We start from the raw sequence: 57,671 nt of genomic DNA on the forward strand, positions 1-57,671 counted from the left end.
ACAATTTAAAATTTACGTTTTCCTAAATATCCTGCAACTTTTTGTAGCGTACGCTTCGCCTTAATATTAGGAAGTCCATCTAATTGACGTAGCGCTTTTCGTAAATACGCTTGGCTGTATTGGAAAGCATCTTCAATCGCATCAGATTGTTTAATATTTGCAATGACATCCTCGCCAATTTCAGTTTGCTCAGGATTTTGGAAGAATGTTGATACTTGTTGGGCTACCGATTCGTCTTGACACGCCAAGATTGTCGGTAACGTTAAATTACCATTCAATAAATCGCTGCCGACAGGTTTTCCGAGTTCTTTTTCACTTGATGTGAAATCTAATATGTCATCAATAATTTGATAAGACATCCCTATGTAGTACCCGTATAATGTTAAACGCTCTATGGTGTCTTCATCACAATCAGCTGCAATGGCTCCTAATTTAGTACTAGTCGCAATCAGCAAAGCCGTCTTACGTTTAATACGTCGAAAATAATTGAACAAACTTTGATCAAAGACAAACTTATCACGAATTTGTTCTATTTCACCTATACATACTTGTCGAATCGTATCAGCTAATACTTGGTGAATCTTTGTTTCATGTTGACCTTGCACTAATTCAAGTGTTCTTGCAAACAAAAAATCCCCCGTATACATGGCCGTTAGATTATCCCAACGTGCATTTACCGTTTCATGGCCACGGCGGGTATCTGCTATATCGATTACATCATCATGCACAAGTGAAGCCATATGAATTAATTCCAATGCAACAGACACATTTTTCACTTGATTACTATCTGCATCGCCAAATTGGGATGATAATAAGACAAAAATGGGTCGAATACGTTTGCCACCAGCTTGTAATAAGTGGTGAGACGCAGCTTGTATCATCGAATGCTCATCATCTGTTATAGCTTTCATACGGTTTTCGATATCTGAAATATCATCATTCATATATTTAATCGCTGTCGCCAATTTCATGCCATTCACCTTTTTAACTTTACTTTCGACCTAAATGCATTGCTGCAGCCCCTAATGCATAGCTTTTCACGAATACACGCGAAAAACCCGCGTCATAAAACATTTGCTTTAATGTTGACTTGTCAGGAAACTGCTGTGTTGACTCGTTTAGCCACCTATATTCGTCGTAACTTTTCGCTACTAATTTACCTAGTAGAGGCATAATGAATTTGAAATAAAAAAAGTATGCTTGTTTAAAAACAGGTAATGTCGGTTGGGATGTTTCTAAACAGACGACTTGGCCACCAGGTTTGACGACACGTCGCATTTCTTTTAATACTTGCATATAATCTGGCACATTTCGTAAACCAAATCCGATTGTTACGTAATCGAATTGATTATCGTCGTAAGGCAAGTTCATCGCATCACCATGAACGAAGGAAATATTGGAGATGTCATGTGTCTGCTTTTTCTCTTCACCGACGGCTAACATGTTTTCGCTAAAATCTAACCCAATGACAGTCCCGTTTTCACCAACCGCTTGACTCATGGCTAAGGTCCAATCACCCGTACCGCAACAAACATCTAAACAATCCGCCCCTCGCTGGACATTCATCTGTTTCATAACGTGTTTCCGCCACGCTTTATGACGTTGAAACGATATAATCGAGTTCATCTTGTCATATTTTGTCGATATTGATTCAAAGACGTTGTGCACTTTTTCTGATTTTGTTTTCGGATCCATTCGTGTCGACTCCTAACCCTTTTCATTTTCAGCATGTGGTTGTCGTATATCTAAACGTTCTTGAATCAACGTCTTCATCTCGTCATTTGACCCCATCCAAAACAAAGGCAAATCATTTGATGATTGTAACAATAACTTCTGAACGACATGATGATCATAATCAAGGTTTAAATAACGTGTCGCCGCATAAATTAATTGAGAATAGACATACAAAACTTTCTCCAACCGTTCTGTAGGAGAAAGATGGTGATGGATTAATTCAATTTTGTGTTCATTAATTTGTTTTATGTAAGGTAAGAAAAAATACAGTGCATCTGTTTCATGATGATTCGATAATAATTGATAAAACAATGCACTATGATAATCTCCCATTAATACGTGCAATTGGTTATGCTTTAAACGAGTGGTTGATAGATCTTGTAAACCATCACGTTCAACGACATCATGCACATTTAGCGATAGCTGCATATTAACTAAAGCATCCGCTAAAATGTGATTTAATGGTTGGACGAGTTCGTATAAATGAGGAAGTAGTGCCGTGTTGAACATCGGCTCATACATTGATTCACGAATGTAATCATGCTTGTATTGATTTAAAAACGTTTGACGAAACGTTTCGAAGTTATAGTCACCGACCATTCATTATCACCTATGTTTCTTATATCGTTCAATAAGCCGTTTAACCGACTAATGACTATTTTAGCATTTATCATATGTTTTCGCTAACATATGACTTAAATAAACCGTCACATAAGAAAAAAGAGAGGTGAAAAACACCCCTCTTTCGCCCTATGTACAGCATTATTTAACAGCATCTTTAAGGGCTTTACCAGGTTTGAACGCTGGTACTTTACTTGCTGGAATATCGATTTCTTTTCCAGTTTGTGGGTTACGGCCTTTACGGGCAGAACGCTCACGTACTTCAAAGTTACCGAAACCAATTAATTGTACTTTCTCAGATTTCTTAAGAGAATCTGTAATTGATTCGAATACTGAATCAACAGCTTTTGAAGCATCTTTCTTAGAGAGATCAGCTTGCTCAGCTACTGCATTGACTAAGTCTGTCTTGTTCATTCGTCTCACCTCCTCTCAGAAGTATTTTGACTTATAACTTTAACTTGTCATCGTTTCAAAAACTAAACAAGTTAATCACAAAAGAAAGCAGTTTTAAAATCACTCATGTCTAACACCTAAACCGCTTTGAATTATTACGATTGTTTCCAACGTTAAATGATTTATACATCGAAAAACAATCGCAAACCGTTGCTGTCACCGTATGTAGCATATTTTTCTAATTGATGTAACTGCATAGTATCACATGCTAATGGCTGTTTCAACACGAAATTGCATCAAATCAGGGATTTTGTCGTGTTTTTAGGTAATTCGACTTATAAATTGCGTGCTATTTAGTTGAATTTTTCGTCGGTTTTGCCAATTCAGTCTCTCTTATCATCATGAACAACACAAAAAAGCCACGACCACAACAGTCGTGACTTTACCGTTATAATATGATTGCAATCATGCCACCATTTCCTTCATTAATAATGCGCTCTAACGTATCTTTTAGTTTGTAGCGCGCATTTTCAGGCATAAGGGTTAGTTTCGCATGGATACCTTCTCTTACAATAGAACTTAATGATCGTCCGAATATATCCGATTTCCAAATAGATAGCGGATCTTCCTCAAAATCTTGCATTAAATATCGAACTAGTTCTTCACTTTGTTTCTCGGTACCAATAATCGGAGCAAATTCTGATTCAACATCGACTTTAACCATATGAATGGAAGGCGCTACTGCTTTGAGCCGTACACCGAATCGAGAGCCTTGCCTAATAATTTCTGGCTCTTCTAATCGCATATCTTCTAGTGTAGGGTTTGCAATACCGTAACCCGTTTGTTTCACCATGGCTAATGCATCTGCAACTTGGTCATACTCTCGTTTTGCATCTGAGTAATCTTGTAGTAGTTCTAGCAAATGATCTTTGCCACGAATTTCAACACCGACGATTTCATTTAACACTTGATCATATAGCGTATCTGAAGCGTATAAATCAATTTCTGCGACACCTTCGCCCATTTCCATGCCGCCCATGCGAGCATCTGTAATAAACTCAAATTCGTGGAATTCATGAACGACACGATCGACATCACGCAGTCGTCGAATGTTTTGCACTGTCGAGTGTATCGCCTGTTGAAAGTCTTGACGTAACCAATGATCCTCTTTTAATGACATGACCCAACTCGGCAAATTAACATTAACCTCTAATACCGGGAATTCATATAAAGCTTCGCGCAAAATATTTTGGACATCATCTTCACTTAAATGTTCAACTGAAACAGGAATAACCGGAATATCATATTCATCTGCCAACGATTGTCGCAATAAGCTTGTTTCATGATCGTGTGGCCGACTCGAATTAAGAACCATAATAAATGGCTTACCGACGTCGTGTAGTTCATTGACGACTTGTTGTTCTGCTTCACGGTAGTCACTTCGTGGAATCTCACTAAACGATCCATCCGTCGTCACAACAACACCGATCGTCGAATGTTCTTGAATCACTTTTCTAGTTCCCATTTCAGCTGCATCATGAAACGGGATAGCTTCTTCATACCACGGTGTCTGGATCATTCTTGGACCATTTTCATCTTCAAAACCTTGCGCGCTAGGTACTGTATAACCAACACAGTCAACTAATCTTACTTGAGCTTCTAACCCTTCATCAACAGAGACAGCAACAGAGTTGTTAGGAATAAACTTTGGTTCTGTCGTCATGATCGTTCGACCAGCAGCACTTTGTGGTAACTCGTCTTGCGCACGTTGCCTTTCTTCTTCATCGCTTATATTCGGTAATACAACGGCGTCCATGAATCGTTTAATGAAAGTGGATTTCCCTGTCCTAACCGCTCCGACAACACCTAAATAAATATCACCGTTTGTCCGTTTCGATATGTCATGAAACACATTGACTTTTTCCATTTTTGATCCCTCCGACATAATCAATTGATCGACCTATGTTACGAGCCACTACTAAATTATGTCGTTGTCCGATTTAATTATGCCTAAAATCAAAAAAAAGATTCTATCACTTATGATAGAATCTTACGTTTCATTGTCGTCATTAGATGATGGGTTGCTTGGTTGTTGCAGTACAACATTTCCGTTTTCTAAATACATTTCAGGTGAATAAGCTGGCACAATTGGATAGTGCTCCAACAGTAAATAACGCAAATCTCCTTCATATTCATCAATATTTTCTTCTTCTAAAAGACGGTATACATCTGGGCGATAGTCAACCAAAACGTCTGCTTGAGTCGTCATGACAACATCTAATTGTTGATTCGAGTAAGGACTATTAACTGTTAAACCGTCGACCGTATCGACATGTTCTTCATTAATAGTAAACACTCCATCACCAATTGTTTCGCCGTATGGTGGGTGGCCATTCTCATTACGGTAAGTATGAATCTCATAATTGACTGACCTTAATGTTTGAGTAACCCTAGCATCTGCTACTTTAACTTCTGCTGATTCCTCAGGGTCAACGATAACATACGAATAATACCCACCTTCTTGAAATGAATTGCTCGGAACTTCACCGATTATGTTTTGCTCCATCAACGGTGTGAAATCTATCGGGTATTTAATAAATAATGGTGTATCTTGATCGCGCGTTTCAATCGGTAACAAACCATTTTCTTGTTCACGATAACTATCAACAGCTTGTTGAACTCGATCCAATTGTTCGTCATTGGACACTTGATTATCTCGACGTTGTTCTTGTGGATATAAACATGCTGACAATAACGACAACGCTAAAATTATCACGGAAAGTTTTCGTACCATTAAGTCATTCTCCTTTATTCCGGTGTCGGACCACTAAATACGATATAAATGATGATAAAACCACCGACTATCATACACAAATAAGCAATAACAGCAACAATACCACTTATGACACCAGACAATTTATGTCTTGCCAGTAATATAAGCCCTGTCGCGACAAATAACAAAATCATACCAAAGAATGATATGTACATTCTCATTAACGGTTCAGACATAACGTAACCACCTTTAATTCAACTTTATTCATAGCTTGTCTTAACAAACTTAAAAGAGGTGTTGGGGCAGACACCTCTTTTAACTGACTTATTCCTCACATGTAGCTCACTTTGACGATTACATATCATCATATGAATTTTATCATAATTGTTCAACGTTCAATTGCCTAATATTCAACTATTTTTTGAATATTTGTTGTAGCGTTGATGCATCAATCGATTGATTTTGATGAATAATCGTATCCACAATCTTATCTTCACGTTGAGGGCTTAACGGTTTCCCAGCTAATTTGGACAATTGTCGCACAAGCCGTCTTACCGTTCGTTCATCAGAGAAATCAGCATGTTGTACAGCGTTTGCGACTTGTAAAATATCGTCTGATGAAATGTTAGCTGTTTGCTTTAAATGATCGAAAATGGTTTGTTGGAAATCGCGGTTCATAATTAACCTCCTTCAGATAACATTCAACATAGTATATGCAAATCTGAAGAAGGTGTTCGGATGCTATATTAAGTTAAATGCTCAATTTCATCCGTTTTACCACGATTCATTAAGTCATCTACGACTCGTTTTGGATCTTTTTCGTGCACAATTAATTCATACAAACCTGACGTAATCGGCATATCAACATGATACTTTTGGGCCATTTGATAAACGGCTTCAGTCGTTCGTACACCTTCAACAACCATGCCCATTTGTTCTAGCACATCATCAAGGTCATACCCTTTTCCTAACATATTACCTGCACGCCAATTACGACTATGTTGGCTTGTACATGTGACGATTAAATCACCGACACCTGTTAACCCAGCAAATGTTAACGGGTTCGCATTTAATGTTTTACCGAGCTTCGCCATCTCAGCTAATCCTCTCGTAATTAAAGCTGCTTTGGCATTATCGCCATACCCGAGACCATCTGATATGCCTGCACCTAACGCAATAATGTTTTTTAATGCGCCCCCTATTTCAACCCCTATTAAATCTTGATTAGTATAGACGCGAAATTTATCGTTCATAAATAAATCTTGTGCCGCGATCGTGCATTCTTGATTAAGTGACGATACCGTAACAGTTGTCGGTTGTCTCATACCAACTTCTTCAGCATGACTAGGACCTGATAGGACGACAATATTCCCGCCTATGTCCTCACCTAACTCTTCTGTCATCATTTCTGAAATCCGTTTATTACTAGATGGCTCTATTCCTTTTGATGCATGAATAATCAGTTGGTCTTGACGTAATAACGACTTCATTTGTTGACAAACAGAGCGAATGGCTTTAGTTGGTACGACAACTAAAACAGCATCACTATTATGAACGGCCTCATCTAAGGATGAGGTCGGTACAATATTTTCTGACAATGTAACACCAAGTAAATATTGTTTATTTTCGTTATGCTGTGTTATTTGTTCAGCTAATTCTACACGGTGGGACCAAAGAGATACATCATGACCATTATCTGCTAGAACTAAAGCTAAAGCTGTTCCCCAACTACCAGCACCTAATACGGCTACTTTACTACCCATATTCACACCTCTTTTATGAACGTTGTCGCGCTCGAATTTTAATTGGTGTTCCTTCAAACCCAAACGCTTCACGAATGCGGTTTTCTAAAAACCGTTCGTACGTAAAGTGCATCAAACTTGGATCATTGACAAAGACAACAAATGTTGGCGGTTTAGTCGCAACCTGAGTTGTATATAGGATCTTCATCTTTTGACCTTTAATTGAAGGGGTTGGATTCATCGCTAACGCGTCTTCAACGACTTCGTTTAACACATTCGTTTTAACACGTTTCGCGTGATTTTCACTCGCTTCAATGACTTTTGGCATTAATGTGTGAATGCGTTTCGTTGTTTTAGCTGACAAAAAGACAACAGGAGCATAGGATAAAAATTGAAATTGTTGCCTGATGTCATCTTCAAACTTCTTCATTCGATCTTGTTTCGAATCAACCGTATCCCATTTGTTAACGACAATCACGATGGCTTTCCCCGATTCATGTGCGTAGCCGGCAATTTTTTTGTCTTGTTCAATAATACCTTCTTCAGCATCAATAACAACTAATACGACATCAGAACGTTCAATCGCCTTTAAGGCACGAAGTACACTGTATTTCTCTGTATTTTCATAAACTTTACCGCGTTTTCGCATTCCAGCTGTATCAATAATTTTAAAGTCACGTTCGTCACGATTAAAATCAGTATCGATAGCATCTTTTGTTGTTCCGGCAAGATCACTGACAATGACGCGCCCTTCACCTAATATGGCATTCACAAGCGATGACTTCCCTACATTTGGACGACCAATTAAAGAGAAATGAATACGATCATCATCATCTTCTGTCGATAAATCTGTTGGGAAGTACTTCACGGTTTCATCTAAAACATCACCTAAACCTAAACCATGAGTTCCTGAAATCGGAAATGGTTGTCCTAAACCTAGAGCATAGTACTCATATAAGAGATCTTGCATCTCGTAATTGTCAATTTTATTAACCGCTAAAACCACGGGCTTGTTCGATTTGTATAATAACTGAGCCACTTCTTCGTCAGCGGCTGTGATCCCTTCACGACCATTAACGAGAAAAATAATAACATCAGCTTCTTGTATGGCTATTTCGGCTTGTTCACGAATTTGGACGATTAATGGTTCATCACTTAAATCAATCCCACCCGTATCAATAAGATTAAAATGATGGTTTAACCATTCTGCTTCTGAATAAATTCGATCACGTGTTACACCAGGTACATCTTCTACAATTGAAATTCGTTCACCGACTAATCGATTAAAGATTGTTGATTTCCCAACATTTGGTCTACCAACAATCGCGACAACGGATTTTCTCATAATTACTCATCCTCTTTCATAACTCACTAATAAAGACAACCGACTTCAGATGAAAAAGAGTGGCATTACGCCACCCTTAATTATTTATTAAAGTCTTTTAATTGATCACCAATTAAATCCCCTAATTGGAAACCTTCGTCATCGTCTTCTTTTTGATATTTTGCAACATCTGCATCTTCTTCTACTTCTTGTGCTTCTTTAATACTTAACGAAACACGTTGATTCGTTTCATTCACATCTAGTACTTTCGCGTGAACCGTTTGTCCAATATCGAGCACTTCTTGTGGTGAACCAATGTGTTCTCGAGCAATTTCAGAAATGTGAACAAGTCCTTCAACTTGCGGCAACACTTCGATAAAAGCACCGAAGTTAACAAGTCGCTTAACTGTGCCCTCAACAATTTGACCAGGTTTAAGCTTAAGCTCAATACCTTCCCAAGGTCCAGGTTGCAATTCTTTAATAGATAAGCCAATTCGTTCTGTATCACGATCGACTGTTAACACTTTGACCGTTACTTTTTGACCAACTTCAACCGCATCTTCTACTTGATCAACATGGTCATGAGACAGTTGTGAAATGTGGATTAGACCATCTACACCGCCTAAATCAACAAATGCACCAAATGACGCCACACGTTGCACAACACCTTCTAATGTGTCGCCTACTTCAATATTTTGAAGAATTTGTTGCTTTTTCTGCTTCTTTTCAGACTCAGCAACGGCACGATGAGATAAAATCACACGATTACGTTCTTCATTCACTTCAATGACTTTAACTTCTAACGTTTTGCCTTGGTATGACGATAGATCATCAACATAAAACGTTTCAATATGAGACGCAGGAATGAAGCCGCGTACGCCTACATCGACGATAAGACCTGATTCTACGACATCTGATACAATCGCTTCGATAATTTCTTCTTGTTCATATTGTTGTACCAACTTCTCCCACGCGAGTTGTTGATCTTTCGCTTTTTTAGAAACAACGATCGCATCGTCTTCTACTTTTGTCACAACAGCTTCAAATGTATCGCCTTCTGATAAGACTTCGTTTGTATGTTCAACATGGAGATGGGACAGCTCGGAAATAGGAACAATTCCATCATATTTAGCACCGATATTGACGACGACTTGCTTTTCTTCAAGCTTCACAACTGTCGCCTTTACTTCATCACCAACTTGGACTACCTCTTCTGTTACATTTTCTTGATTTTCAGTCATTATGATTCCTCCTTCTTCCTCAAAAAAACACTATGCATTATGTAATAATAACACATTTATCATAACATTATTTTTTATTTTCTTCTAATAATATTTGTATATTCGCCATAATTTCATCGGTCACATCTTGTGCTCTAGGGTTATCTGCTTCAAGTGATTTAAACTCAATTGGCTTACCGTAAACAACATGCAACGGTTTAAAGCGTTCATAGTCTCCGATAATAGCACACGGAATAACAGTTGCATTCGAGCGCATCGCAAAGAAACCTGCTCCCGCTAAGCCTTTCTGCAAATGACCGTCTTTACTACGAGTTCCTTCAGGAAATAAACCTAACGTTCCACCATTTTCGAGCAACTCTAACCCTTGCCTTAAAGCGTTTCGATCTCGCATCCCTCGTTTAACAGGAAATGCATTGATTCGAGGCAACAAAAATCCTAGCACTTTCTTTTCGAACAATTCTTCTTTCGCCATAAAATGAATCACTCGTGGTGATGTGATCCCAACAACAGGCGGGTCAAAATTTGAAATATGATTAGAACAAATAATCACAGGACCTTGTTTTGGGATATTTTCTTTCCCGTGAATTTTAATACGATATAAAAACTTAAAGATAAACCAAACAAGATACTTAGCAAACGTATATAACATGGCTTAAACTCCTTTAGTTTCGTTAACATCTCGAATTAAATCTAATATTTTATGCGTTACATCCGCAATCGATAATGATGTTGTATCGATTTCAACAGCGTCATCAGCTTTAATGAGAGGAGCCATTTCACGTTCCGAATCAATCTGATCACGGCGTTTAATATCTTGTTTTAACTGCTCTAAGTCAGATTCAATGCCTTTCTCTTGATTTTCTTTATGACGTCTCTCAGCTCGTTCTTCAACAGACGCGATTAAAAACACTTTCAAATCGGCTTTCGGTAAAACATATGTCCCAATATCTCGTCCATCCATCACGACATTTGATTCTTCAGCAAGTTCGCGTTGCATCGCCACTAAATGCTGCCTGACGAGTGGATGTTTAGCCACATCTGATACATGATTGGTGACATCAGTTTCACGAATCGCATGCGACACATCATCACCGTTTAAAAGAACATCTTGGCCTTCTTCACGATAACGAAACGAAATGGTCACATCGTTTGCTAGTTGTGCTAATGCTTGCTCGTCTTGAACATTAACATTTTGGCGTCTAGCTGCGAGGGTCAATGCACGATACATCGCCCCTGTATCAATATAGACATAACTTAATTGTTTAGCAATATTTTTTGCTACAGTACTCTTACCTGCAGCTGCTGGTCCATCAATTGCAACTTTCATGATCGTTCCTCCTAATAATCCTTGTACACGTCTGAAACTTAAGATCGAAGTTTTCGTCTCCGTTCAAGTTGTTGATCAAAACAAAATTTAATCACTGATTCACGTTTCTGTTCATCAATCGATTTGAATTTAACTGATAACTTCCAACTACTTCCGTCTGTCTGAGTATATCGAATAACCTCACCTTTAACATTTAAATAAACATATTGATTGGATTCAAGCGGTAGCACGATCATCATATCTAGCTCTTCACCTTCTGAAAATAGACGATCATTCGATTTGACCGCAACGCCACCGCCACTAATATCCATTGTATAAGAAATGAGTGGTTCTCTTTCTTCATCCAACGGGTAAAGAGCGGCATCTAGGTTGGCATCAACGCGAACGTACTGACGGCGTTGAATCTTCATCATTTCATCTTTTGTCGGCAATGGAAATTCCAATACCGCCATACCTTCTCTTTTTCGGCGCTTCACTTCTGTATAAAAACGATATACCACTTCATGATCACTAACAAACGACACTCTCACCTTTGTATTTTCCAAAAAGTAATGTGTTCGTCCCGTCTCTTGGTTAATCGGGTAGTCGATAAATACTTTATCTTTCGTTAAATCAAACACTTTGGAATGAAGCTTCTCTTCTATTTGATCACCTTTTACTGTTTCGATCGATAACTTCTTCCCAACCGATAGCATATGCTTTTCCCCTTTTATATGAGATACTTTAATTATGACAAAAATAAAACAAAAGGAAAAGGCTAAGTTGCCTTTTCCTTAAAATAATTTATTGATAAACTTCTTCGCTTTGTTTTAATCGATCAACTCGTTCTTCAAACCCGTCATTCGCGTTAATAAAGACACGATATGTCGTACCATCTATTGTCCCTAACACTTCATACGTTAAGACTTCTTCCCCCTCCTCATTTTCGATGACGGCTAACCGAGTCAATTGTTCGTCTAATTGGTCATGAATGTAACCCAACGCTTCGTCTTCGGTTAGTTCTGGCTCTAAAGAGAGTTGTTCGCGATTCCGTTCATTTAAAATAAACTCACGCGCGGTTAATCCAATAACATCACCTTCGTCTAGCGCGACTTTCACACGAATTTCATCTGGGTAATAGTATATGTTGTCATGAACATGAACAAATTCATAGACACCAACTTGATCATATTGAATGCTTTCAACCATTTCAATTTGCTCAAAATCTAAATCCGCTAATAATTCCTCTGCAACATTCATCCCTTCATTTAAACTGATCGACGCTTCACCTAACTCTCTATTTAGTAAGTAAGATAAAACATGGCCACCTTTCTGAGTCACTTCGGAATAACCATGGACTTCGTCTGTTTCAAACGATGCATTATAAATCGGTATATCTGAACCGTCACCTGTTTCGGTAACCGTCAATTCAGCTTGGTCATTTAATTCGAAGTAATCTCGAACAATTGTTTCAACGTCACTTTTGTTAATGTCATCACCATCTAATGTAATCGACTGATTCATATTAGGTTGTGATAGTTGATCAAGACCATTAAACTGTCCAACTTGTTCTTCTACTTGTTTTAATCCTTTAAGTACATTATCATCGCGTGTTTCATTCGTCACCATACTGGCTTCAATATCCATCCACCTGATACCATCAGATAACACCTGGTTTTGCACTGTGCGCAACTGCCGTTTAATTTTATTTGATTCATCTTGCAATTGACTTAAAGCTTCTAATTCTTGTTCATTTAATGGCTCGTCTGATAAATTTCGAATCGACACGTCATATGCGAAGTCACCGACTTGATTTAATAACTGCTTCGTTTCACTAAACGGCATAAGCGACAATGGTAATTGTGCTACGTCAGCTTTCGCTTCGGATGTTATCTTCCATACATCAGCCATTTGTGGTGAAATATTATTAGGAGCATTCATTGCTAACACGGTCGAGATTTTCTCGTTTAATTGATCCATACGATACGTTAAATCATGAAATGCACGTTGATAATTGTTTTCTGCTTTAATGAGTAAGGCGTTTTTATCTTGTTGTTCCTGATATCCCCAGACGATTGACCCAATCATACCAATGATCAAAATAATATATATCACCCAACGTAACCATCCAAACATGTTGTCACCTTCCTATTTCATGAATATATGTTTTCCAATTCGTTTAATTTGTGGTCGAGACCAAATCCAATCACTCGTTGCTGTGTCGGGGTTAAAGTAATAAATCGCTCCTCCTGATGGATCCCAGCCATTGACAGCATCCAATACAGCCTGTCTCGCTTCTTCGTTTGGTTGCATATTAATCTGACCATCTGCCACAGCCTCAAATGCAAGTGGTTCATAGATGATACCTGAAATTGAGTCAGGGAAATCTGGATTATCAAGACGGTTGATAATGACAGCGGCAATCGCGACTTGACCATTGTAGGGTTCACCACGACCTTCAGCATAAACTGCACGCGCCATTAACTGAATATCATTTTGTGAAAATCCTTCGGGTACGTTGACTGCTTGAGGCCCATCTGCTGTTGATTGTTCTTCATTCGCCGTTTCAGATTCTGGTGCAGGCGCAGAGTCTGACGCATCATTCGACTGTCTCCCGCCGTAATAATTAAAGTCTTCGTTTTGATACATTTGTTGTTTAACGTATTGTTCGTCATATTCAGTCGCATTTATTAGCATATCTTTTGTCTTTTGCCCGACAATCCCATCAATACTCTCTAACTCAAACGCTTCTTGAAAATTTCGAACGGACCAATATGTCCCCCAACCATAGACTCCATCGATTGCACCCTCGTAATAGCCGATATATTGTAAGCGTGCTTGTAACTCAATAACATCATCACCTGTTGCTCCTTTTTGTATGATTTGTTCAGAAAAACCGTGTGACGTTATGCTAGGCCATAACAATAAAAGACTAACGAACAACACTCCAATCTTATACTTAACCATCATTGTCCTCCCTCTATAAAATCACTTTGATGGTTAGTTTTGCTTAATTATCATTTGTTATACTTCAATCGTTAAAACAAAATAAAGCCTCCTCGTTTATAGTCGAGAAGGCTTTGTTGATGATCATTATAAAAATGTTATTGAACCATCGTTTGATGCTAATTGGACAGCTAATTTGACGCGTGCTTTTTTACTGTCATAATCACTGCCGAGTAACACACCATATTGGATTAAATCATAGGCGCTTCCTTCATAATCATATGTCGGGTAAACTGCGCCTTCTTCTGAAGCGGTTGTAATAACAACGACAACGCCACGATCTAGACTATTTCTAATAGCTGGCATCATTCGCGGAGGTACTTGGCCACGCCCAACGCCTTCTAGCACGATACCTTTAGCACCCGCTTCAACGAGTGCTTCTATCACAGCCCCATCACCATCTAAATAACATTTAACAATATCAACTCGCGGTAACGGGTTTTTTAACTCATAAACATCGCGCTTCACAGGGCGTTGAAATATTTGAACTAAATCATTATCAATAATACCTAAATAACCGAAACCAAACGCGTTAAACCCTTGTATGTTGCTAGCGTGTTCTTTCTTCACATACTTTGCCGGGAAAATGCGTTCGTTAAAGACCACAACCGTCCCAACTCCGTGCAAATCTTGACTACAAGCTGCATAAATGGCGTGTCTTAAGTTAATATATACATCACTACCTAAGTCAGCTATTGACCGTTGTGATCCAGTAACGACGACTGGACGATCATCTTGTATCGTCAAGTCAAGGAAATACGCGGTTTCTTCAATCGTATCAGTTCCGTGAGTGACAACAACGCCAGAAACATGTGGATCTTCAAAATGGCGTTCAATCGTCTCTTTTAATACGAGCCAGTCCTGTCCATTAAGATGTACGCTCGGTTTCTGAATGGCTGAATCAATATCGACTTCTATTTCATCTGGCAGTTCACATAAAGACGCTAGTTCTTCGCCAGACATAGCACCAGATGATAACTTTCCACTTGGGTGTTTCGGTTTACTCGCTATAGTTCCACCTGTTGTGATTAATACGACTTTATTCATCATTTCACCTATTCCTTTTTTGCAATATGTTGAGCGATTTTTTCACCGTGATGACGACCATTTTCGATAAAGATTTCGTTATTATTATAACCGGCTGCAATCACACCTGATACATAAATATTCGGCACATTAGTTTCCATCGTACCCTCAGAAAATTGCGGCCTTCCTGTTTCATCATCTATTCCGATACCGATCGATGTGAGGAAATGTTGATCGGGATGATAGCCAACCATCGCAAATACATAATCAGCATTAACGCTAAACGATTCAGTCCCGACTTGATAGCGAACGACTTCAGATGTTATTTCTTCTACTTCAGCGTTAAACACCATATCTATTTTTCCATGTCGGACGAGTGCTTCGAAATTCGGCAATATCCATGGCTTAACACTCGCTGAATAGTCTGATCCCCTATACAGGACTGTTACATTAGCCCCAGCTTTCTCTAACTCTAATGTCGCATCAACTGCGGAGTTTTTACCGCCAATCACGACGACATTTTGATTAAAATAAGGATGCGCTTCTTTGAAATAATGGAAAACATGTGGCAAGGATTCCCCTGGCACTTGTAAGCGATTAGGATGGTCATAATAACCGGTTGCGATCACTAAATAAGTCGTCTCATATTGAAGCTTATCACCGAACTGTGTCGTCGTATTTAAGACATAACCGTTATGAGACACATCAATCGAATCGACTCGTTCATAAGTGTTGATTCTTAATCCAGTACGATCAGCAACTGTTCTATAATACGTTAAAGCCTCATTTCGCACAGGTTTTTGACGTTCTGATATAAAAGGAATTTGTCCAATTTCTAATTTTTCACTAGAACTGAAAAATGTCTGATGTGTTGGATAATAAAAAATGGAATTAGCGACATTCCCTTTTTCTATTAATAATGGGTCAAATCCTTGTCGTTGTAATTCGATTGCTGCTGACATGCCACAAGGGCCAGCGCCAATTATAATCACCTTTTCTTGATTCATACGTCACACTCCTAAGTCTCTTTCATGTATGTATATCGTTTAAATATAGAGTTCGTTTGGACATTATCCATTAACACAAAAAAATCTCCTACCAAGATAATGATAGGAGATTTTACCCGTCGATTCAACTAATTGATTAAATCCAACCTCTAAATCGCGCTGCCTCTGTCATCTTACGCACACCTACCATATAGGCAGCCAGGCGCATATCAATATTTCGGTTCTGTGCTGTTGTGTACACATTATTAAAGGCTTTCACAAGTACTTGACGTAATTTTTCTTGTACTTCTTCTTCTTTCCAATAATAACCTTGGTTGTTCTGTACCCATTCGAAATACGATACGGTTACACCACCAGAAGATGCTAACACGTCTGGGACAATTAGAATGTCACGCTCAGTTAATATTTCAGTTGCTTTCAATGTCGTTGGACCATTAGCGGCTTCTACGACAATATCAGCTTGAATATTGTGCGCGTTTTCTTCTGTGATTTGGTTCTCGATCGCTGCTGGGACGAGAATATCAGTATCAAGTTCAAGCATTTCATCATTAGACAATGTATCTTCGAATAAGTTCGTCACTGTGCCGAAACTATCGCGACGGTCTAATAAATAATCAATATCTAAACCTTCTGGGTCATGTAAAGCGCCTTCTGCGTCGGAAATAGCGATAACCTTCGCACCCATATCATGCATGAATTTCGCTAAAAAACTGCCCGCATTACCGAATCCTTGCACAATCACACGAGCACCTTGTAGTTTAATTCCACGTTTTTTACACGCTTCTTCGATACAAATTGTAACACCTTTAGCTGTAGCAGATTCTCGGCCGTGAGAACCACCTAAGACGATCGGCTTACCTGTTATAAAACCTGGATTATTAAATTCGTCAATACGGCTGTATTCATCCATCATCCAAGCCATAATTTGTGAGTTCGTAAACACATCAGGTGCTGGAATATCTTTTGTTGGTCCTACCACTTGTGATAAAGCACGTACGTATCCACGACTTAGAGCTTCTAATTCACGGAAAGACATTTCACGAGGGTCACAAACGATACCCCCTTTACCACCACCATATGGTAAATCGACGATACCCGATTTTAATGTCATCCAAATGGATAATGCACGAACTTCCATTTCTGACACATTCGGATGGAACCGTACGCCACCTTTTGTCGGACCGACTGCATCATTATGTTGTGCACGATATCCCGTAAACACTTTGATTTTGCCATCGTCCATACGAACTGGAATACGAACTGTAATCATACGTACGGGTTCTTTCATCAATTCATATGCTTCATCAGGGTAACCTAAACGTTCTAATGCGTCTTTAACAACTGATTGAGTTGACGTTAGAATATTTGTCTGTTCCTTTTGAGAATCTGCTGAGTTTTGGGCCGCCATTTGTTTACCTCCTATAACTTATGCAAACAATGTTAAGTAATAGCTTTCATATTTAGTATACATCTTAAATAAGAATATGCAACAACATAACAGGACAAATTAACCAATTTCCTTTGAAAATTAGCTATATTTCGCTAATGTTAAATCTATAAACAATTGAATCATTTCGGCATAGCTTAATCCAACAGCCGCCGCTGCATCAGGATAAAGACTTGTCGGTGTCATGCCTGGTAATGTATTCACTTCTAAAATAATTGGACCGCGGTCTTCATGTAATATAAAATCGACACGAGAGTATGTTTCACACCCTAATGCACGATGAGCCGTTTGTGCATAATGTTGAATCAATTCTGTCATGTGCTCATCAAGTGATGCCGGGACAATATGTTCACTGCCGCCTTCAGCATATTTTGATTCATAATCATAGTACTTACTTTTAGGAACGATCTCAATAATAGGTAAAGCCTGTTCATCACCTTTATTCCCTAATACTGAGACAGTCAGTTCACGTCCTGAAACATAATCTTCAACAATTATATCTGAATCATGTGTGAATGCTGTCTTAATGGCATCTGCAACCTGTTCATCTGACTCAATGACAGTCAATCCAAGAGTCGAGCCTTCTTGGTTTGGTTTAATGATATATGGAGTGCTAAATGTTTGCTTAATCGTACGTTCGATGTCTCCTCTTGATTGTCGGTAATGAAATGACTGACTATGAGCAATAGGTATGTCATGCATCGCAAACACTTGCTTCGCCTTTGCTTTATCCATTGCTAGTGATGACGCTAACACACCTGATCCTACATATGGTATCCCCATCAGTTCTAGTAGTCCTTGCACTTTGCCGTCTTCACCTTGTTTACCGTGTAGTCCAATCATGACAACGTCGACTTGTTTTAATTGTTCCCATAATGTATTGATTTGATGCGGATCAAAATCAATACCAATCACATCATGGTCTAGTTGTTCTAATGCTTGAATCATGCCTTTACCTGTTGATAATGAAACATCACGCTCTTTTGATGTTCCACCATACAAAACTGCTACTTTCATGCGGTCACCTCAAATTTAATTAAAATAATGATGAATCGTTTGTATGCCATTTTCTAAAGCAATTTGGTTACCGTACTCTAATAGAACATGCGACGTCATCGTACTCGGTGAACCGTATTCTGACATAATCGAAATGATATTATCACGTTGCACTAATGATGCCCCTTCATCTTCTATCTTCACGAAATATTGGTTATCATAATGATAAACAGCTGATTGGTAATCATTGTACTTAATTAATATGTTTGACACTTGAATAACTGATTCAAATGTTTCGAATGAAAACATAAGTTCTTCATTTTCATCCATCGTCACTTTAAGTTCAATATAATCATCGCCTTCAACGACTTCACCTTCATTTTGAGTGACGACGATAATCATTCCTTGCGCTTGTAACATATGGACACGTACCACAAGGCGACCGTCCAAATCCATATCTAATTCTTCTGAAGCTTCATGCAACATATCTTGAAACAATTGATTCGCTCGCGGCAAATTATTCCACAAGTCCTGCTTTGAGTAGCCTCGATCATTTAAATCATCGTAGGTTAAAAATATTTTAAATTGGTTAACGCTAATTCGTTCAAGCCTCACGTCAACACCCCCAACTTCTTTCTTCTCTTATTATATGTATCGCTGTGAGCAAAAATTGCCTGTATCACAACGCTAAATTCATAACACATATTATATTTTAAAGGAAGTCAAACAAATAAAAAACGGTAATTATTAAATTCATCCAAACAACTTACGGGTTTAGCATGAAATAATAATAAATAGGAATACCTAAGCTCAATATTATAAATAAAACTAACACGATATGAATGGATAACTTATAGTAAAATAGCGAAGGCTCTGTATCATCATTTTTATTCGTGATAACAGTAGAGTCTTCAAGATTTTCTTCTGAACCCTTCCGTGTACGCTTTGTCGTGTGAACAGTATGTCTTGGAGGTAACTCCATAACGTCGATTGTTGATTTATCCTCATGATTTTGATTGTCTAACGTCATCGTCCTCACCTCATTTTCTTCCAATAATACAACCCTAACAACAGATCAATGACAAAATGAGCTGCTACGGTCGTCCATAAATTATCCGTTATATGGTATATATACCCAATCACGAACGACAATAACAAAACCGAGATTAACAACACCCATTTCGTCAAATACCGAATATGAACGATGGCAAATAAAATACTGGCTATCCAAAAACCGAAATGTGTTTGAATCACACCACGGAATAGTATTTCTTCTGATAACGCTACAAAAGCTGTTAATACAATAATGTGTGGTATTGAAATTGATGTGAATAGTCGTCGATTAATACCTCCATCGTCATATAATCGCGCTGGTAGATAGCGAATCATAATTATATCAACGATGACTATTATAACACCAGGTATAAGACCATAATAAATTAATTCATGATGATCAAACGTCCACAATGACCAAAATGTCGACCAGCTATCAAATAAGAAGAACCCAATGATAAACGAGATAATGAGAAACAACGTTTGTGATAAGTAAACATTCCACAACAACTCTCGGTTAGATAGTTGACTTATAATATCTGCCTGCGTTCGTTTTCTTGCCATATACAACTTCACCCTCTATTAAATAACGCGTTCAAACGACGCTGCCATGCTGTTTCGATTGGCACATCTGTCTGGTGGCGGGGTTTCCACGTGTCAAATGTAAAATCACAATGATCACAACAAGCTTCCGTTGGTTCTTGAATATTTGTCTGAAACATGTTGTACAACGATTCTCTCCGACATGCCTCTGTATGAACCCATTGCAAAACAGCCATGACGCTTTGTCTTTTCTTGACCAATCGTTGATCACGTGTTTGACGAATCCGATCAGCCATTTGTTTCTCGTCACGTTTTTCTTCTATTTGTTTATTTAAAAATCGATGTTGCGTTTCTGTTAAGTGATCATCGATTGTTGGGTCATCTGCTAGAAACCGAGCGATCATATCATCATCAGGTAATTCCTGACCAATGAGTTGAAACGGCAACGATTCATCACCTCTCTGATATAATAAGCACGATAAGCTCGTCTCTCCGTCTCGGCCAGCTCGACCTATTTCTTGAATAAATGACTCTATATCAGATGGCATATGATAATGAATGACTAATCGGATATTTGCCTTATCAACGCCCATTCCAAATGCGCTTGTACAACAAATAATATCAAGCTGATCATACATAAATTGTTGCTGAATTAACAGCCGTTCCTCTGACGTCATACCTCCGTGATAATAAGCAATCGACCGGTCTGGGAACTGTTGTTGTAACATATGGCAAACGTCTTCGCTCTTTTGTCTGCTAGAAAAATATATCATCGTTGGTACTTGTCGTTTAGCCAAAATAGTTCTCAGTTCATCGTGCTTTTCATCCATTGTTTCGACTTGAACGGATGATAAGATAATATTCGGACGATCAATCGGATATATGTACGCTTGAAACGACGTATTAAAATGGTCAATAATATCCCGTTGAACAGCATCGGTTGCTGTTGCACTTAATGCTAATATCGTTGGCTCATTTAATGCATGAAACACGTGATTTAATTTTAAATAGTCAGTTCTGAATTCATGTCCCCATTGTGATAAGCAGTGCGCCTCATCAATAACGAAGTACGACACTTGTTGTTGTTTTAAACAACTCATCACATGGTCCTGCTGTAACATTTCTGGCGAGCAATAGAGTAGCTTATACTGCGATAAACGAGTTAAGATTTTGTTTTTTTGCTCTATTGTATGCATACTTGTTAAAGACGCAACACGTTTAATACCTTTCGCTTTCAACCATTTCACTTGATCAATCATTAATGATATTAAAGGAGAGACAACTATCGTTAAACCCTCTGTTACAAAAGCAGGTAATTGGTATGTAACGGACTTGCCACTACCAGTTGGCAGGGTTGCAAGTGTGTGTTCACCGTCCATTATGGATTCAATAATTTCCTCTTGCCCAATACGAAAGGAATCAAATCCGAAATAATGCTTTAAAGCCTTATCAAGGTTAACATCAGCCATGTATGTTCGCCTCCTCCTTTTGACCGACTTTTGCTAGCACCAAACGAATATGAAAGTATGTGATCTCATCAGTTAATTGATCTTTAATACGTTTTAATCGCATCGACGTTTCATTTTGTAAGACGTTACGAATCGTTTGTTCTTGATCATATGTGATGAATGGACGAATAGAAAACGTCGTATCCTTCATGGCTATTTCGACAATATGGTCTTCAATCGTGCTTCGTTTTAATTGTCGATGATTTATAATCGCATCCATTGTGAGACCTTTATTATATAACTGTCGTGTCTTAACAGCTGATTGAGTTAAATGAACATTCTCAACTGCCGGCATTAATCGGTGACATATCGGGAATTGACCTGGTTCATTTTCGATCACGTCCATCCATTGATGAAATGCAGACATCATATATAATTCAATCATGACTGCGTCTTTATGTTGACGTTCAGCTAATTGTTGATAACTTAAGCCTATTTGATCATAACCTGAAAATGTTTGTAACACGAGGTCTGCTTGATAGCTCGGTAATGATAAACATAATTGTTCTAACTCACGAAACAAAGACTCACCTTGGTCTTGTAATAAATGCTTTTGATGAAATAACAATTTAACCTCTTTTTGACTATCTTCATCATTTACAATAGGAATAAATTGCGAATGATTGTGCGCTAAATTCGAAACGGATTGGACTAATAAATGTAATTTAGACACAAACGGATGTGTCAAAACACCATATCGCGTTCCATTCAAAACAAACGGTTCTTGAAGTTGATGACAAAAGTCACGGCCTTTGTCAGTCAATAAAACGAGTGAGCTTTGACGATCGATATAGCCCGTGTTGCACAAAGTATCAATTGCTTCGTCGAATGTCGTAAGCTTTAACTTAGGTAACACATTCATATAAGGTGATAACGAAAATAACTGACTATCTTGAAATGTTTGCGCTGATTTTTTGCCACGCAAAATATGATAGACCGATCTTGGGGTTCTTTCCCCTTCAATGTGTTTAAGCTTTAACAACAACCATTCTTCAAACGTCATGTGTCTTACCCCTTTATCGTTACTAGCGACTATCATTTGCAACACATTATTCATGCCGATAAAATAAACATAGACATTATTTATTATAGCATGTCTAGACAACGGAGGAACGAATAATATGCCCAAATTTACAAAAGTTGACCCCGATACATGCATTGCTTGTGGTGCCTGTGGAACAAGTGCGCCTGAGCTGTTTGATTATGATATAGAAGGTATCGCTTATTATAAATTAGATAACAATGAAGGAAGCACACCTATCCCTGATGATTTAATAGACGACTTTGAAGATGCGATAGAAGGTTGTCCGACTGAATCAATAAAAGAATCTGACCAACCTTTCTCATCTAGTTCATGAATTTGCAAGAAACCTTTGTCAATCTTTCTTTTCTTACCATTCAAAGATTGGTATAATAATCAATGAACTTGAACATAAGGAGGCAATATTGTGGCAAACAATAAAATTATTGACGTCTTTGTCGAAATCCCGACAGGAAGTCAAAACAAGTATGAGTACGATAAAGAAAAAGGGGTTTTTAAACTAGACCGTGTGTTATTCTCTTCACAATTCTATCCTGCAGAGTACGGTTATATCGATGAAACATTAGCATTAGATGGAGACCCGTTAGACGCTCTTGTTATCACAACAAACCCTACATTTCCAGGGTGTGTCATCGAATCTAAAGTACTCGGTTTCTTAAATATGATTGATGATGGCGATGAGGATGAAAAACTGATTGCCGTTCCAACAGAAGATCCTCGTTTTAAAGATGTTAATACGTTAGATGATTTACCACAAGCTAAATTGGACGAGATTGCGCATTTCTTTGAAACGTATAAAGACTTACAAGGAAAAGAAACGAAAATTGGTGAGTATGAAGGTGTCGAAGCTGCAAGACAACTCATCGTCGATTGTTTAGATCGTTATCAAAATGATAACTAAATAAACTATACTAATCAAACGGACCCACAATATGATTCATTGTGGGTCCGTTTTTATTATTTATATGATTCATCCATTGTAAGTGGAAGTGTAAAACTAAAGGCTGTTCCTTCTTGGTATTTACTACGCGCGATAATAGTACCGCCGTGTGATTCGACAATATGTTTCGCGATAGATAAACCAAGACCTGTTCCTTTTTTCGATTGATGTCTCGTCCGAGCTTTATCACTCTTATAAAATCGCTCAAATACGAACGGTAAATCTTCTTCAGCAATACCAATACCATCATCTACAACTTCTACAACCATTTCACGCTCTTGTTCCCAAACCGAAACGGTAATCATACCTTCTTCAGCCGTGTGCCTAAACGCATTATCAATAAGGTTTGTAAGTACTTGTTCAATTCGGTCTGGGTCAAATGGTGCTGTTTCATGATCTAGATCGATATTAGCCTCAAATTGAATCTGTTGATCATCAGCCAATGTCATAAATTTATTCATAATTCGATTGACAAATGGTTTAATCTCAATCCATTCACGATTTAACTGAATATGACCCGCTTCCATCCGTGCTAAATCTAGCAACTCATTGACGAGTCGATTCATTCGTAAAGACTCATCATAAATGATTTGTGCCAATTCTTGTTTTTCCTCTTTCGATTCAGCCACATCATCAACAATCGCTTCAGAATAACCTTGCATCATCGAAATAGGCGTTCTTAATTCATGCGACACATTCGCTAAGAAATCTTTACGCAGTTTATCGAGTTGTCGTTCTTCCGTCATGTCCCGAATAATCGCGACAACACCGACAACGACAGCATCATCATAAAGTGGCGTCATCACTAAAACATACGAACGTCCTTGGACCGTTAACTCAGTAGATTGTTCTTGTTCACTATTCAATACATGATTAAAATGATCAGTCACAAGATGTGGTAGGTGATCATTTGATAAATCATTTTCGTATTTCAATTGTTCCAAAAACTGTTCCGCTGGTGGATTAATAATTAATACGTCAAATTGTTTATTAACAGTAATGACTCCATCAGCCATCGATTTAAGAATACTTGATAATTGAGATTTTTCCTGGTTTAAAGCTGTAATATGGTAATTTAGTTGACGACGCATCAAATTAAATGAATTGGCCAATTCACCGACCTCATCATACGTCAGTACGGGAACTTTCGTATGGAATTCACCCTTCGCTAATTCTGAAGCTGCTTTACGCATTCTAATCAGTGGCGCTGTGATACGCGTTGATAAGAAAAAGGCGAATATTGTTGTTAAAACAATCGCAATCGTTGCGGATAATAAAATAATATCAGTCGTTTGATCAGTTGTTTCTTCAACAACGTTTAACGATTGATAAACATAAATCGCGCCTTCTTCATCATGCGTTGGCACACCAACAATAATAATATCTTCTTCAGAGTTCGGCAAAGTCGTGATTTCACGAATTTGTTCATCTTGAGACAATGATTGATTTATATCGGATTGAGCGATAAACCAACTCGGTTCAATCGCTAGCTCTTGGCCTTGAGTCGGTTCGTTTTGCCAATAATCATGTTCATCGAAAAATATAGTCACACGCGTTGATGAATCCATCAATTGATTCACCGTATCAATCCCTACATCTTCTTCCTGATAACTCTCGACTAATGATTGGACGCTCTCCGCTTGATTTAAGAGATTCATTTCAGCGTCTTCTATATAGAAGTTCTCAAAAAACTCTAATAGTAAGACCGTTAAGATCATCAAGACAAATGCCACAAGTAGAATGATGGTTATCCATAGCTTAAAAACAACACTTTTCCAGAACATTACGTTTCCATAACCTCAAACTTATAGCCGACGCCCCAAACGGTGACGATCATTTTCGCCGCATCTTCAGACACTTTATTTAATTTCTCACGCAGACGTTTCACATGAGTATCGACTGTTCTTAAATCGCCGAAAAATTCGTATTCCCACACTTCTTTTAGCAACTCTTCACGGTCAAACACTTTATCTGGTGCGTTTGCTAAGTAGAGAAGTAACTCATACTCTTTCGGTGTTAAACTAACTTCAATATTGTCTGCTAATACTCTGTGAGCATCTTTATCGATCGTGAGATGCGGAAACACGAGCACGTTCTGTGTATCTGGTTTTGTTTCGAGATACTTCGTTGCTGATGCTCGTCTTAATAAGGCTTTCACACGTAACACAACTTCGCGAGGGCTGAACGGTTTAACAATATAATCGTCCGCGCCAACCTCGAAACCGTGTACACGATTAGATTCTTCACCTTTAGCGGTTAGCATAATGACTGGTGTTGCTTTCTGTTCTCTTAATTGTGCACAAACATCGACGCCATCTTTTCCAGGTAGCATTAAATCAAGCAAAATGACATCATAATCCGTCGCTAATGCTTTATCTAATGCTTCATCACCATCAACTGCTTCGTCAATTTGATACCCTTCGCGGTCAAGATATAACTTCAACAGACGACGGATGCGTTCTTCATCGTCCACTACTAAAATATTCGCTTCTTCTGACATATTAAACATCTCCTTTGTGATCGATGATTAAGCATACGAGTGTAAGCCTGAGATTACGAGGTTAATGATGATAAGGTTAAACATAATAATCGCAAACCCTATGACCGCTAACCAAGCAGACTTTTTACCATGCCAACCACGAGTCAGTCGTAGGTGCAAGAACACAGCGTAAAATAGCCATGTCACGAGCGCCCAAACTTCTTTCGGGTCCCAACCCCAGAAGCGGCCCCATGCTTCCTGCGCCCAAATCGCTGCGAAGATTAGTCCTCCTAATGTGAAAAGCGGAAAACCAATCGCAATCGCTCGGTACATAATATCATCGACAACATCTGGTTTAATTTTATCAAATTTATCTTGTAATAAAGCGGATATACGGCGACCTTTTAATAGAAGTCTAAATAAGCCGTACATTAGACCACCTAAAGCTAGAGACAATGTTAATGTGTTTAGTTTAATGCCTGCATCGACACCTTGCATCCAGCCTGGTGCTTCGATTCCCGAATTGAAACGATTATCTGTTATTAATTCAGAATCACTCGGTTGGAATAAAGCTGGCATTTGGTAGTCGACTTCCACTGTCTGACCGTCCACTTGTTTATTGAATACCGCTTCATAATCCATCGCCCCGAAACTCGTCGATAATATAATATAAGCAAGTGTTGACATCACACCAAACATAATTAACTCGAGAAATAAGGTCTCTTTACTCTTAGTCGATTGATCAACACGCTTAATTAAAAATAATAAACCTGCAATAAAACTGATCGATAAAATCGCTTGTGCCGTGGCTACTGTCGTCACATGAATGTATAACCAATTCGACTGTAACGATGGGACTAATGGTGATACCTCTTGCGGGAACATACTACCATACCCTATGACAACTAACGACACAGGTAACGCAATAAGCCCTAAAGCTGGGATACCATATAAGAAATAAATCGCAACAAACGCACCAATTAGCATCATGCCGAAGAAATAAATATATTCGAACATGTTACTAACTGGGATATGGCCAGCTTCCAACCAACGGAAAATAAATGATGTTAGTTGAGACGTAAAACCAATGATGGTAAACGCCATCGCCCATTTCGTAATTTTAGAACCACGATGGTCATCACGGTTTTTACCAAGGGTTAGTCCGAAGAAAGCCGTCGCAATTAAGTAAAGAAAGAATGTCATATTCAAAAACAAACTACTTAATTCATAAAAATCCATGAAAAATCCTCCTAAGGTGTACGATGTCTTACGTCATTTCTTGCTGGTCTTCAAACGTATTGACATTCGTGCCCTTTGTAATTTTTTCGAGTTCTTGGTTCATCCCGTACCAGTTTTTATTCGTATGGACACCAATGTGATAAACGCCATCATTCGGATGTATCCATATACGACGGTGATACCAATACAATCCTTGAAGTACACCAATCATAAATATACCAGCACCTAAACCAAACAGTGGTAAGGTGTTATCTTTTTTCACTGTCAAACCTGAAGCCGATCGCTTTTCAATATTCGTAACGTTGAGTGAGAGTTGATTGTCTTCACTTAACGCTATTACTTCTTCTTGTAAATAAAAATAGCGCTCAGCCTGGTCAAGATTGGGATGATTGATAGAAAAGATAATCCCAGGATTTCTCGGAAACTTTGAAAATGACGATGGCCCTTCATCGGTAAACTCAAGTTCTGGGAACCAACGATCAACGGTGATTGTCGTATCACTTTCATCTAAGTTAAACTCTGTTGGTGCTTCGTCAGTATCAAAGGTGAATTGCCCTAATGACTCACCATTTTGCTGCAAGTTAAACGAGATGGCATTGTATTCAGTTTCAATTTGCGAGCCTGCTTGATAAAGTGAGTAACCATTAAATGTTACCGGTTGATTTAACCGAATTTCTCCCTGGGTCACTTGTTCTAACTCAGGTTCTTGCCCTAGGACTGGATCATTTGTTACTTCAAACACCGTCACATTCGTTTGAAAGTTTTTAGGCACTGGATTTTCAACGTCTTCTAATGCACGCTTAAACCGTTCTTCTGTTTCTGGATCGTATACTTCATAAATAAATTCATTATTACGCACATAATATTCTTGGTTTGTCCCTGATATCGCCGTTGTCTCACCTTCTCGCACCCATACATAATCGTCGACATGCATCACATCAAACATACGGAAAATAGATGCAATTAATATGATGATAAGACCGATGTGATTAACGTACGCTCCCCACCTGGAGAAGCGATTTTTCTCAGCCATGATGTGGCCATCTTCTTCTGACACGTTATAGCGTTGTTTCTTAAGATTTTGCTTAAGGGTTGCAACATCGTCATCTGTTAATTCATTATTAAGGCTCACTAAGCGTTGACGTCTGACAAATACTTCATGACGTTTCGTGTTTTGGTTTTTGAGTGCCCGTCGAAGCGGAATATAACGGTCAATACTAGCAATAATAATCGATATACCTATTAAGGCGACTAATGTGATATACCACCATGATCCATACATATTATGAAATCCAAGTTGATAAAAAATCTGTCCTGTAATGCCATACTCTTGTTCATAAAAAACAGAAGGTGGTAATGGCGAATTCATAAAAGCCTCTTGCGGGTAAATCGTTCCTAATGCTGAAAAAATCAGCGTAATGGCAATAAGCCACACGCCCACTTTAACAGAAGAGAAAAATCCCCAAATTTTATCAACTAATGTTCGTTTATACGTTTTAGAACGACGTGCACTACCTTCATAGCGCATTTCTAAAACTTGTTTCTCGTCGTTACCGTCTATATGCTGATTACCTTCAATGGGTTTCCCGCAGGCTTCACATAGTACAGTTCCTTCTTTATTTTCGTGTCCACATTCGCATCGAATTGTTTGATTAGCCATTTAAACCCCTCGCGCTTTCAACCTTACTGAGGTAATATTTCTTGAAAATAACTTTCTAAGTCTTCTAATGTTACCGGACCGCGAACAATTCGTTCAATCGTTCCATCTGGTCTCACAAAAAACGACGCTGGTAAATTAACGACTTCATACACTTCCATCACCGTTTCTTGACGGTCTATCGTACTCGGAAAAGATAAATCTAAGCTGTTATAAAAGTTGTTAATAACCGATTCATTTCGGTCAACACTCACAGCGACGATTTCTATCCCTTTATCTTTGTATTCTTGATACAATTGATCCATATAAGGCATTTCTTTTTTGCACGGTTCACAATACGTTGCCCAAAAGTTGATCATAACGCCTTGTCCTCGTAAATCGTTTAATTCAATTGTTTCACCAGGTTGGTCAAGACGGTCTAATTTAAAATTCGGCGCAGTTTCGCCTTCTTCTAGTTCAGGGCGTTGCGAATTAAAATTAACAATTAAGACAAAAACTAGTGTTCCTGTTAATATTGCTAAAACTATACTTCTATAAATAAGTCGTTTTTTCTTTTTATGCACCGATAACCCTCCAATACTGCCATTGTATCATGGTTAAAATTAACGTCTCGATGTCATGTTTGAACATTATTTAACATTTTGTTGCGTCAAATCAGCCAATTGTTTCACTTCATGAGGGGTTAGTTCTCGGTATTCACCTGGTTGTAACTTACCTAATGTTAGTGAACCAAAACGCTCACGTCTTAATTTCTCCACTTGATAACCTAATGACTCAAACATTCGCTTAACTTGGCGGTTCTTACCTTGGTGTAAAACGAGTTCGACTTTCGACGATCCTTTTCGTTTATCAACTTCGACCAAGCGTGCTTTAACCGCTTTTAATCGCTCACCATCATTCGTCACACCTTTTTTTAACTGCGTGACGTCGTTTTTGTCCATAATCCCTTTCACTTTAGCGACATAGACTTTATCGACACCATATTTCGGATGGATCAGTTTATTCGTTAACTCACCGTCATTCGTAAGCAATAAAACCCCCGTTGTGTCGTAGTCTAATCGGCCAACGGGATACAATCGTTGTTCAATGTCAGCTGATAATAAATCTGTCACGACTTGACGACCTTTATCATCTTCTACTGACGATAACGTTTGGCGTGGTTTGTTGATGACGTAATAGACTGGTTGTTCTTTTTCTATTACAACATCATCAACGGCGACACTGTCTTGCTTACTTACTTTTGTTCCTAATTCCGTTACGACTTGATTGTTCACCTTCACTCTTCCAGCTTCAATCATTGCTTCTGCTTTACGTCTTGATGTGACCCCACTATTAGCTATAACCTTTTGTAATCGTTCTTTTTGTCCACTCATATTAAACACCCTTTTAATTTCATTAATTATATTATGGCATAACAAAAGCGCTAACACTACGGTTAACGCTTAACTACTTGCATTATGACCCAAATATTAAGTAACATACGGTTAACGATGCTATTATACCAATCACATCTGCTATAAGTCCAACTTTTAACGCGTCCCCCATTTTTTTAATTCCGACCGCTCCAAAATATACCGTTAAAACATATAAGGTAGTATCTGTACTTCCTTGCATTGTCGAAGCTAAACGTCCAATAAATGAATCAGGACCCTCAGTTTGAATAATGTCGGTTGCCATACTTAACGATGCTGTCCCTGAGATCGGCCTCGTTAATGCTTGCGGGACAATTTCTGGTGGGATATGGAAAAATGTAAGAGCAGGTGTGATTATACCAACGAACGCATCTAACGCACCTGATGCTCGAAAAATACTAATCGAAACGATCATACCTAATAAAAAAGGAAGTAAAGAAATGGCCATTCTCACCCCTTCTTTACCCCCTTCGACAAATGTTTCGTAAGTTGGTACTTTTTGATAAGTGCCATAAACTAAGACAAGCAACACGATGATCGGGATAATATAACTACTGAATTGCATAATCATAATCCATTTCTCCTCTTACGCCGATAATAAAAATAACGATCGACTAAAATAGCGCCAACAGATGACACGAGTGTGGCAAGAATCGTCGTCAACACAATGTCAGTCGGTCCTATCGAATCGTAGCGCATTCGTATCGCAATCATAGTCGTCGGTACTAAGGTCACACTCGACGTATTAATCGCTAAAAACGTAATCATTGATCTTGAAGCTTCTTCACTCCCGTGATTAAGCTGTTTCATTTCATGCATGGCTTTGATGCCTAATGGTGTGGCAGCATTACCTAAACCGAACAAGTTCGCTGATACATTCGATAAGATATAACCCATAGCTGGATGATCACTCGGTATTTCTGGAAACAACCGCTTAAATAAGGGTTTAAATAGTTCGCTTAGTTTATTTAATAAACCAGATTCTTCTGCTATTCGCATTATACCTAGCCAAAACACTAGCACACTCATCAAGCTAATGGTTAATCCAACCGCATCATCAGCACTTTCAAAAATAACTTCGTTTACTTGATCGACTGTCCCATGGGTCATCGCATAAACAATGCCGATTACTGCTAGCCCAACCCAAATCAAATTAACCATCACGTACCACCTTGTAAGACATGAAAGAGACGTGACACTGTTGACCAATATGACGGTGTTTCATCTACTGAAGCAGATATAAATGAAATAGGTATTTCAGGCCTGTCTACTATTTGGTTAAAACCATGTTGGTAAAGCTGACGGTGATCTTGCCAATCCTGCTTCGCATCAATGGTTACAACGACTAATTCTTTACCATCTTCTTCAGCTGTCGTGACTAACGTTCGCCCGGCTGTACTTGTATATCCTGTCTTACCCCCTGTGCAGACATCGTCATATGTCATTAACAATTTATTCTTATTATGCCATGGATAATCTTCTTGACTAGAAAGATATTGTTTAGTTCCGAAAATGTCCCGAAAAACTGAATTACTCGTCATCGCATATTGCGTCAGTATTGCCATATCATGTGCACTCGCATAATGATGTTCTTCATCTAGTCCGTGCGGGTTTTGAAATTGACTGTCGTTCATCCCTAACCATTCCGCTTTTTCGTTCATTAGCCAAACAAAACCTTTTTCACTTCCCGCAATATGTTCAGCAATCGCAACGGCCGCATCGTTACCTGAACGTAACATCAAACCGTACAACAAATCTTTTAACGGATAGTGATCACCTGCATCAGCATAAATAGATGAACCGTGCGTATTAGCGGCATTAGTAGATATTGAAACTGATGCATCCAACTCTCCGTGCTCGATGGCTACAATAGCTGTCATGATTTTAGTAATACTTGCAATTGGTTTAGACTGATAGCCGTTTTTTTCATAAAGAACTTCACCTGTTTCCATATCCATGACTATTGCACTTTGAGCTGACACAACAGGGGTTGCATGAATGGGCATTGTCATGCTACTTAACACTAAACACACAATAATAACAAACACAGCTCGATTCATGGTCCATCTCCTTACAGTTACTCAAATTCCATTACAAGACTATGTTATGGCCTGTCACAAAAGAATATGATAAGGAGATTAAACATGACAAAACCCGAACGACCTTAATAAGGTGTTCGGGTTTAAAAAACGGTTCTGTAAACTTTAAACAGCTTCCATATAATCTAATTGTTCTCGTAAATCTTGGAATACTGGTTCGACAACTCTTGTTAGATAGGTGATCGCTTCACCAGGTTCACCTTGAAATTCAATCGCACATTTACCCCGATAAGCTGCTCGACTGTCTTCGTACCATAAGTCATCTTTCGGCGAGAAAAACTCATTGACACATTTGTGATAAATGCCTCGAAGCACTTTTTCTAACACGTCCCCCTGTAATTGGTCAGTTGCCATTAATCGATTAAGTGCTTGTTTCCCTTCCATACAATACACTTCAAGGAACCGCAATTGTTTAACGACAGCCTCAATATAAGTTGTGTTTAACGATGGATCACTCGTTGTAATTGATGTGACGCTTTTGTGATTTAAAAATTGTGTTAACTCATCTTCAATCTCCATTAAATAATGATGAATATCTTCTGCTTGTGAGAATAAGTGTGTGCTCATTGGCACCAATGTACCCCCTCTAAATGAATTGAGCTTTAAGATTATTGTATTTCCATTTCATTAAAAAACAAATCAGCTTCTTGCACGGCATCATCTAAATGACCATCAGGTAATGGCGGCAACTCTTCTAAAGATGTCAGACCGAAAAACGTTAAAAAATCTTTCGTCGTTTGGAATAATATCGGTCGACCGCTCGTATCCCTTCGGCCACATTCTTCAATCAATAAACGAGACACCAATGTTTGGATCGGTCCGTCACTTTTCACCCCTCGAATATCTTCAATTTCAACGCGCGTGATCGGCTGTTGGTAAGCGATAATAGCTAACGTTTCTAGCGACGCTTGTGACAATTTTGATTGTGATGTTGATTCTTGCATTTTCTCGAAATATAAGGCATGTTCCGATTTAGTCGTTAAATAAAACACGCCTTGTCTTTCGAGTATAGATAACCCACGTTGACTATGTTCATAATCATATTTTAATTCATCCAATATCAACTGCGCTGTTTCATCCGTCACAGATAGCACGTTTTTAATTTGTGATAGGTCAATACCTTCATCACCTGATGCGAATAATAAGCCTTCTAAGACACCTTTATAGTCAGTTAGTTCCATAATGCCCCTCCGTTAGTGAGACTGTAATATCAGAGAAGTTCTCTGTTTGAAAACACATGATGGTAAAACTCTTCATAAGTTCCAGTAACGCTAAAAAAGTTGTCACGACTTCAAACTTCTCTTGATAAGGAAATAATGTGTCAAATGAGGTCTGACCTTGCATTCGTTCTAATCGTTTTACCACGTCATCCATCCGTTCTTCGATGGATATTTCTTGTCGTTGAATGGTCGTCTCCATCGGTGCCATAAGTTGCTTTCGTCTAAGCACTTTTTGAAAAGCTTCAGTTAAATCCGTTACCGATAACACGTCACTCCGCTTAACTTCATACTCCGATTGATAAGGTGTCATATCCATCGGCGGGCGGGTGAATACTTGGTTAGATGCCTGTTCTTTTTCCTGTAACATATGTGACGCTTCTTTATACTTTTTATATTCAACTAATCGTTGAATTAGTTCTTCTTGTGGGTCTTCTTCATATTCATCTTCAACATCTAATTCTTGTTTCGGTAATAGCATTTGACTTTTGATTTCGAGCAAGGTTGCTGCCATGACAAGATATTCACTTGCTATATCGAGCTGCAAATATTGCATTGTATGTATGTAATCTAAGTACTGATCGGCTATTTCCTTTAATGGAACATCATAAATATCTATCTCATATTGGTTAATAAGATGTAATAACAAATCTAAAGGACCTTCAAACGGTTCAATTTTCACTTTATAAACGGATTCCGACATTGAATCACTCTTTTCGATACACTTTATTTCCTATCATCATCGTACCAAAACTTCGACCGAAAAGGAATATGTTAAACACGATATTATGGGTAACATAAAAAGGTTCCAACTTATTCAATAATCAAGTTGGAACCTTTCTTATTATGCGTGGCATTGTTGATAAAATGGTTCAGTTTGTTCATTGCCACAAATGTGATAACGTTCTCCGTATTGGTCTTCTAAAGCTTTGATCATCTGTTTACCGATACCTTGATGACGATGAGATGGTGTCACACTAATATGCTGAATAACTATTCGTTCTTGGTCAAAACGCACACCGAGAGCGCCTAAAATATCTTCTTCTTTCCATAGAAATAGTTGCCAATCATCATTCGACTCATATTCCTTAATGGTCGTTTGAAGTTTCTTTACTTCCTTTTCTTCAGGCATAAATGACAACAATCCCATAGCAATCTTTTCAAAGCTCTTTTTATATTTAATTAACATAAAAACCCCTCTTTAATAACAGCATCACAGGATTCAAAATCATTTATCCTTATGACTGTTTTCGATCTCATGTGATTGGGTCAAATCACACCAAAAAACAGTATAACGTGATGTTGATTAGGAATCAATTGTAATGGTTTGCATGACATCTCCAACCCTTACACGATCGACAATGTCGATGCCTTCTGTTACTTTACCAAATACGGTATGGCGTCCGTCAAGATGTGGTTGTTGATCTAAACAAATAAAAAATTGACTTCCCCCTGTATCTTTTCCAGCATGAGCCATTGATAAACTGCCGTGTTCATGTTGATGCGGGTTGCCATCTGTCTCACATTTAATGGTATAGCCTGGTCCACCAGTTCCATTACCGATCGGGCATCCACCTTGGATCACAAACCCCGGTATTACTCGGTGAAACGTTAATCCATCATAAAACCCATCATTGGCTAATTTAACAAAATTATCTACTGTGTTCGGTGCAGCCTCTGGGTATAATTCAAATGTAATTTGTTCGCCATTCTCGAATAAAATTTGTCCTTGTGTCATCTTCCATTCCCTACTTTCTATTTTACTCATACGACATGTCGAAACGTGTCAAATCTTGAACAGTTTCTCGTTTTATCACTAATTGATCGTTTCCGTTTTCAACGAATACAACGGCTGCTTTGGGAAATCGATTATAATGGCTCGCCATTGCATAACCATAAGCACCCGTCGAATACACGACTAATAGATCACCTGTTTCGATTGTCGGAACATCTAAATCCCAAATCAACATATCGCCTGTTTCACAACTTTGACCAGCAATCGCAACGGTTTCTTCGATTGGTTGGTCCGATTTATTTAATATGGTCGCTTCATATTCAGCGTCATATAGTGCTGGACGAATGTTATCTGTCATACCACCATTGACCGACACATATTTACGGACGTTAGGGATCTCTTTAATCGCCCCAACTTCATAAATCGTCACAGCCGCTTCACCTACGATCGACCGCCCTGGTTCAATCCAAATTTCTGGAATCTTTAATTCATGGTTGCTTGCTGACGACTTCACAGCTGACACTAATGTATGCACATATTGTGATAGTGGAAGCGGATCGTCATCTTTCGTGTATTGAATGCCAAATCCACCACCTAAATTAACAACTCGTGCTTCAAATTGATAACGGTCATACCACAACTTTAATGCGTCAAACACTTTTTCAACGGCCATCTCAAACCCAGTCGTCTCAAAGATTTGCGAGCCAATATGGCTATGAACCCCTTGTAAATGAATCGATTCATGATTCATTAAATGATTCAGTGCTTGTTCCGCCTGACCACTTAATAAATCAAAACCGAACTTAGAGTCTTCCTGTCCCGTTAAAATATAGTCATGCGTGTGCGCTTCAATACCTGGTGTAATACGGATTAAAGCATCAATCGTCTGTCCTTTTTCTTGTAAAACGTCTTCTAATAAAGCCATTTCAAAAAAGTTATCGATTACGATACAACCGACTTGATTCTCAACCGCCATTTCTAATACCGTACGACTTTTGTTATTACCATGAACATGGACTCTCTGCATCGGATAACCCGCTTCAATCGCTGTATGTAATTCGCCTTCCGACACCACGTCTAAACTCATGTCTTCCTGTTTAGCAACCTGTAACATGGCAATAGATGAAAATGCTTTACTCGCATAAGCCACCTGAAAATCTAAATCATATTGTTTAAACGTTTCAACAAACGCTCGAGCATTTTGCCGTATTTGGTCTACATCGTAAACGAATAAAGGCGTATCATACCGCTCAGCTAATTGAGTTAATTGTTCTTCTGAGATATTAAATCTATTTTGACTCATGTCGTTCACCCGTCCGTTTCTCTCTTTACAATACAAATAACTTATCATATAGAAAGCCAGCAATCAATTATTTTCTTAGTCTAAAAAACACAACTTGAACCAATACAATGACTATATTGGCTCAAGTTTCTGACGATTGTCTACGATTATCATCTTGTGGATGGACAATACTTGGTCGTTGTTGTTCTAATGGGACAGAAACGCGAAATAGTATATGATACATGCCACTTGCGTTAAATGGAATAAACGGCCATAAGTATGGTGTGTTCAGTGAATACGTCCTTGCTAAAATTAATACATATAACGTTCCACCTAAAACAAGCCCGATAACGCCAAACATTGCTGTTAAAATAACGAGTAAAATACGCGCTATTTTATTTGCGACAGACAACTCATAACTCGGTGTTGCATAACTACCGATAGCTGCAACCGCGACATATAAAATAATTTCTGGTGTGAATAATCCAACATTAATGGCGATCTCACCAATTAAGACTGCGGCAATTAAACCAAGTGCTGTCGAAACAGCAGTCGGTGTATGAATCGCAGCGATCCTCAAAAACTCTAATCCGAGATCAGCTAATAATGCTTGAATGACGATCGGAACATTTCCTTCTTCTGAGGGGCCAATATACCCTAAATGTTCCGGAAGTCTATGCGGTTCTAATACAAATAATAACCATAGCGGTAAAAGAAATAATGAAGCAAAAATTCCTAAAAACCTAATCCACCTGACAAACGTACCAACCATTGGAACTTGGCGGTATTCTTCAGCATGTTGGACATGATGAAACAACGTCGTCGGTGTAATCATAATACTCGGTGACGTGTCAACCATCACAAGGACGTGTCCTTCAAATAAATGAGCTGAAGCCACATCAGGTCTTTCTGTGTAGCGTACGAGCGGAAAGGGGGTTTGGCCTTGTTGTAAAAGATATTCTTCTAACGTTTTGTCTGACATCGACATGCCATCAACATCAATTTTTTCAATTTCACGCCTCACCGTATTAACTAATTCAGGGTTCGCGATATCTTCTATATACATGAGCGATACATCCATCCGCGATCGCTTACCCACTTGTTGGATTTCGAGTCGTAAATTCTCATCACGTACCCTACGTCTCGTTAAACCGGCATTTTCAATAATATTTTCAGTGAATCCATCCCGCGATCCTCTAACGACTCTTTCAGTATCTGGCTCTTCAGGTCCACGGCCAGGATAATTACGGACATCAACGACGAAAACTTTGTCATACCCATCAACATTAATGACGAGAAGTCCTGACATAATTTCCGTCATCGCTTGTTCAAACTCACCAATTTCTTCAAATTGATGATTCACTAATCGATTTTTGACGATTGCTTCTATCTTGTCTTTATCTGGTTCGACGTCATTAATACGAACCATGTTTTCTAAAATTTCCATTACAAACTGCGTATCAACAAGTCCATTGACATAATAGAAGTCAACATCCGTATCTAACAAATGCAATGTTCGGTAGCCAATATCAAATGACACACCAATTCCGAGGCGTTCTTCGAATATTCGTCGGTTACGTTTAATTGACTTATGAATTGATTGTTGCGTCACAACTAGTCACACCTTTAACCTTTTGGTTTAAATATTATAGCGACAATGAATCCGAATAATATCGCAGAAGCAATACCCGCTGACGTTAACTGAAAAATACCAATTGCAATCCCTAAAAACCCGTGCTCATCAGCTTGAGCCATCGCCCCATGCAATAACGAATGACCAAAACTCGTAATCGGCACTGTCGCTCCTGCTCCGGCAAATTCGATTAATCGATCATACAGTGAAAACCCATCTAAAACCGCACCAGAGACGACAAACAAGGACATGACATGAGCTGGTGTCAGTTTGAAAATATCTAATAACAATTGTCCGATTAAACAAATCGTACCACCTACTAAAAACGCCCAGACAAAATCCATCATCACGCATCCCCTCGCTTTAACACGACGGCATGAGCAATGCACGGAATCGTTTCTTTTTGTTGCATCATAATCGGATTTAACAATGCGCCAGTAGCCACAATTAACACTTGACGTAACGTGCCTTGTTTCAGTTGTTGAATGACGTGGCCATATGTCACAATGGCTGATGCTGCACAACCACTGCCCCCAGCGAAAATTTGTTGATCATGATGATACACCATTAAACCACTATCATTATGAATACCTTCAATATCATAACCAGATTGATACGTTAATTTTTTGACAATCGGTGTTCCGACACTGGATAAATCGCCTGTTAATATCAAATCGTAATCGGACGGTTGTCGATTAAAGTCTTGAAAATGTTGAACGATCGTGTTGGCTGCAGCTGGCGCCATCGCAGATCCCATATCTAATGGATCATTTGTACCGTAATCAATGACTTGACCAATTGTTGCCGCTTCCACTTGAATATGACTAGGTTGCGAAGACAACAAGGCAACACCAGAACCCGTCACAGTAGACGTTGCTGTATCAGGTTTTTGCCCACCATATTCCGTCGGATAACGAAATTGCCGCTCAGCTGTAGCATAATGACTCGAAGCAGCCGCTAACACATAGTGACTGTCTTGACTATTAATTAAGGCACTCGCCATAGCTAATGTTTCCATTGAAGTTGAACAAGCCCCGAACACACCTAAAAAAGAAGTACTAATGTCTCGCGCTACATAGTTACTCGTGACATTTTGATTTAACAAGTCTCCACTAATCATTAAGTCTAATGCATCTTCTCTTAACCCAGCTTTGTCTAGGCAGATTGTCGTTGCTTTTCGTAATAAATTTTGCTCCGCTTGCTCCCAAGTGTCTCCATCACAGTGAAGCTTCGAATACGCATAGTCAAATGTCGATGCCAAGGGACCTTCATATTCTTTCGGTCCTGTGACAGTTGCCGTTTCATTAATATAAACCCCACGCTGAAAAAACCATGATTGCTTCCCTTGTTTCATCGTTATCACCTTAACTTCCTAACACAGTTTGCACCGTATAACGAATAATACCTACAATGTATGCTGCGACTGTTCCGAACACGATAACGGACCCAGCTAATTTAAACATGTTCGTCGCGACCCCTAATACAATGCCTTCGCTACGATGTTCCAATGCCGCACTCGTAATTGAGTTTGCAAACCCTGTTACCGGAACAGCAGACCCGGCCCCTGCGAATTGCCCTAATTTATCGTAAACGCCAAATCCTGTTAATATCGCAGCGATTAAAATAAGGGTCGTAATCGTTGGATTCCCAGCCTCCTTGGCAGTGAAATCGAACCAATGCATATACAAAACTGTCAACCCTTGACCAATCACACATATTAAACCACCAATCACGAATGCTTTTATCGCATTACGTACATATTTTGGCTTCGGTTGATACGGTTTAATCGCATCTTTATAATTTTCTTTCGTAATCATAGAAAACTTTCCTCCTAATCCATAAATACGATCCACTGAAATAAGGAACCAACAATTTTACCAAACACTAGGGCGAGCAAAAGGTGCGGGATATATTCATTGACATACATTCGTTTTGCCAAAATCGGAAACACGTTTAACACTTCAGTCAACGCTGCAGCTAACATTCCAATAAAAATACCATGGAGAAGCCCCCAATACGCTTCAATGATTATAGGTAAATGAGTTATCGTTTGTGTAAAAGACAAATAAATTCCAACTAATGCTCCAGAAATAATCGACCACTCGAAGTAGCGAACCCAACCATGCCCATAACATAACTGCACCAATCTCGGAATAATGCCAAGCACTGTCAAAAACGCCACAAAACCAGATCCGACTGCTAAACCTGCCGACAATCCAACGATAATTTCTATCACATAACTAATGATCATCCCGGTTCAGCTCATTTTCGTTAAAGGTGACGTATTGATACAGATTTTGATCATAATTAAACATTTCAACCTCTAACGGACTCGGTTCTTCGTTAAATTTCTTTTTGAAAAAATGATTAAAGAATAACACCATGCCTAACCCTAATCCGATTGAATAAGGGATTTGCAGCCAAAGGACACTTCGATCGACATCTCGGGCCATCATATCGTGTAAATGAGCTTGAACATCAGGCATACTGACATCATAATGAAAATTCATGACAGCCATTGCTGCACCAATGAAAAGTAGTGTCCAAACAAAGAAAATATATAAAGGATACAATGTTGGCTTTCGTTGCTCTAAGGCTAAAACCGTTTGAGATGCCCCAACCGTTTCCACTTCTACATCAGGGTACAAGTGCTTTAATTTTTCAATTACATGATAAATATCAATCACTTTGTACGTATGATCAGTTGATTGAACGTCATGTATAAATAGCGTTAACAACTTATCTTGCCAGCAATCAGCACAACAAATCCATGCCATATCACCTAAACGAATATGATCACCCGTTTTAACTGAAATCTTTGGTTTTAATCGAATATAGACAACCTCTGCCATAGAGAACCCTACCTTATTGGTTTTACAGTTTTATTATGTCCGACAATACCTAAAGCATGTATCAAGTTCATGAAGTTGTTTAAGTACAAAAAAACGATCCCGCATTTAAACGGAATCGTTTTAATAATTAATCATTATCCTCTAACCATGTTTCAAGCTTTGTCAGTATATGTTTTTCTAATCGAGACACTTGGACTTGTGAAATATTGAGCCGTTCAGCCACATCTGCTTGTGTCTTATCTTTATAGTACCTCAAATAAATAATCAATTGTTCTCGTTTATCTAGTTGTTCAATAGCCTCTCTTAACGCGATATGATCAAACCAGTTGTTGTCATCCTCAGCGATTTGATCCATAAGCGTAATCGGATCTCCTTCATTTTCATAGACCGTTTCATGGATAGAATGCGTGCCTTGATTAGCCTCGATCGCCATGACGATATCTTCTTGAGGCAAATCAAGTTCGTCACTCAGTTCTGTTAAAGACGGAGACCGATTGTAAATTTTAGTGAGCTCTTCCGTTTTAGCCCGAATTTTATAATTTAATTCTTTCAAAGACCGACTCACTTTGACCGTTCCATCATCGCGTATAAACCGCTGAATTTCACCAATAATCATCGGTACAGCATAGGTAGAAAAACGGACATCATAGCTCAAATCAAATTTATCAATCGATTTGATTAATCCAACACAACCGAGTTGGAATAGATCCTCTGTTTCATACCCACGATTAATAAAGCGTTGAACGACAGACCAGACGAGACGTGTATTTTTTTCGATAATCAAATCACGTGCTTCATAATCACCTTGCTGACTTTTTTTAATCAGTGATTTTAGTTCTTCATGCGACAGTTGATGCGATTTTTGAACAGTTGTATGTTCTTTCATCCGCATCACTTCGCAATCTGTTGTTGATTTTGATTAAATCGTTTCACTAACGTAACCGTCGTCCCCGCTCCGGCTGATGAATGTATATCAATCTGGTCCATGAAGTTTTCCATAATCGTAAACCCCATACCCGATCGTTCAAGCTCTGGTTTGGATGTATACATCGGTTCCATTGCTTCTTGAACGTTATCAATGCCACGACCATAATCTTGAATCATAATCGTCACATCGTCGTTTGAAATGGAACACGCTAACACAACTACACCGTCATCATCGTCCTCATAGCCATGAATAATCGCATTTGTCACTGCCTCTGATATCACCGTTTTAATTTCCGTTAATTCATCCATCGTCGGATCTAATGGGGATATAAAAGAAGCCACAACAACTCGAGCGAACGACTCATTTTCACTTTTCGCTGCCATTTCAACTTTCATATGATTATTCATGACGCCACCCCCAAACGGGATAAAGCGTCTATTTCAGTCGCTTCAGTTTGAATGACTTTAAACAATCCAGACAATTCAAATAAACGTTTAACAGGCTTTTGGATCGCACAAACGACCATTTCTCCGCCGAGCGCTTTTACTTGTTTATAACGTCCTAAAAACACACCTAAACCTGACGAATCCATAAATGTTAGGTCTTCCAAATTCACGATAACGTGCTGAATCCCTCCAGCGTTCAAATAATGTTCCCAATCCACCTTTAATGTCCCCGCTTCATGATGATCTAACTCACCTACTAAACGAATTAACAACACATGTTCTTTTTGTTCGAAATGCGAAACAAGACTCAATGCATTTACCTCCCTTTCATTATGCTATTGAGCCTTGTTCGCCTTTTTAAATTCAATTTCCTTCACGTTAGCAAAACTAGTGGCCATTCGACGAAATAAGCTAATTATTTAATTGATTAAACAACCTTTTCCACAATGTCCAAGTCGATGCCTCATTAATTGGATCTCTTACGATTAAATCTGTCTGATTGATGACGTCTCCTTGATTCCGCACTGTCATCTTCCCTAGTACGTCTCCTTTTTTAATCGGCCATTCAGCTGATTTTAATGATATCTCGGTCTCAACTTGCTCACTCGATTCACCTTTGTTCATCAGTAGTGTTATATCACGCTTAGGTGATAAATGAATGGGCGTGCGATCGGCTTTAACATCCTCAAACTGATATACAGATTCACCTTTTGCATACAACGGTTCTACTTGATACTCACTAAAAGCATAATCAAGCAATGCTGTCGTATCAGCGTTTCGTTTTTGCGGTGTTTCAGCCCCCATCACGACAGAGACAACCCGCATATCACCTCGTTTAGCTGTCGCAGTTAAACAGTACTCCGCTTCATCCGTGTAACCTGTTTTTAACCCATCTAACCCTTGATAAAATTTGACTAATCGATTGGTGTTAACGAGCCAGAATTCATCCTCTGTCCCTTGACGTAAATAATCTTCATACACTTTCGTATAATCCGTAATCGATTCATGATCTAGTAAGGCACGTGCGATAACTGCCATATCATTTGCTGTACTATAATGGTCATCTTCTGGTAAACCAGTTGTGTTTTGAAACTGAGTGTTTTCCAACCCTAATGCCCGTGCTTTTTCATTCATCCTGTCAATAAATGCTTGTTCTGTAACAGCTACTTCTTCTGCTAATGCCACGGTCGCATCATTAGCAGAAGCAATCGCAACGGCTTTAAGCAACTCTTTCACTGTCATTTCTTCAAATGCTTCTAAGTAAATTTGTGAACCGCCCATTGAAGCTGCATTCTCACTTACTTGGACTGTATCATCTAAAGATAATTCACCTTCGTCTAACGCTTCCATAAACAATAACATCGACATTAGCTTTGTCATGCTTGCAGGCGGAAGTCGTTTATCAGCTTCCTGATCATACAAAACTGTCCCCGTATCAACTTCTAATAAAATCGCTGACTCTGCTGATTTTATGAGCGATGGTTGTTCAGTCGCCATAGACGTAACCGGTGATATAAAACCAATTATAACCATCCCTATTAAACATAATGAGCGCATCATCTGATCCCTCCGTTTCTGCTTGATATGATGACCAAAAATTTGATTTTTATAACACAAGATTAAAAATTAATAGACTGAATTTAAGGTCAAACAAAAAAGCCAAGGCTTCGCTATTAAGCAAAGCCTTGGCTAATGGATAGTGTATTATTCAGATACCGTTGTTTTAATGAGGGTTGGAGCTTCAACTTTATCTGTTGAAATAGTCATGTTGTGGTATAGCTTGTCTTTAATCGACTCGACGTCTTCTGTATTGCTATGAATCGTTAAGAGCGATTCACCTTCTTCTACGTAATCGCCGACTTTCTTGTTAAGAACTAATCCTACGGCTAAATCAATTTCAGATTCTTTCGTCTGACGTCCTGCACCTAATAAACTAGCTGCTTGACCGATTTCATCTGCAATGATCTCACTTACGTAACCAGATGTTTTAGCTGGTAGCTCAATCTGATATTCAGCTTGAGGTAAACCATCAACATTATCCACAACTGAAGCATCGCCACCTTGAGATGATAAGAATGTTTTAAAAGTCTCAAGTGCTTGACCATTCTCGATCACGGCTTCTAATTTTTCACGAGCTTCAGCTAATGTTTCAGCTTGTCCACCTACTACTACCATCTGACTACCAATAGTCAATGATAATTCAGTTAAATCTTCTGGTCCTTGACCGCGTAGTGTTTGGATCGCTTCTTCTACTTCTAACGCGTTACCAATCGCGCGGCCAAGCGGTTGTCCCATATCGCTAATAACAGCCATCGTTTGACGACCAACGTTATTACCAATCGACACCATCGCTTTAGCTAATTCAATCGATTCCTCTTCACTCTTCATGAACGCGCCTGCGCCTGTTTTAACGTCTAAAACAATCGCATCCGCACCCGCTGCAATTTTCTTACTCATAATCGAGCTAGCGATTAAAGGAATTGAGTTAACTGTTGCCGTTACGTCACGCAGACCGTATAACTTCTTGTCTGCAGGTGTTAAGTTACCTGATTGACCAATGACTGAAATTTTATTTTCATTAACGAGACGAATGAATTCATCATTTTCGATTTCAACGTGAAAGCCTGGTACAGCTTCTAGCTTATCAATAGTACCACCCGTATGACCAAGTCCGCGGCCACTCATTTTCGCAACTGGGACACCGACCGCTGCCACTAGAGGGGCCAAAACTAAAGTCGTCGTATCACCGACACCGCCAGTAGAATGTTTGTCTACTTTAATGCCTTCAATTGGTGATAAATCAATCGTGTCACCTGATTCCACCATTCGCATCGTAAGCGTTGCGCGTTCCTGTTCTGTCATGCCGTTAAAATAAATCGCCATGGATAGAGCACTCGCCTGATAATCAGGAATAGTTCCGTCTGTATATCCATCAATAAAAAAGTTAATTTCTTCGTCCGTTAAAGCTAAGCCATCGCGTTTTTTCTCAATAATATCGTACATGCGCATTGCATAAGCCCTCCATTACATTGTTTGCAAGATTTGTTTAACTAATTGAATAAATTGTTGCTTTACTTTTTCAGTTGTTTCAATCACTTCATCGTGTGACAATGGTTGATCGAGAATGCCCGCAGCCATATTGGAAATGCAAGAAATACCTAAAACATCCATGCCTGCATGGTTAGCAACAATCACTTCTGGTACAGTTGACATACCGACAGCGTCACCACCTAGAGTACGGAGCATTTTCACTTCACTACCTGTCTCATAAGTTGGACCTGTATTACCGACATAAACACCTTTTCTGACAGACATATTCAAGTCGGCCGCTGCTGCTTCAGCTAATTTGATTAAATCACGGTCGTAAGCTTCTGACATATCCGGGAAACGCGGACCTAGTTCATTGATATTTTTACCAATTAATGGATTGTCGCCCATTTGATTAATATGGTCTTGGATAATCATTAAATCACCTGGGTCAAACGATTCATTAATTCCGCCTGCCGCGTTTGTGACGAGTAACTGTTCAACACCGAGCTGTTTCATAACGCGCACTGGAAATGTGACGTGATGCATGTCATAACCTTCGTAATAGTGAAAGCGACCTTGCATCGCTACGACATTTTTGCCTTCTAACTCACCGATGACTAGCTGACCTTTGTGACCGGCTACAGTCGATTGTGGAAAGTGAGGGATGTCGCTATATGAGATCGTTACAGGGTTTTCAATTTCTTCTGCTAAAATTCCCAGCCCTGAACCTAAAATCAATCCGATAGTCGGTTTTGGACCTTGAAGTTGCTCACTAATATACTGTTCTGATTCTTGAATTTTCTCTAACATCATATCACCTATTTCTTTGCGTAATCTTATCCATCAAGTAGGAAAACAGCGTCGAACTGTTTCCCTCAAACTATTATTTATTTGAAATGTCATTTAAAAAGCTTTCGCCGTATTCTGGGCGTGTTGTATTAAAGTTTTCAGCAATGGTCGCGCCGATATCAGCGAACATTTGACGCTCCGAAATAGCGTTACCTTGCTTAATTCCTTTATGATAAGCAATCAACGGTACATATTCACGCGTATGATCTGTACCGTGGTGGATCGGGTCATTACCGTGGTCTGCTGTTATCATAAGCAAGTCGTCATCACGTAGTTTATCTAACACTTCTGGCAAACGACGGTCGAATTCCTCTAACGCTTCGCCATACCCTTGAGGATCACGGCGGTGACCATATTTTGCATCAAAGTCAACAAGGTTTAAGAAGTTTAAGCCGTTGAAGTCTTTATCCATAGATGCGACAAGCTTGTCCATACCATCCGAATTATCATCTGTTCGAATAGCTTCAGTCACACCTTCACCATCATAGATATCAGAGATCTTGCCCAGCGCTACAACATCGTAACCATCGTCTGCTAAGTGGTTCATCACTGTTTGACCGAACGGTTTTAATGCATAATCATGGCGATTGGATGTACGTTCGAATGAGCCAGGTTCGCCTACGAATGGACGAGCAATAATACGCCCTAGCATATACGGCTCATCTTTTGTGATTTCACGGGCAAATTCACAAATGTCATATAGTTCATCTACTGGAATGACATCTTCGTGAGCCGCAATTTGTAGCACGGAGTCAGCTGATGTATAAACAATCAACGCTCCTGTTTCAACGTGTTCCGGCCCTAATTCTTTAATAATTTCCGTTCCTGAAGCTGGTTTATTACCAATCACTTTACGGCCCGTTTTGTCTTCCAGTTGTTTAATAAGTTCATCTGGGAACCCATCTGGGAAAACTCGGAATGGTTGGTCAATACGAAGACCCATGATTTCCCAATGACCTGTCATCGTATCTTTTCCGGCAGACGCTTCCACCATATGTGTATGATGAGCTTCCGGATGATCGTTCGCTTCAATTCCTTCGAATTCACGAATATTACCTAGTCCTAGTCGCTGCATATTCGGCATGTTTAAGCCGCCCATATGTTCTGCAATATGACCTAACGTGTCTGCGCCTGTGTCGTTAAAGTGCTTCGCATCTGGTGCTTCACCAATTCCGACAGAGTCCATTACAATTAAAAACACTCGATTAAATGACATGTTAGAAACCTCCAATTATCTTCCTTTTATATTCTATCTATAGCCAAAGTTGTAACCGCTTTTAATACTTTCAAAGCCGTTCAACTTTAGGGAACGATTATCACTATATCATAATAACAATAGATTATGCACGTGGATGAAAATCTTTATAAATTTCTGTCAATCTTGCTTTCGATACGTGTGTATAAATTTGCGTTGTCGAAATATCAGCATGACCTAACATTTCTTGTACAGCTCTTAAGTCCGCCCCATTTTCTAAAAGGTGCGTCGCAAATGAATGGCGGAGCATGTGTGGCGTGATTTCTTTAAAGATGTGTTTGTCACGAGCATGTTTTTTTAACACTTTCCAAAATCCTTGCCTAGTCATGGTATTCCCGCGATGATTTAAAAATAACGCTTGACTTGAATCATTTTTTAACAATTTGTGACGACCATCATCGACATATGTTTGGATAGCTTGTTGCGCATGCTGTCCAAGGGGAACTATTCGTTCTTTTCCGCCTTTACCAATGACTCGAACAAACCCCATTAATAAGTGAAGATCATCAACTGTTAGAGACAGCAGTTCTGAAATACGTAGCCCTGTGGCATAGAGTGTTTCGAACATCGCTTTATTTCGTTGATCAATTGGTTTATCTGCTTGAATATCCAATAATCGTTCAACTTCATCATTTGATAATACTTTCGGCAACTGTCGCTCTCTTTTAGGACGTTCTATATGTAATGACGGATCATGCGACACTTGGTATTCACGAACGATAAATTGATGAAAGGAACGCAATGTCGAGATCATACGCGTTAAGCTCGCAGCTGATTTCCCTTCTTCATTCATCACATTTAATAAACCTCTAATGTGATGGCGTTCAATGGCTTCAAGTGATGTGATGTTTTCTTGCTCTGTTAAATAAGATATGTATCGATTCAGATCGCGACGATACGATTGGATTGAGTTGTCGGCAAGTCCTTTTTCAATACGAAGAAAATGTAAAAAATCTGAAGCGGCATCTTTCATCATGTTAAGACCCCTTTTTTCGTTTATCTAATCATTAGTATAACATGTTAAAGCCTTACCGTATCGTTTAGACGCTTTTACTAATAACAATTAAAAAGACCTTTTTCGCATTTTGAAAAAGGCCTTATGCTTAATTGGTATCATCTTTGTTTTGGCAATTTTTACAAACACCATGAAACGTTAAACGATGGTCACGTACGGCAAACTCGAATTTGGACTCTACGACATCTTCTACATCGCCTAATAAATCTTCCTCAATTTCTGTGACCGAACCACACTCCACACACACAAGATGATGATGGAAGTGTTCAGCACCTTCTTTTCTCAAATCGTAACGTGATACACCGTCACCAAAATTAATTTTGTCGACAACTTTTAACTCTGTTAATAATTCTAGTGTACGATAGACCGTTGCTAAACCAATTTCAGGCGCTTTGTCTTTAACGAGGAGATAAACATCTTCCGCACTTAAATGGTCTTCTTCATGTTCTAATAAAACGCGAACGGTCGCTTCACGCTGTGGCGTTAGTTTATAACTTTGCGAGTGCAATTGTTTTTTGATATTTTCGATGCGGTCTTCCACTCGTATCTCTCCCCTCAAATCATACAAGTATATTATAGAAAACGGGAGATATAGTGTCAAATTATAATGATTATAAACAGTTGATTATTATCGTTATTTAATAATAATGATTATAAATTATCAACAAGCCACGTTAGCGCATTCATCGATACCGTTACCTCTACTAACGAACCGACACTGATAAGGACCAATCCTATGGCATATGACTTAATATAAAATCGTGTCGCTTCGGCTAGTGTTCGAGAAGTTTGGTACTTAATAAATAATATTCGTAATACATGAATTGAGAACACCATACTGCTTGCAGCGATTAACAAATAGGCTGCCACAACAAACAGATTTTGAGGCGCTACGGATAAGATTGACAAAAAGAACCCCTGCCATGACATTTGGTGGACTAAAAAGCCAACAGTAAATCCGACCACAACGCCCTTGAAAAACAATAAAAACCATACAACAGGCAACCCGACGAATGATAATCCAAACAAAAATATAAACGTGATAAACTTGCCATGGGTCCAGATTGATCCTTTAAAATCGTGTAACCATTGTCTCGATTCGGTTTGAATCACTTCAAAATATTGCTCGACGAAAAAAAATAAATCTTGTTGTTGTAAAAAATCGAGACTACTGACCATCATGGCACCAAACATGACACCTATTGACCAAAGAACAAATAAAAAAACATATAGACTAAGATAAGGCTGGATTTGAATTGTTAATGCGTTAGGCCAATACTTCATAATAGGTCCTCCATTCATTTCGACTCTAGTAAAACCCTATGTTGATAGAGAACGATGTAGAACCTATTTGAATAAGTTATTCTATATGACCGTATTGACCACCACCTCCTGGGGACACAGTTAATTCACCTTTGCGTAACTGCATGATTCGCGATGCGATAGATGGTTTGACAATAGATTGTAATTCATCTAAAGATGCTTCGTGGATCACATACATATCGTGATGAAGCTGTTCTCTCAGTCGCTTTAAAAGCGCAGATCCGATACCTGGAACGTAATGAAGTGGAATTTGATTGATGTAAGGTGGTCTAACCCATCGTTTGCCAACTCCTTGCGCTTTAGCAACTTCTTGTATCCGAGTGGGAACACCTTTGACCGTTTTGTTAGAACCACAATGTTCACAAACATCTAATTGCTGAACTTCCTGCCAACATTCTCGGCAAACCGATGTATAATATTTGCCGAGTTGTGGGTTAAGTCCGAAATTCGCTTCCACTCGGCAACTATTTTGTTTGTATAAGGCGTCCTTAAACGCTTGAAAACTTGGTTCATAAAGGGTTAAAGCTTGATATTCACGTCCAATCATTTCTAGCGAATGAGCGTCAGAATTCGTCAAAAAGGTGTACCCCTCAAGTTCTGGTATCGTTTCTGCCATTGACGTATCGCAGCTCAAACCTAATTCCACACCATCAATGAGTTCAGAGTTTAACACTTCAGTTAAATGATGCTGTACACCTTTTCCGTATAAACTTTTGAACGGCGTAAAAATATGAGCTGGTATAAACAAACCGCTTCGCTCTTTTACTTCACGTTGTAATGTATTAGCATCGCAATACATTCGTTGCGAACTTAAATGAGGGTTGCTTACATATGATTGGTACCAGTTGGCAAACGACGACATCATTTCTAGTGTTGGAAAATAACAAAGCACATGTATCGGGCCGGAGCAGTTGGCATCATACAATTCAATTTCACTGCCGAGTAATATCGTCAAATCGCCTGTCGATAACCCACCACCTGGTAATTCGTTTATTTCTCCCTGCCGTACGAGGTGTTTTAATTCGTTCAAAACATCTGGTGAATGACAATCAATAATACCAATCATATCTAATCCTTTAGCTTCTTTAGCAAAGGACAAGATATGATGTAATGTTAACTGATCAGACGCGGTTATTTTAACAGCACGATTGGTGTTTGTCCTGCCAATATGAATATGCCCATCGACATAATAGCGTTTCATATATCATCAGTCCTTTAAGTGTTGAACCATGACATAGTAAATGGCTTGAATTGTTTTCGCATCATGAATTCGTTCGTTTTGAATAAGATCAAGCGCTTCTTGGACCGAGACTTCAACGACATCGACAAACTCATCTTCATCCATTTCAAGTTCTTCTGTCGCTTTAGTTAATTCTGTTGCTTCATATAAATATATGATCTCATCGGCAAAGCCTGGCGATGTATAATAGGACACGATATAGTTTAATCGGCCTGGTTTATACCCGGTTTCTTCTTGCAATTCGCGAGCTGCTGTCGATTCAGGATTCTCACCTTGTTCTAATTTACCCGCTGGAATTTCAATGATACTTTTACCGAGTGCTTTACGGTACTGTTCCACCATCACGATTTTATGGTCATCAGTTAGAGCCAAAATACCGACTGCCCCAGGGTGTCTAACGAGTTCGCGTTTTGATGTCTTACCATTTGGTAATTGCACCTCATCAACTTCGACATCGATCACCTTACCTTTAAAAATCGTTTCTGTATGTATGGTTTTCTCTTCAAATTTAGACATCTTATTCACCTCGTCATTAGTTTATCATATTTAAGCATCAGCTATCCTACATTTGTCATTCTACCTTATTGAGGCTAAAATTAATGGCAGGAGGGATTCGTGATGATGAACCAAACGAGATTAGGTCAAACCGAACTATTTGTTTCAGAAATCGGATTAGGCTGTATGAATCTAGGAACAGATGAGCAACAAGCAACGTCTATTATTGATGAAGCGATTCGTTCCGGCATTAATTATTTAGATACAGCAGATTTATATAATTTTGGCGAAAATGAAAAAATCGTTGGTAAAGCGATAAAAGGACGTCGTGACGACTTAGTTATTGCTACAAAAGGGGGCAACCATTTCGAAGTTGGTCAAGATGGATGGTATTGGGACCCGTCTAAAGCTTATTTAAAAGAAGCGGTTAAGAACAGTTTACTTAGACTCGGATTAGATGATGTTGATTTATACCAATTGCATGGTGGTACGATCGAAGACCCAATTGATGAAGTAGTCGAAGCATTTGAAGAATTGCAACAAGAAGGGTTAATACGACATATCGGTTTATCATCTATACGCCCGAATGTCATCAAGTCCTTCGTCAACCGAACAACGATTTCAAGTGTCATGATGCAGTATAGTTTAATAGACCGTCGACCAGAAGAGACGATGCTTGATTATTTACAAAACCACCGAGTCAGCGTTGTAGCTCGAGGCGCTTTAGGTAAAGGAATGTTAACGGACAAAGGGCTTGAGCAATGGCATAAAAAAGGACAGGATGGATTTTTAGATTATAACGGTGAGGATTTAAAAACACTTGTCGAAACAGTTCAAGGAACCGCGACAACATTTGGTGTCTCACCTCAATCTGTTGCCATGAGTTATGCACTCGAACACCCAACAGTATCAAGCTTAGTCCTAGGCGCTAGCAGTCCAGAACAAGTTCAGAATAATATCGAAGCATACCACAATCAGCCAACATACGCTGACATTCAACCGTATCTGCAACAAGGTTTAAAAGAACAAATCTATCAACAGCACCGAGCATAATAAAAACGATGCTCTCTGAATTACCAACAGAGAGCATCGTTTTATTAATTAATATACGGATTGTTTTGTCGGTTTGTATGTGAGGACTTGTTTCGAATAAACCGCTTCAATGTCGCCGCTTGCTTCTAAGTAATCAAGTTGGCCAATCGTCTCAGACATCGTTAAGCCGAATTGTTTTTCATAATGTTTCGGAAATAAAAACTGACATATATTAAACGGTGTTGCCTCTAAACGATGTTCCAAAACATAGTCCAGTACTTTTTGCGCTCGCTCTTCTTGTCGAGTCAACCTATGTTGAATGAGCTTTGAATTATAATCAAATATGTCACCGTGCCCTGGTAAAACCGACTGAATATCTAACGACTGTAATTTAGTCAACGTTCGACGATAGTTAAGAAGAGGTTTCGGTCGGTCTACTTCTCCTTCTAGCGGTGCTTCTAAAATCGGATTCGACGAGATATGTTTTAATAAGTGATCTCCTGAAATAAGCGTCCCATCTGTTTGTCTAAGGAATGATAGATGACTTTGAGCATGACCTTTTGTTTCAATAATGGACCAATCTTCTAAGCTTGGAATCGTATCCCCTTCATCAATAATATGTGTCACAGGTCGTTTTCCTTGATAACGAAAAGCGTTATTGATCGTTTTATCGACTTTACGAAACGTTTCTGGGACGCCAAATTGATCATATAGTTTAGCAAAAAATGCTCGGTAATGATCAAAATAAGATGATTCTTGATTTAGCCATAAATTCGTAATCGCATGACCATAAATAGCCTGAACATCATCAAAGCGGTGAATTAAACCGGTATGGTCAGGGTGATGGTGTGTTAAAACAATTTGATCAATGTCAGATGGTGTTAACCCTACATCACTTAATTGACGAACCATAGCCTGCCACGCATCGTCTGTATCAACACCAGCATCGAATAATGTTACCACATCATCGATTAATACATAACTATGGACATCACCAACCGCATAAGGTGTAGGCATCGTTATTTGATAGAGGTTCTCAGCCATAAATATTGCCACCTTTTATGTCATTTTTTATTATTATACTACAATATTGGTTTGAAAATCCATCATACCATTATTTTGCGAAAGATGATTTAATGGCATCGGCTAATATATCTGGTAATACATCAAATGAATAAGTTAATTCCAATCGCTCAGTCCATTGGTGAGGGTCTTTACCATATGGCCCTACATTAATCGTTGGTATTGACCAGTTTGATTTCGGAATATAATGTTGAGTTAATTGTTGTAAAGGCATATTAGTCGCTAATAAAGTCGAGTCATATTCACCTTTTGGTTGTTCTCCAATAAAGCTCAAATCAGATATACCATTGAAGTATGTCACTCGTTCACTTTCAAAACCGGCTTGGCTCATGTGAGCTTGGACGCGCTGCAATACGCGATCAACATCTCGATTACCGTGACTTGAAACGGCTGGATAAAACGGTGGACTATAAAACAAAACCATCATTGGAGCTAAGTGTTGACAGTGATAAGCAACTTCTTCTACAAGTCGAACAGACATATCCCGTTCACCGTGGTTATGGTTTGTCTTGACGTCTAACAAACGTTGGTCGATTATGTCTTGCCCGTATTGCTTAACGGCTTCATCATATAACTCATCGTATGTCAAAATAGATATATCAATATGTAAGTTTGATTGTTGATTCGATATAGTCTGATATCGTTTATGCTTTTGTTGTAAAGTTGATTCTATATCTTGTTTTGCCTCATACATGATTTGTTTCATATTCCTTGTCATATCATCAACTGTTTGTGTCATATAAAGTAAGTTATACATTGACACAGCCGTTACTGTCGTTTTAACAGAATAAGCCTCCTTTAAATCTCGATTCATAAGGCTGACTGGCGGTGGCGTCACTTCATTACCGACGCGGTCGACTAACTGATCATTTAATTCCATATGGTGATTTAAGATGCTGAGCATCAAATTAGCATTTATACCTTGGAATGGTTCACCTACATGTGTTTCTTTTCCAAAACATAAAAATCCAGGTAAAATCTTACCAAGTGACCCTTCATAGACATACATTTGTTGATCATCATGATGGCGACGAAACATTGGCTCACTATTAATACATAAGCGATAATTTAAGTGATGATTTTCCTGCCAAGATGCTAATTCATCAACTGCTCTAATCATGCCTTGCGAACTCACTTCTTCATCGGGAACGAACAAAACGAGTACGTGACCATTGAATTCTCCTGTCATCGCACGTTCTAGCATTGATAGATGAAGAGTTGTACCAGCCTTCATATCCATGCTCCCCCGCCCGAATATCCACTCTCCATGTTGTAAGTCTTCTTGTGCTTCTTTAGGCAAAACGTCTTTATTCTTATGAAAATAGTCAGTTAAAACATCTGATGAAAATGCCTTATCCTTTAAAGCACCATAATCATCTACATCGACGACATCAATATGATTGACTAAAATTGTTGTATCAGTTGTTGGTTGAGATGATTTGACTAACGCGATTAACGCTTGACGTCCGTCATTCAATTGTATTTGTTTTAGATGTTGCGGATTGTTCTTATAATAATCGTTTTCGATTAATAGATTGTAAATGAATGTAATGATATCGGCTTCCGCCTTTGTTTCTGTTACACTTGGATACGAAACGAGTTGTGATAACAATTGTTTCAATTGTGTTTTCGTCTGCCATTGCATCGTATGACCCACCTTTATATTGACTTTTCTAACATCATACACCACAATCATAACAGAGAATTGAAAGAGGTGTTGACGATTTGTACGAAAATTTTCGCTCATCGCGGTGCTAGTCGATATGCGCCTGAAAATACAATGGCAGCTTTTAAACGAGCTTATCATCTCGGGGCAGACGGAATTGAACTCGATGTCCATCTCACACGGGATCACCAAGTGGCTGTTATTCATGATGAAAACATCAAACGAACAACAAACCATTCAGGATTAGTGAACCACTTCTCATTATCCGAACTTCAACGATTAGATGCAGGTAGCTGGTTTCATTCTCAGTATAATGGAGAAAAGATCCCTAGCTTAGAAGACGTGTTACAATGGATTCAGCATAAACATATGACTCTCAATATTGAATTGAAAACAGATGTGATACACTATCACCAAATTGAAGAACATGTCGTATCGCTTATACATAAATACAATCTTGAAAAACAAACGATTTTATCGAGTTTTAATCCTGCAACCATTGAGAGACTCAACCTTATTCAAAGCGATATCGAATTAGCGTGGTTGCGACAAAAACGACTTAAAAATATTGCTTATCAATTAGCAGCAATTGGCGCTGATAGTTTACATATTCATCATCGACTACTTAACACCCCAATGATTCAAGAAATTAAATCAAAACAAATCCCTTTCCGTGTTTATACCGTGAACAAACCTAAAATATGGCGGCAATGCGTTTCCCAACGTGCGAATGGTATAATGACGGACATACCAGATCTATTACAGGAGTGATTGTATGGAAACAAAACTTTTCTCACCGATTCAATTCGACGATGTTGAACTTAAAAATCGTATCGTCATGTCCCCGATGTGTATGTATTCTTGCGACAATCAAGACGGACGTGTCACTCCATTTCACATCACCCATTACGAAAGTCGAGCAGTCGGTCAAGTTGGGCTTGTCATGTTAGAAGCATCAGCTGTTCAACCAAACGGACGTATCTCGTATGAAGACCTTGGCATATGGTCCGATGAACATATTGACGGTTTAAAACATGTTACTAATCGCATTCATGCCCACGATGCTAAAGCTGCTATTCAATTAGCACATGCTGGCAGAAAAGCTAATTTATCAGATGATACATACGCCCCTTCTCCAATCCGGTTTAACGACAAATTACCGATGCCTAAGGAAATGACGCTTGATGATATTCAAGATACGATCCAAGCATTTCGTGAAGCGGCAAGACGAGCAAAAGAAGCTAACTTTGACATCATCGAAATCCATGGTGCTCACGGTTATTTAATCAATCAATTTTTATCACCGTTAACAAACCAACGTGACGATGATTATGGCGGATCATTGCCCAATCGCATGCGTTTTTTAAATGAAATTCTTGAAGCGATTCAAACGACGTGGAACGGCCCTATCTTTGTCAGACTATCAACGGCTGAATATGACGAAAACGGAAATCAACTAGACGATATCGTATCAATCGCCGAAACCTTAAAAACACAGGGTGTGTCACTGATCGATTGTAGTTCAGGCGGTGTCATACCAACGAAAGTCCCTACTTATCCTGGCTACCAACTCCCGATGGCTGAAACGATCAAACACGATGCAACAATCGCCACTGGTGCTGTTGGATTAATTACATCCGGCATACAAGCGGAAGAAATTTTACAAAATCATCGAGCTGACCTCGTCTTCATTGGGCGACAATTATTAACGAACCCATATTGGCCAAAGCAAGCAGCTGATCAATTAAACACCACCATTACTAGCCCCGTCCAATACGAACGAGGCTGGCGATAAACCATTAGTTAAGGAGGCTAGTCTAATGGAGTTAACATTTCTAGGAACGGGCTCTGGTGTTCCATCTAAATCAAGAAACGTGTCATCACTTGCACTACAAATGCATCAAGAACGTGATGAAATATGGTTATTCGACTGCGGTGAAGCAACGCAACACCAAATTTTGAAAACAACCATTAAACCACGAAAAATTACGAAAATATTCAT

At 38.9% G+C, this 57,671-nt stretch carries 66 protein-coding genes (1 of these 66 cut by a window edge); 6 read left to right on the forward strand and 60 right to left on the reverse strand.

All coding sequences use genetic code 11. The features are described 5' to 3' along the window. Nucleotides 1-5: 5 nt before the first annotated feature. From ABID56_RS02090 to ABID56_RS02210, 25 genes are all read right to left on the reverse strand, one after another. A complete protein-coding gene (locus tag ABID56_RS02090; RefSeq protein ID WP_354218856.1) occupies nucleotides 6-971 on the reverse strand; it encodes a polyprenyl synthetase family protein in 966 nt (321 codons plus the stop codon). Between the two features lie 19 nt (nucleotides 972-990). Then, nucleotides 991-1,695, reverse strand: a complete 705-nt coding sequence (locus ABID56_RS02095; RefSeq protein ID WP_354218858.1) for a demethylmenaquinone methyltransferase — start codon at nucleotides 1,693-1,695, stop codon at nucleotides 991-993. A gap of 12 nt (nucleotides 1,696-1,707) precedes the next feature. Then, nucleotides 1,708-2,334, reverse strand: a complete 627-nt coding sequence (locus ABID56_RS02100) for a heptaprenyl diphosphate synthase component 1 (protein ID WP_354218860.1) — start codon at nucleotides 2,332-2,334, stop codon at nucleotides 1,708-1,710. Nucleotides 2,335-2,496: 162 nt separating this feature from the next. Further along, the gene (locus ABID56_RS02105; RefSeq protein ID WP_354218861.1) at nucleotides 2,497-2,769 is read right to left on the reverse strand and encodes an HU family DNA-binding protein; all 273 of its coding nucleotides are present in this window, start codon (nucleotides 2,767-2,769) and stop codon (nucleotides 2,497-2,499) included. A 427-nt stretch (nucleotides 2,770-3,196) separates the two neighbouring features. After that, on the reverse strand, nucleotides 3,197-4,675 hold the full coding sequence (gene spoIVA, locus ABID56_RS02110; RefSeq protein ID WP_354218862.1) for a stage IV sporulation protein A: 1,479 nt from the start codon (nucleotides 4,673-4,675) through the stop codon (nucleotides 3,197-3,199). Between the two features lie 123 nt (nucleotides 4,676-4,798). After that, nucleotides 4,799-5,542 (reverse strand): YphF family lipoprotein, encoded by a 744-nt coding sequence (locus ABID56_RS02115; RefSeq protein WP_354218863.1) that lies wholly within the window; start codon nucleotides 5,540-5,542, stop codon nucleotides 4,799-4,801. A 14-nt stretch (nucleotides 5,543-5,556) separates the two neighbouring features. Continuing rightward, a complete protein-coding gene (locus ABID56_RS02120) occupies nucleotides 5,557-5,757 on the reverse strand; it encodes a DUF2768 domain-containing protein (RefSeq protein WP_354218864.1) in 201 nt (66 codons plus the stop codon). Nucleotides 5,758-5,935: 178 nt separating this feature from the next. After that, entirely contained in the window at nucleotides 5,936-6,199 is a 264-nt protein-coding gene (locus ABID56_RS02125) for a stage VI sporulation protein F (RefSeq protein ID WP_354218865.1), read from the reverse strand. Between the two features lie 68 nt (nucleotides 6,200-6,267). Then, on the reverse strand, nucleotides 6,268-7,284 hold the full coding sequence (locus ABID56_RS02130; RefSeq protein ID WP_354218866.1) for an NAD(P)H-dependent glycerol-3-phosphate dehydrogenase: 1,017 nt from the start codon (nucleotides 7,282-7,284) through the stop codon (nucleotides 6,268-6,270). A 13-nt stretch (nucleotides 7,285-7,297) separates the two neighbouring features. Then, a complete protein-coding gene (gene der, locus ABID56_RS02135; protein ID WP_354218867.1) occupies nucleotides 7,298-8,608 on the reverse strand; it encodes a ribosome biogenesis GTPase Der in 1,311 nt (436 codons plus the stop codon). An 80-nt stretch (nucleotides 8,609-8,688) separates the two neighbouring features. Then, entirely contained in the window at nucleotides 8,689-9,828 is a 1,140-nt protein-coding gene (rpsA, locus tag ABID56_RS02140; protein ID WP_354218868.1) for a 30S ribosomal protein S1, read from the reverse strand. A gap of 67 nt (nucleotides 9,829-9,895) precedes the next feature. Next, the gene (locus ABID56_RS02145; protein WP_354218869.1) at nucleotides 9,896-10,477 is read right to left on the reverse strand and encodes a lysophospholipid acyltransferase family protein; all 582 of its coding nucleotides are present in this window, start codon (nucleotides 10,475-10,477) and stop codon (nucleotides 9,896-9,898) included. A gap of 3 nt (nucleotides 10,478-10,480) precedes the next feature. After that, nucleotides 10,481-11,155 carry a (d)CMP kinase gene (gene cmk / locus ABID56_RS02150; RefSeq protein WP_354218871.1) on the reverse strand — a complete coding sequence of 225 codons (675 nt, stop codon included), beginning with the start codon at nucleotides 11,153-11,155 and terminating at the stop codon, nucleotides 10,481-10,483. A 38-nt stretch (nucleotides 11,156-11,193) separates the two neighbouring features. Further along, nucleotides 11,194-11,850 carry a flagellar brake protein gene (locus tag ABID56_RS02155; RefSeq protein WP_354218872.1) on the reverse strand — a complete coding sequence of 219 codons (657 nt, stop codon included), beginning with the start codon at nucleotides 11,848-11,850 and terminating at the stop codon, nucleotides 11,194-11,196. A gap of 88 nt (nucleotides 11,851-11,938) precedes the next feature. Continuing rightward, a complete protein-coding gene (gene ypeB, locus ABID56_RS02160) occupies nucleotides 11,939-13,270 on the reverse strand; it encodes a germination protein YpeB (RefSeq protein WP_354218873.1) in 1,332 nt (443 codons plus the stop codon). A gap of 12 nt (nucleotides 13,271-13,282) precedes the next feature. Then, nucleotides 13,283-14,104 carry a spore cortex-lytic enzyme gene (gene sleB / locus ABID56_RS02165; protein ID WP_377946537.1) on the reverse strand — a complete coding sequence of 274 codons (822 nt, stop codon included), beginning with the start codon at nucleotides 14,102-14,104 and terminating at the stop codon, nucleotides 13,283-13,285. 123 nt (nucleotides 14,105-14,227) lie between these two features. Continuing rightward, a complete protein-coding gene (locus tag ABID56_RS02170) occupies nucleotides 14,228-15,190 on the reverse strand; it encodes an asparaginase (protein WP_354218876.1) in 963 nt (320 codons plus the stop codon). A 5-nt stretch (nucleotides 15,191-15,195) separates the two neighbouring features. Next, entirely contained in the window at nucleotides 15,196-16,173 is a 978-nt protein-coding gene (locus ABID56_RS02175) for a YpdA family putative bacillithiol disulfide reductase (RefSeq protein ID WP_354218878.1), read from the reverse strand. Between the two features lie 136 nt (nucleotides 16,174-16,309). Beyond that, nucleotides 16,310-17,581 (reverse strand): Glu/Leu/Phe/Val family dehydrogenase, encoded by a 1,272-nt coding sequence (locus ABID56_RS02180; protein ID WP_354218879.1) that lies wholly within the window; start codon nucleotides 17,579-17,581, stop codon nucleotides 16,310-16,312. Between the two features lie 120 nt (nucleotides 17,582-17,701). Next, the gene (locus ABID56_RS02185) at nucleotides 17,702-18,637 is read right to left on the reverse strand and encodes a D-alanine--D-alanine ligase family protein (RefSeq protein WP_354218880.1); all 936 of its coding nucleotides are present in this window, start codon (nucleotides 18,635-18,637) and stop codon (nucleotides 17,702-17,704) included. Between the two features lie 15 nt (nucleotides 18,638-18,652). After that, entirely contained in the window at nucleotides 18,653-19,231 is a 579-nt protein-coding gene (locus tag ABID56_RS02190; protein WP_354218881.1) for an adaptor protein MecA, read from the reverse strand. A 151-nt stretch (nucleotides 19,232-19,382) separates the two neighbouring features. Continuing rightward, a complete protein-coding gene (locus ABID56_RS02195; protein WP_354218882.1) occupies nucleotides 19,383-19,646 on the reverse strand; it encodes a hypothetical protein in 264 nt (87 codons plus the stop codon). Nucleotides 19,647-19,651: 5 nt separating this feature from the next. Beyond that, nucleotides 19,652-20,233: a CPBP family intramembrane glutamic endopeptidase gene (locus ABID56_RS02200; RefSeq protein ID WP_354218884.1), complete on the reverse strand. Its 582-nt coding sequence runs from the start codon at nucleotides 20,231-20,233 to the stop codon at nucleotides 19,652-19,654. An 8-nt stretch (nucleotides 20,234-20,241) separates the two neighbouring features. Next, on the reverse strand, nucleotides 20,242-21,681 hold the full coding sequence (locus ABID56_RS02205; RefSeq protein WP_354218885.1) for a RecQ family ATP-dependent DNA helicase: 1,440 nt from the start codon (nucleotides 21,679-21,681) through the stop codon (nucleotides 20,242-20,244). Beyond that, the gene (locus ABID56_RS02210) at nucleotides 21,674-22,723 is read right to left on the reverse strand and encodes a YpbB family protein (protein WP_354218886.1); all 1,050 of its coding nucleotides are present in this window, start codon (nucleotides 22,721-22,723) and stop codon (nucleotides 21,674-21,676) included. Before ABID56_RS02210 ends, ABID56_RS02205 begins: the two co-directional genes overlap by 8 nt. Nucleotides 22,724-22,841: 118 nt before the next feature. Between ABID56_RS02210 and ABID56_RS02215 the strand changes: the two genes are divergently transcribed. After that, nucleotides 22,842-23,078, forward strand: a complete 237-nt coding sequence (locus tag ABID56_RS02215) for a ferredoxin (RefSeq protein ID WP_354218887.1) — start codon at nucleotides 22,842-22,844, stop codon at nucleotides 23,076-23,078. Between the two features lie 87 nt (nucleotides 23,079-23,165). Then, nucleotides 23,166-23,663 carry an inorganic diphosphatase gene (locus ABID56_RS02220; protein ID WP_354218993.1) on the forward strand — a complete coding sequence of 166 codons (498 nt, stop codon included), beginning with the start codon at nucleotides 23,166-23,168 and terminating at the stop codon, nucleotides 23,661-23,663. Between the two features lie 56 nt (nucleotides 23,664-23,719). Here the strand turns inward: ABID56_RS02220 and ABID56_RS02225 are convergent, their stop codons facing one another. The 33 genes from ABID56_RS02225 to ABID56_RS02385 form a co-directional block, all read right to left on the reverse strand. Beyond that, complete coding sequence (locus ABID56_RS02225; protein ID WP_377946538.1) at nucleotides 23,720-25,486, reverse strand: ATP-binding protein; 1,767 nt, start codon at nucleotides 25,484-25,486, stop codon at nucleotides 23,720-23,722. Continuing rightward, the gene (locus tag ABID56_RS02230) at nucleotides 25,486-26,202 is read right to left on the reverse strand and encodes a response regulator transcription factor (RefSeq protein WP_354218889.1); all 717 of its coding nucleotides are present in this window, start codon (nucleotides 26,200-26,202) and stop codon (nucleotides 25,486-25,488) included. Before ABID56_RS02230 ends, ABID56_RS02225 begins: the two co-directional genes overlap by 1 nt. A 27-nt stretch (nucleotides 26,203-26,229) precedes the next feature. Beyond that, nucleotides 26,230-27,420: a c-type cytochrome biogenesis protein CcsB gene (gene ccsB, locus ABID56_RS02235; RefSeq protein WP_354218891.1), complete on the reverse strand. Its 1,191-nt coding sequence runs from the start codon at nucleotides 27,418-27,420 to the stop codon at nucleotides 26,230-26,232. Nucleotides 27,421-27,448: 28 nt separating this feature from the next. Further along, nucleotides 27,449-29,080 carry a cytochrome c biogenesis protein ResB gene (gene resB, locus ABID56_RS02240; protein ID WP_354218892.1) on the reverse strand — a complete coding sequence of 544 codons (1,632 nt, stop codon included), beginning with the start codon at nucleotides 29,078-29,080 and terminating at the stop codon, nucleotides 27,449-27,451. 23 nt (nucleotides 29,081-29,103) lie between these two features. Next, nucleotides 29,104-29,640 carry a thiol-disulfide oxidoreductase ResA gene (gene resA, locus ABID56_RS02245; RefSeq protein ID WP_354218893.1) on the reverse strand — a complete coding sequence of 179 codons (537 nt, stop codon included), beginning with the start codon at nucleotides 29,638-29,640 and terminating at the stop codon, nucleotides 29,104-29,106. A 66-nt stretch (nucleotides 29,641-29,706) separates the two neighbouring features. Beyond that, a complete protein-coding gene (locus tag ABID56_RS02250) occupies nucleotides 29,707-30,450 on the reverse strand; it encodes a pseudouridine synthase (RefSeq protein WP_354218895.1) in 744 nt (247 codons plus the stop codon). An 82-nt stretch (nucleotides 30,451-30,532) separates the two neighbouring features. Next, complete coding sequence (locus tag ABID56_RS02255; RefSeq protein WP_354218896.1) at nucleotides 30,533-31,060, reverse strand: spore maturation protein; 528 nt, start codon at nucleotides 31,058-31,060, stop codon at nucleotides 30,533-30,535. After that, a complete protein-coding gene (locus ABID56_RS02260) occupies nucleotides 31,057-31,650 on the reverse strand; it encodes a nucleoside recognition domain-containing protein (RefSeq protein ID WP_354218898.1) in 594 nt (197 codons plus the stop codon). Before ABID56_RS02260 ends, ABID56_RS02255 begins: the two co-directional genes overlap by 4 nt. Continuing rightward, entirely contained in the window at nucleotides 31,650-32,549 is a 900-nt protein-coding gene (locus ABID56_RS02265) for a D-alanyl-D-alanine carboxypeptidase family protein (RefSeq protein WP_354218899.1), read from the reverse strand. The genes ABID56_RS02260 and ABID56_RS02265 overlap by 1 nt, the downstream gene beginning before the upstream one ends. A gap of 144 nt (nucleotides 32,550-32,693) precedes the next feature. Then, nucleotides 32,694-33,155, reverse strand: coding sequence for a DUF3907 family protein (locus tag ABID56_RS02270; protein WP_354218997.1), 462 nt, complete (start codon nucleotides 33,153-33,155; stop codon nucleotides 32,694-32,696). A 41-nt stretch (nucleotides 33,156-33,196) separates the two neighbouring features. After that, on the reverse strand, nucleotides 33,197-33,769 hold the full coding sequence (scpB, locus tag ABID56_RS02275) for an SMC-Scp complex subunit ScpB (protein ID WP_354218900.1): 573 nt from the start codon (nucleotides 33,767-33,769) through the stop codon (nucleotides 33,197-33,199). Continuing rightward, the gene (locus tag ABID56_RS02280; RefSeq protein ID WP_354218901.1) at nucleotides 33,756-34,508 is read right to left on the reverse strand and encodes a segregation/condensation protein A; all 753 of its coding nucleotides are present in this window, start codon (nucleotides 34,506-34,508) and stop codon (nucleotides 33,756-33,758) included. The genes scpB and ABID56_RS02280 overlap by 14 nt, the downstream gene beginning before the upstream one ends. A gap of 141 nt (nucleotides 34,509-34,649) precedes the next feature. Further along, entirely contained in the window at nucleotides 34,650-34,994 is a 345-nt protein-coding gene (locus tag ABID56_RS02285) for a GNAT family N-acetyltransferase (RefSeq protein WP_354218903.1), read from the reverse strand. Between the two features lie 117 nt (nucleotides 34,995-35,111). Then, complete coding sequence (locus tag ABID56_RS02290) at nucleotides 35,112-35,543, reverse strand: peptidylprolyl isomerase (RefSeq protein WP_354218905.1); 432 nt, start codon at nucleotides 35,541-35,543, stop codon at nucleotides 35,112-35,114. A gap of 22 nt (nucleotides 35,544-35,565) precedes the next feature. Continuing rightward, entirely contained in the window at nucleotides 35,566-36,843 is a 1,278-nt protein-coding gene (gene lysA, locus ABID56_RS02295) for a diaminopimelate decarboxylase (RefSeq protein ID WP_354218906.1), read from the reverse strand. Between the two features lie 121 nt (nucleotides 36,844-36,964). Continuing rightward, nucleotides 36,965-38,434 carry a spore germination protein gene (locus ABID56_RS02300; protein ID WP_354218907.1) on the reverse strand — a complete coding sequence of 490 codons (1,470 nt, stop codon included), beginning with the start codon at nucleotides 38,432-38,434 and terminating at the stop codon, nucleotides 36,965-36,967. A 14-nt stretch (nucleotides 38,435-38,448) separates the two neighbouring features. Next, complete coding sequence (gene spoVAE / locus ABID56_RS02305) at nucleotides 38,449-38,799, reverse strand: stage V sporulation protein AE (RefSeq protein ID WP_354218908.1); 351 nt, start codon at nucleotides 38,797-38,799, stop codon at nucleotides 38,449-38,451. 2 nt (nucleotides 38,800-38,801) lie between these two features. Then, nucleotides 38,802-39,809, reverse strand: a complete 1,008-nt coding sequence (gene spoVAD / locus ABID56_RS02310) for a stage V sporulation protein AD (RefSeq protein ID WP_354218910.1) — start codon at nucleotides 39,807-39,809, stop codon at nucleotides 38,802-38,804. 10 nt (nucleotides 39,810-39,819) lie between these two features. After that, entirely contained in the window at nucleotides 39,820-40,272 is a 453-nt protein-coding gene (gene spoVAC, locus ABID56_RS02315; protein WP_354218911.1) for a stage V sporulation protein AC, read from the reverse strand. A gap of 14 nt (nucleotides 40,273-40,286) precedes the next feature. Continuing rightward, a complete protein-coding gene (locus tag ABID56_RS02320) occupies nucleotides 40,287-40,706 on the reverse strand; it encodes a stage V sporulation protein AB (protein WP_354218912.1) in 420 nt (139 codons plus the stop codon). Further along, a complete protein-coding gene (locus ABID56_RS02325; RefSeq protein ID WP_354218913.1) occupies nucleotides 40,696-41,307 on the reverse strand; it encodes a stage V sporulation protein AA in 612 nt (203 codons plus the stop codon). The genes ABID56_RS02320 and ABID56_RS02325 overlap by 11 nt, the downstream gene beginning before the upstream one ends. Before the next feature lie 127 nt (nucleotides 41,308-41,434). Beyond that, nucleotides 41,435-42,193: an RNA polymerase sporulation sigma factor SigF gene (gene sigF / locus ABID56_RS02330; RefSeq protein WP_354218915.1), complete on the reverse strand. Its 759-nt coding sequence runs from the start codon at nucleotides 42,191-42,193 to the stop codon at nucleotides 41,435-41,437. 5 nt (nucleotides 42,194-42,198) lie between these two features. Continuing rightward, nucleotides 42,199-42,642 carry an anti-sigma F factor gene (gene spoIIAB, locus ABID56_RS02335; RefSeq protein ID WP_354218917.1) on the reverse strand — a complete coding sequence of 148 codons (444 nt, stop codon included), beginning with the start codon at nucleotides 42,640-42,642 and terminating at the stop codon, nucleotides 42,199-42,201. After that, nucleotides 42,639-42,992, reverse strand: a complete 354-nt coding sequence (gene spoIIAA, locus ABID56_RS02340) for an anti-sigma F factor antagonist (RefSeq protein ID WP_354218919.1) — start codon at nucleotides 42,990-42,992, stop codon at nucleotides 42,639-42,641. Before spoIIAA ends, spoIIAB begins: the two co-directional genes overlap by 4 nt. A gap of 100 nt (nucleotides 42,993-43,092) precedes the next feature. After that, nucleotides 43,093-44,241 carry a D-alanyl-D-alanine carboxypeptidase family protein gene (locus ABID56_RS02345; protein ID WP_354218921.1) on the reverse strand — a complete coding sequence of 383 codons (1,149 nt, stop codon included), beginning with the start codon at nucleotides 44,239-44,241 and terminating at the stop codon, nucleotides 43,093-43,095. 144 nt (nucleotides 44,242-44,385) lie between these two features. Beyond that, nucleotides 44,386-45,690 (reverse strand): pyrimidine-nucleoside phosphorylase, encoded by a 1,305-nt coding sequence (locus ABID56_RS02350; RefSeq protein ID WP_354218922.1) that lies wholly within the window; start codon nucleotides 45,688-45,690, stop codon nucleotides 44,386-44,388. Between the two features lie 15 nt (nucleotides 45,691-45,705). Further along, nucleotides 45,706-46,524 (reverse strand): purine-nucleoside phosphorylase, encoded by an 819-nt coding sequence (locus ABID56_RS02355; RefSeq protein WP_354218924.1) that lies wholly within the window; start codon nucleotides 46,522-46,524, stop codon nucleotides 45,706-45,708. Between the two features lie 70 nt (nucleotides 46,525-46,594). Next, on the reverse strand, nucleotides 46,595-47,776 hold the full coding sequence (gene deoB / locus ABID56_RS02360) for a phosphopentomutase (RefSeq protein ID WP_354218926.1): 1,182 nt from the start codon (nucleotides 47,774-47,776) through the stop codon (nucleotides 46,595-46,597). Nucleotides 47,777-47,900: 124 nt separating this feature from the next. Further along, on the reverse strand, nucleotides 47,901-48,791 hold the full coding sequence (xerD, locus tag ABID56_RS02365; RefSeq protein WP_354218927.1) for a site-specific tyrosine recombinase XerD: 891 nt from the start codon (nucleotides 48,789-48,791) through the stop codon (nucleotides 47,901-47,903). A gap of 127 nt (nucleotides 48,792-48,918) precedes the next feature. Then, complete coding sequence (gene fur / locus ABID56_RS02370; RefSeq protein ID WP_354218929.1) at nucleotides 48,919-49,371, reverse strand: ferric iron uptake transcriptional regulator; 453 nt, start codon at nucleotides 49,369-49,371, stop codon at nucleotides 48,919-48,921. Nucleotides 49,372-49,481: 110 nt separating this feature from the next. Beyond that, nucleotides 49,482-50,114, reverse strand: coding sequence for a stage II sporulation protein M (gene spoIIM / locus ABID56_RS02375; protein ID WP_354218931.1), 633 nt, complete (start codon nucleotides 50,112-50,114; stop codon nucleotides 49,482-49,484). A 76-nt stretch (nucleotides 50,115-50,190) separates the two neighbouring features. Continuing rightward, nucleotides 50,191-51,354 (reverse strand): endonuclease Q family protein, encoded by a 1,164-nt coding sequence (locus ABID56_RS02380; protein WP_354218933.1) that lies wholly within the window; start codon nucleotides 51,352-51,354, stop codon nucleotides 50,191-50,193. A 6-nt stretch (nucleotides 51,355-51,360) separates the two neighbouring features. Beyond that, nucleotides 51,361-51,909, reverse strand: coding sequence for an NUDIX hydrolase (locus ABID56_RS02385; RefSeq protein WP_354218935.1), 549 nt, complete (start codon nucleotides 51,907-51,909; stop codon nucleotides 51,361-51,363). Nucleotides 51,910-52,014: 105 nt separating this feature from the next. On the opposite strand from ABID56_RS02385, the gene ABID56_RS02390 reads away from it, so the two are divergent. Then, entirely contained in the window at nucleotides 52,015-52,941 is a 927-nt protein-coding gene (locus ABID56_RS02390) for an aldo/keto reductase (protein ID WP_377946545.1), read from the forward strand. Between the two features lie 48 nt (nucleotides 52,942-52,989). Here ABID56_RS02390 and ABID56_RS02395 read toward each other — a convergent pair whose 3' ends face one another. Together ABID56_RS02395 and ABID56_RS02400 are read right to left on the reverse strand one after the other, a co-directional pair. Further along, nucleotides 52,990-53,964: an MBL fold metallo-hydrolase gene (locus tag ABID56_RS02395; RefSeq protein WP_354218938.1), complete on the reverse strand. Its 975-nt coding sequence runs from the start codon at nucleotides 53,962-53,964 to the stop codon at nucleotides 52,990-52,992. A gap of 70 nt (nucleotides 53,965-54,034) precedes the next feature. Next, nucleotides 54,035-55,648: a M20/M25/M40 family metallo-hydrolase gene (locus ABID56_RS02400; RefSeq protein ID WP_354218939.1), complete on the reverse strand. Its 1,614-nt coding sequence runs from the start codon at nucleotides 55,646-55,648 to the stop codon at nucleotides 54,035-54,037. Nucleotides 55,649-55,720: 72 nt separating this feature from the next. Here ABID56_RS02400 and ABID56_RS02405 point away from each other — a divergent pair, with 72 nt between their 5' ends. The 3 genes in view from ABID56_RS02405 to rnz are tightly spaced (at most 25 nt apart) and all read left to right on the forward strand, a layout consistent with a single transcriptional unit that may run on beyond the window. Further along, nucleotides 55,721-56,440 carry a glycerophosphodiester phosphodiesterase gene (locus ABID56_RS02405; protein ID WP_354218941.1) on the forward strand — a complete coding sequence of 240 codons (720 nt, stop codon included), beginning with the start codon at nucleotides 55,721-55,723 and terminating at the stop codon, nucleotides 56,438-56,440. Between the two features lie 4 nt (nucleotides 56,441-56,444). After that, a complete protein-coding gene (gene namA, locus ABID56_RS02410; protein WP_354218943.1) occupies nucleotides 56,445-57,464 on the forward strand; it encodes an NADPH dehydrogenase NamA in 1,020 nt (339 codons plus the stop codon). 25 nt (nucleotides 57,465-57,489) lie between these two features. Continuing rightward, a protein-coding gene (gene rnz / locus ABID56_RS02415) for a ribonuclease Z (RefSeq protein ID WP_354218944.1) crosses the window boundary here: on the forward strand, nucleotides 57,490-57,671 show its start. It continues 748 nt past the right edge of the window; the window shows 182 of its 930 coding nt (coding positions 1-182); its start codon is at nucleotides 57,490-57,492; its stop codon lies off the right edge, out of view.

The sequence above is a fragment of the Alkalibacillus flavidus genome, from assembly GCF_040545925.1.
Classification (GTDB): domain Bacteria; phylum Bacillota; class Bacilli; order Bacillales; family Alkalibacillaceae; genus Alkalibacillus; species Alkalibacillus flavidus.

What these genes read in the sequence shown, in the direction of transcription:
- ABID56_RS02090 (WP_354218856.1), bottom strand. Translation starts at nt 971, where the DNA reads ATGAAATTGGCGACAGCGATTAAATATATGAATGATGATATTTCAGAT.
- ABID56_RS02095 (WP_354218858.1), bottom strand. Translation starts at nt 1,695, where the DNA reads ATGGATCCGAAAACAAAATCAGAAAAAGTGCACAACGTCTTTGAATCA.
- ABID56_RS02100 (WP_354218860.1), bottom strand. Translation starts at nt 2,334, where the DNA reads ATGGTCGGTGACTATAACTTCGAAACGTTTCGTCAAACGTTTTTAAAT.
- ABID56_RS02105 (WP_354218861.1), bottom strand. Translation starts at nt 2,769, where the DNA reads ATGAACAAGACAGACTTAGTCAATGCAGTAGCTGAGCAAGCTGATCTC.
- spoIVA (WP_354218862.1), bottom strand. Translation starts at nt 4,675, where the DNA reads ATGGAAAAAGTCAATGTGTTTCATGACATATCGAAACGGACAAACGGT.
- ABID56_RS02115 (WP_354218863.1), bottom strand. Translation starts at nt 5,542, where the DNA reads ATGGTACGAAAACTTTCCGTGATAATTTTAGCGTTGTCGTTATTGTCA.
- ABID56_RS02120 (WP_354218864.1), bottom strand. Translation starts at nt 5,757, where the DNA reads ATGTCTGAACCGTTAATGAGAATGTACATATCATTCTTTGGTATGATT.
- ABID56_RS02125 (WP_354218865.1), bottom strand. Translation starts at nt 6,199, where the DNA reads ATGAACCGCGATTTCCAACAAACCATTTTCGATCATTTAAAGCAAACA.
- ABID56_RS02130 (WP_354218866.1), bottom strand. Translation starts at nt 7,284, where the DNA reads ATGGGTAGTAAAGTAGCCGTATTAGGTGCTGGTAGTTGGGGAACAGCT.
- der (WP_354218867.1), bottom strand. Translation starts at nt 8,608, where the DNA reads ATGAGAAAATCCGTTGTCGCGATTGTTGGTAGACCAAATGTTGGGAAA.
- rpsA (WP_354218868.1), bottom strand. Translation starts at nt 9,828, where the DNA reads ATGACTGAAAATCAAGAAAATGTAACAGAAGAGGTAGTCCAAGTTGGT.
- ABID56_RS02145 (WP_354218869.1), bottom strand. Translation starts at nt 10,477, where the DNA reads ATGTTATATACGTTTGCTAAGTATCTTGTTTGGTTTATCTTTAAGTTT.
- cmk (WP_354218871.1), bottom strand. Translation starts at nt 11,155, where the DNA reads ATGAAAGTTGCAATTGATGGACCAGCAGCTGCAGGTAAGAGTACTGTA.
- ABID56_RS02155 (WP_354218872.1), bottom strand. Translation starts at nt 11,850, where the DNA reads ATGCTATCGGTTGGGAAGAAGTTATCGATCGAAACAGTAAAAGGTGAT.
- ypeB (WP_354218873.1), bottom strand. Translation starts at nt 13,270, where the DNA reads ATGTTTGGATGGTTACGTTGGGTGATATATATTATTTTGATCATTGGT.
- sleB (WP_377946537.1), bottom strand. Translation starts at nt 14,104, where the DNA reads ATGATGGTTAAGTATAAGATTGGAGTGTTGTTCGTTAGTCTTTTATTG.
- ABID56_RS02170 (WP_354218876.1), bottom strand. Translation starts at nt 15,190, where the DNA reads ATGATGAATAAAGTCGTATTAATCACAACAGGTGGAACTATAGCGAGT.
- ABID56_RS02175 (WP_354218878.1), bottom strand. Translation starts at nt 16,173, where the DNA reads ATGAATCAAGAAAAGGTGATTATAATTGGCGCTGGCCCTTGTGGCATG.
- ABID56_RS02180 (WP_354218879.1), bottom strand. Translation starts at nt 17,581, where the DNA reads ATGGCGGCCCAAAACTCAGCAGATTCTCAAAAGGAACAGACAAATATT.
- ABID56_RS02185 (WP_354218880.1), bottom strand. Translation starts at nt 18,637, where the DNA reads ATGAAAGTAGCAGTTTTGTATGGTGGAACATCAAAAGAGCGTGATGTT.
- ABID56_RS02195 (WP_354218882.1), bottom strand. Translation starts at nt 19,646, where the DNA reads ATGACGTTAGACAATCAAAATCATGAGGATAAATCAACAATCGACGTT.
- ABID56_RS02200 (WP_354218884.1), bottom strand. Translation starts at nt 20,233, where the DNA reads ATGGCAAGAAAACGAACGCAGGCAGATATTATAAGTCAACTATCTAAC.
- ABID56_RS02205 (WP_354218885.1), bottom strand. Translation starts at nt 21,681, where the DNA reads ATGGCTGATGTTAACCTTGATAAGGCTTTAAAGCATTATTTCGGATTT.
- ABID56_RS02210 (WP_354218886.1), bottom strand. Translation starts at nt 22,723, where the DNA reads ATGACGTTTGAAGAATGGTTGTTGTTAAAGCTTAAACACATTGAAGGG.
- ABID56_RS02215 (WP_354218887.1), top strand. Translation starts at nt 22,842, where the DNA reads ATGCCCAAATTTACAAAAGTTGACCCCGATACATGCATTGCTTGTGGT.
- ABID56_RS02225 (WP_377946538.1), bottom strand. Translation starts at nt 25,486, where the DNA reads ATGTTCTGGAAAAGTGTTGTTTTTAAGCTATGGATAACCATCATTCTA.
- ABID56_RS02230 (WP_354218889.1), bottom strand. Translation starts at nt 26,202, where the DNA reads ATGTCAGAAGAAGCGAATATTTTAGTAGTGGACGATGAAGAACGCATC.
- ccsB (WP_354218891.1), bottom strand. Translation starts at nt 27,420, where the DNA reads ATGGATTTTTATGAATTAAGTAGTTTGTTTTTGAATATGACATTCTTT.
- resB (WP_354218892.1), bottom strand. Translation starts at nt 29,080, where the DNA reads ATGGCTAATCAAACAATTCGATGCGAATGTGGACACGAAAATAAAGAA.
- ABID56_RS02250 (WP_354218895.1), bottom strand. Translation starts at nt 30,450, where the DNA reads ATGAGTGGACAAAAAGAACGATTACAAAAGGTTATAGCTAATAGTGGG.
- ABID56_RS02255 (WP_354218896.1), bottom strand. Translation starts at nt 31,060, where the DNA reads ATGATTATGCAATTCAGTAGTTATATTATCCCGATCATCGTGTTGCTT.
- ABID56_RS02260 (WP_354218898.1), bottom strand. Translation starts at nt 31,650, where the DNA reads ATGGTTAATTTGATTTGGGTTGGGCTAGCAGTAATCGGCATTGTTTAT.
- ABID56_RS02265 (WP_354218899.1), bottom strand. Translation starts at nt 32,549, where the DNA reads ATGAATCGAGCTGTGTTTGTTATTATTGTGTGTTTAGTGTTAAGTAGC.
- ABID56_RS02270 (WP_354218997.1), bottom strand. Translation starts at nt 33,155, where the DNA reads ATGAGCACACACTTATTCTCACAAGCAGAAGATATTCATCATTATTTA.
- scpB (WP_354218900.1), bottom strand. Translation starts at nt 33,769, where the DNA reads ATGGAACTAACTGACTATAAAGGTGTCTTAGAAGGCTTATTATTCGCA.
- ABID56_RS02280 (WP_354218901.1), bottom strand. Translation starts at nt 34,508, where the DNA reads ATGTCGGAATCCGTTTATAAAGTGAAAATTGAACCGTTTGAAGGTCCT.
- ABID56_RS02285 (WP_354218903.1), bottom strand. Translation starts at nt 34,994, where the DNA reads ATGTTAATTAAATATAAAAAGAGCTTTGAAAAGATTGCTATGGGATTG.
- ABID56_RS02290 (WP_354218905.1), bottom strand. Translation starts at nt 35,543, where the DNA reads ATGACACAAGGACAAATTTTATTCGAGAATGGCGAACAAATTACATTT.
- lysA (WP_354218906.1), bottom strand. Translation starts at nt 36,843, where the DNA reads ATGAGTCAAAATAGATTTAATATCTCAGAAGAACAATTAACTCAATTA.
- spoVAE (WP_354218908.1), bottom strand. Translation starts at nt 38,799, where the DNA reads ATGGATTTTGTCTGGGCGTTTTTAGTAGGTGGTACGATTTGTTTAATC.
- spoVAD (WP_354218910.1), bottom strand. Translation starts at nt 39,809, where the DNA reads ATGAAACAAGGGAAGCAATCATGGTTTTTTCAGCGTGGGGTTTATATT.
- spoVAC (WP_354218911.1), bottom strand. Translation starts at nt 40,272, where the DNA reads ATGATTACGAAAGAAAATTATAAAGATGCGATTAAACCGTATCAACCG.
- ABID56_RS02320 (WP_354218912.1), bottom strand. Translation starts at nt 40,706, where the DNA reads ATGATCATTAGTTATGTGATAGAAATTATCGTTGGATTGTCGGCAGGT.
- ABID56_RS02325 (WP_354218913.1), bottom strand. Translation starts at nt 41,307, where the DNA reads ATGGCAGAGGTTGTCTATATTCGATTAAAACCAAAGATTTCAGTTAAA.
- sigF (WP_354218915.1), bottom strand. Translation starts at nt 42,193, where the DNA reads ATGAAAGAACATACAACTGTTCAAAAATCGCATCAACTGTCGCATGAA.
- spoIIAB (WP_354218917.1), bottom strand. Translation starts at nt 42,642, where the DNA reads ATGAATAATCATATGAAAGTTGAAATGGCAGCGAAAAGTGAAAATGAG.
- ABID56_RS02345 (WP_354218921.1), bottom strand. Translation starts at nt 44,241, where the DNA reads ATGATGCGCTCATTATGTTTAATAGGGATGGTTATAATTGGTTTTATA.
- ABID56_RS02350 (WP_354218922.1), bottom strand. Translation starts at nt 45,690, where the DNA reads ATGCGCATGTACGATATTATTGAGAAAAAACGCGATGGCTTAGCTTTA.
- ABID56_RS02355 (WP_354218924.1), bottom strand. Translation starts at nt 46,524, where the DNA reads ATGATGTTAGAGAAAATTCAAGAATCAGAACAGTATATTAGTGAGCAA.
- deoB (WP_354218926.1), bottom strand. Translation starts at nt 47,776, where the DNA reads ATGTCATTTAATCGAGTGTTTTTAATTGTAATGGACTCTGTCGGAATT.
- xerD (WP_354218927.1), bottom strand. Translation starts at nt 48,791, where the DNA reads ATGATGAAAGATGCCGCTTCAGATTTTTTACATTTTCTTCGTATTGAA.
- spoIIM (WP_354218931.1), bottom strand. Translation starts at nt 50,114, where the DNA reads ATGAAGTATTGGCCTAACGCATTAACAATTCAAATCCAGCCTTATCTT.
- ABID56_RS02380 (WP_354218933.1), bottom strand. Translation starts at nt 51,354, where the DNA reads ATGAAACGCTATTATGTCGATGGGCATATTCATATTGGCAGGACAAAC.
- ABID56_RS02385 (WP_354218935.1), bottom strand. Translation starts at nt 51,909, where the DNA reads ATGTCTAAATTTGAAGAGAAAACCATACATACAGAAACGATTTTTAAA.
- ABID56_RS02390 (WP_377946545.1), top strand. Translation starts at nt 52,015, where the DNA reads ATGAACCAAACGAGATTAGGTCAAACCGAACTATTTGTTTCAGAAATC.
- ABID56_RS02395 (WP_354218938.1), bottom strand. Translation starts at nt 53,964, where the DNA reads ATGGCTGAGAACCTCTATCAAATAACGATGCCTACACCTTATGCGGTT.
- ABID56_RS02400 (WP_354218939.1), bottom strand. Translation starts at nt 55,648, where the DNA reads ATGCAATGGCAGACGAAAACACAATTGAAACAATTGTTATCACAACTC.
- namA (WP_354218943.1), top strand. Translation starts at nt 56,445, where the DNA reads ATGGAAACAAAACTTTTCTCACCGATTCAATTCGACGATGTTGAACTT.